This window comes from Micromonospora endolithica, assembly GCF_003626595.1.
Classification (GTDB): domain Bacteria; phylum Actinomycetota; class Actinomycetes; order Mycobacteriales; family Micromonosporaceae; genus Micromonospora; species Micromonospora endolithica.
Map to the genome: position 1 here is coordinate 55,425 of NZ_RBAK01000017.1, position 54,835 is coordinate 110,259.

The window sequence follows — 54,835 nt, forward strand, 5'->3', positions numbered from 1 at the left end:
GGGCACCGAGTCGCTGTGGTCGTACACCCACCTGCCGTTCCGCCGGAACTGGCGGGCCGAGGACATGGCCGCCCACGTGGAGCGGATGGAGCAGGTGCTGGAGGAGGCCGCGCCCGGCTTCCGCAGCCTCATCGTGGGCCGCCACGTGGCCGGTCCGGCCGACCTGGAGGACGGCAACCCGAGCCTGGTCGGCGGGGCGCTCGGCGGCGGTACCGCCGCGGCGTACCAGCAGCTGTTCCTGCGGCCGATCCCCGGACTGGGACGCGCGGACACCCCGGTGGACCGGTTGTTCCTGGCCAGCGCCTCCGCGCACCCCGGCGGCGGGGTGCACGGCGCGCCCGGTGCGAACGCCGCCCGGGCCGCCCTGGCCCGCGACCGCGCCGTCACCGGCGGCCTGTACGCCGCCACCATCGGCGCGGCCCACCGGGCGGTCTACCGCTGAGCCGGGCGGGTGCCGACACCCGCCCGCGGCCCCCGCCCGCGGCGGCGCCGCTGGCCCGCCGCAGCCGGGCGAGCGGGCGGCGGGTCGAGCGGGCGGCGGCCGGTCAGCGGGTGATGTTGCGGTGCTTGCTGCGCAGCTTGAAGGGCATCAGCGCACTTTCGATCTTGGTGGCGGTGGTCATCTTCGACGCACCGTCGCGCCGCTCCTCGAAACGGATCGGCACCTCCAGGATCGTGTGCCCCAGCCGGGTGGCGAGGTAGTGCATCTCCACCTGGAAGCTGTAGCCGTTGGACTGCACCCGCTCCAGACCGATGTCCCGCAGCGCGTCCGCCCGCCAGATCTTGAAACCGGCGGTCAGGTCACGGATCCGCACCCGCAGCAGGGTGTGCACGTACAGGTTCGCCCAGCTGCTGAGCGCCCGCCGGTACAACGGCCAGTTCTCGTCCAGTTCGCCGCCGGGAACGTAACGGGAGCCGATGACCACGCCGGCGTGGGTGGCGAGCAGGGCGCCGAGCATGCCGGGCAGGGCCTCCGGCGGGTGCGACAGGTCGGCGTCCATCTGGGCCACGTACTCCGCGCCGCCGTCGAGGGCGCGGCCGATCCCGTCCACGTACGCGCGCCCGAGCCCCTCCTTGCCGGGGCGGTGCAGAACCTCGACCCGGTCCGGGTGCTCGATGGCCAACTTGTCGGCCACCTCACCGGTGCCGTCCGGCGAGTTGTCGTCGGCGACCAGGACCTTCAGGCCCGGCAGCGACAGCGCGAGGAGCCTCTCGACCAGGACCGGCAGGTTGCCTGCCTCGTTGTAGGTCGGGACAACGACGGTCACGCGCACGTCCCGCCAGGGCGAGGGCAACTGCACGGGTTCAATCATCTCGGACATCCTCGGTCTGCGGACAGGGCTCCCTGAGAGGGTAGCCACCTGCTTGCCTCACCCCCGACAGTGCTCCCCGTCGCCGGCCCGGCGCGCCGCGTTTCGCGCGCCCCACCGCGGCCGGCCCGGTGGCCACGGAACTCAGCGTCGGCGTCGGGCGAGAGCGGTCACGGCCAGCGTCAGGCCGGCCAGGACCGCGCCGGACACGGCCGGCTTGTGGGTGCTCACCCAGAGCGCGGCGGAGGTCCCCCGGGCCCGGTCGGTGAAGATCCCCTCGGCGCCCCGGTCCCGCTCGTCGTCGCCCGGCCGGTCCAGGTTGTCGCGCCAGGCGGCCCTGTCGATCTCGGTCCCGGTCTGCTGGCTGTCGAACCCGTCCCGGGCCAGCTTGCGGTCCAGCAGCCCCGGCACCAGGATGTCGCCCAACCGGGCCTGCCAGGTCGGCCCGCCCACGTTGAGTTCCCGGGGACCGTGGTCGGCGGCCCACAGGATGGCCCGCGCGGCGACCTCCGGCGCGAAGATCGGTGGCACCGGCTGCGGGTGGCGGGGCAGCCGGGTCCGCACCCAGGAGAACTGCGGCGTGTTGACCGCCGGCAGCTGGACCATCGACAGCTTCACCCCGGGATACTCGTGCAGCAACTCCGCCCGCAGCGAGTCGTTGAAGCCCTGCACCGCGTGCTTGCTCGCGCAGTACGCCGACTGCAACGGGATCCCCCGGTAGGCCAGCGCCGAGCCGACCTGCACGATCGCGCCCCGCCCATGGACCCGCATGTGCCGCAGCGCGGCCAGCGAACCGTGCACGGTGCCCAGGTAGTTGACCTCGGTGACCCGGCGGAACTCCGGTGCGGTGACCTCCCACGCCCGGGCGAACACCGACACCATCGCGTTGTTGACCCAGACGTCGATGCCACCGAACCGGTGCACCACGTCGTCGGCGGCCTGCTGCACCGCGCCCGCGTCGGCCACGTCGACCTGATAGGTCCGCACGTCCGACGCGCCCCGCGCGCGGCAGTCCCGCTCGGCGGCGGCCAGACCGGCCGCGCCACGCGCGAGCAGGGCCAGCCGGGCACCCCGTTCGGCGTACGCGTGGGCGACCGCCCGGCCCACCCCGGCGCTCGCCCCGGTGATCACCACTGTCTGGCTCATTCCGGGCCCTTCTGTCGGCGGGCGATGTCGGAGAGACGGGCCAGCGTCTCCTTGTTGCGCTGGTGCAGCACCAGGTCGTTGACCTTGTTGCGGACCCAGCGCAGCGGACCGGCGGCGAAGTCCTCGCCGAGGCGGACCCGGGTGCGACCCTCGCCCACCTGCTCCAGGGTGAACACGACGATCGCCTCACCGGCCGGCCAGAGGCCGGCCCGGACGATCAGCTTGTGTGGGGGTTCGCAGCCCAGCACGGTCGAGGAGTCCTGGAGGGACAACGGCCAGGGCCCGGCCCGGTGGTGCAACTGGCTGCCCACCCGGGGCCACGCGTCGTCCACGTTCCGGACGTGCGCGGTGCCCACCACCCAGTCGCTGTACGTCCACCCGTCGGCGAGCACGGCCCAGATCTGCTCGGGGGGAGCCTCGATCACTTTCTCCACAATTGCCACTGCGCCCCCATACCCCGGCGTCGGGTCGGGCTAACGACCCGGGTGGGTTAGCTTCTCCGGGGCGACGGGTAACGCCACCCGCGGGTCCGGCGTGTCCACGCCGCCGGCGCCGCGCTGGCGGCGACGTTTACTCCTCGGGGCGCAGGGAACCCGCCCGCCGTGCGACAGGACCACGTGGAGCCGCATCAGCGCAGGTCGGCCCGGGTTGACGCCGGTGCCGGCCGGCTGCGGGGTCCCCGACTGTTCGACGCGGTGCTGCTCGACCGGGACGGGACGTTGGTCCACGACGTGCCGTACAACGGCGATCCGGAGAAGGTGCGCGCCCTGCCGGGCGCGCGCGAGGCCCTGGACCGGTTGCGCGCGGCGGGGCTGCGGTTGGCGGTGGTGACGAACCAGTCCGGCCTGGCCCGGGGACTGTTCACCGAGGCGCAGCTGGCGGCGGTGCACGCGCGGGTGGAGGACCTGCTGGGCCCGTTCGACGCGTGGCTGGTGTGTCCGCACGACGACGGTGCCGGCTGCGGGTGCCGCAAGCCGGCCCCGGGGCTGGTACACGCCGCCGCCCGCGCCCTGGGGACGACGCCGGCGCGCTGCGTGCTGGTGGGTGACATCGGCCGGGACGTGACGGCGGCGCTCGCGGCGGGGGCGCAGGCGGTCCTGGTGCCGACGCCGGTGACCCGCCGGGAGGAGGTCGACGCGGCCCCGTGGGTGGCGGCGGACCTGCCCGGCGCGGTGGGGGAGATCCTGCGTCGTCAGGCGGCGGTGGACCCGGCCGCCCACCCGGGGTCCTCGGCGTCCTACCCGGGGTCCTCCGGGCCGGTCGGACGGGACGGGCGGGCGGCGACCGGTGGCCCGACGGCGGACCGGCGGTCCGGCACGGTGCTGGTGGTGCGCGCCGACTCGGCCGGGGACGTGCTGGTCACCGGGCCGGGGATCCGGGCGGTCGCCGCGCACGCGCGGCGGGTAGTGCTGCTCTGCGGGCCGCGGGGCCGGGCCGCCGCCGAACTCCTCCCGGGCGTCGACGAGATCGTCGAGCACCGGCTGCCGTGGATCGACCCCGACCCCGGGCCGGTCGACCCGGCCGACATCGCCGCGCTGACCGGCCGGCTGGCCGCCGTCGGGGCGGACGAGGCGGTCGTCTTCACCAGCTTCCACCAGTCCCCGCTGCCGCTGGCCCTGCTGCTGCGTACCGCCGGCGTCGCCCGGATCTCGGCGATCAGCGACGACTACCCGGGCAGTCTGCTGGACGTCCGGCACCGCGTCCCGGTGGGCGTACCCGAACCCGAACGCGCCCTGTCCCTCGCCGCCGCCGCCGGCTACCCGCTGCCCGACCACGACGAACCCGCCCTGCGCCTGCGGGCGGTGCCGCCACCGGTGCAGGCCCCCGGGTACGTGGTGCTGCACCCCGGTTCGGCCGCGTCGGCCCGTGCCTGCCCGCCGCAGGTCGCCGCGGGCATCGCCCGGGCGCTCGCCGGTGCCGGTTACCGGGTGCTGGTCACCGGGGGACCCGACGAGCGGGAGGTCACCGCCCGGGTGGCCGGCGACGTGGCGGTGGACCTCGGGGGCGGCACCGACCTCGCCGAACTGGCCGGCGTCGTCGCCGGGGCCGCCGCCGTGGTGGTCGGCAACACCGGCCCGGCGCACCTCGCGGCGGCGTACGGCGTGCCGGTGGTGAGCCTGTTCGCCCCGACCGTCCCGTTCGGGCAGTGGGGGCCCTGGCGGGTGCCGACGGTACGCCTCGGCGACCCGAGTGCCCCCTGCCGCGACACCCGCGCCGCGGCCTGCCCGGTGCCGGGGCATCCCTGCCTGAGCCGGGTGGAACCCCGGGAGGTCCTCGGTGCCCTGCGCCTGCTGGGCGTGACCCCGCAACCGGTGCCCCGACCGGCCCTCGCCGCCTCCGCCCCCGCGTCCGCCGCCGGCCCTGCCGTCCCCGCCCCCGTCGCCTCCGCCGCCGGGAGCGGACGATGAACATCCTCCTCTGGCACGTGCACGGGTCCTGGACGACCTCGTTCGTGCACGGCAAACACCGCTACCTGGTCCCGGTCACCCCCGACCGCGGCCCGTACGGACTCGGCCGGGCCCGCACCTACCCCTGGCCGGACACCGCCGTCGAGGTCGCCCCCGAGGACCTGCGCGCCGCCGACGTGGACCTGGTCATCCTGCAACGCCCCGAGGAGATCGACCTCGCCGCGCAGTGGCTGGGCCGCGTTCCCGGCCGGGACCTTCCCGCGATCTACGTGGAGCACAACACGCCGAAGGACGGCGACGTCCCGAACAGCCGCCACCCCCTCGCCGACCGCGACGACCTGCTCATCGCCCACGTCACCGCCTTCAATCAGCTCTTCTGGGACACCGGCGGCACCCGTACCACGGTGGTGGACCACGGGGTCGTCGCCCCGGCGACGCGGTACACCGGCGAACTGGACCGGCTCGCGGTGGTCATCAACGAGCCGGTGCGCCGCTGGCGGGTCACCGGCACCGACCTGCTGCCCCGCTTCGCCGAGATCGCCCCGCTGGACGTGTACGGCATGCGGGTGGCCGGGCTGGCCGAGCACCTGGGCCTGCCCGCCGACCGGATCACCAGCCACGACGACGTGCCGCAGGCCCGGATGCACACCGAACTGGGACGGCGGCGCGCCTACCTGCACCTGTGCCGGTGGACCTCGCTCGGGCTGAGCCTGGTCGAGGCGATGACGATGGGCATGCCGGTCGTCGCGCTGGCCACCACCGAGGCGGTGATGGCGGTGCCGCCCGGCGCCGGAGCCCTCGCCACCCGGATCGACACCCTGCTGGACGCGGCCCGCCGGTTCGTGGCGGACCCGGCGGAGGCGCGTCGCGCCGGCGAGGTGGCCCGCGCGGTCGCCCTCGACCGGTACGGGCTGGACCGATTCCTCGCCGACTGGGACCGGCTGCTGGAGGAGGAAACATGCGCATCGCGATGATCTCGGAGCACGCCAGCCCGCTCGCCATCCTCGGCGGGGAGGACGCCGGTGGCCAGAACACGCACGTCGCCGAACTCTCCGCCGCCCTGGTCGCCGCCGGGCACGACGTCCGCGTCTACACCCGGCGCGACGCCGTCGACCTGCCGGTGTCCGTCCGCACCCCGGACGGGTACGAGGTGGTGCACGTACCGGCCGGACCGGCCGAGCCGCTGGCCAAGGACGCGCTGCTGCCCCACATGAAGGAGTTCAGCCGCTGGCTGGTCGACCGGTGGCGCGGCGGCGACTGGACACCGGAGGTCGTCCACGCGCACTTCTGGATGAGCGGCCTGGCCGGGCTGGCCGCCAGCCGGCAGCTCGGGGTGCCGGTGGTGCAGACGTACCACGCCCTCGGTGTGGTCAAGCGGCGGCACCAGGGCGTGCAGGACACCAGCCCCGCCCGCCGGATCGGCTACGAGCGCGAGCTGGGCCGCTCGGTGGACCGGGTCGTCGCCCAGTGCCAGGACGAGGTGGGGGAGCTGGTCCGGATGGGGGTGCCCCGGACCCGGATGACGGTCGTCCCCTCCGGGGTCAACCTCGCCACCTTCGCGCCGCTCGGCCCGGCCGCCGAGCGGGATCCGGGGCGGGCGCGCATCCTCACCGTCGGTCGGCTGGTGGAACGCAAGGGCTTCCAGACCGTGGTCCGGGCGATGTCCTACGTGCCGGACGCGGAGTGCGTCGTCGTCGGCGGCCCGCCCGCCGGGTTGCTGGAGAGCGACCCGTACGCGCGGCGGTTGCGGGCGCTGGCCGGCAGCTGCGGGGTGGCCGACCGGGTGCGGCTGGTCGGTGCGGTGCCCCGCGAGGAGATGGGCCGCTGGTACCGGTCGGCGGACCTGCTGGTCGCCGCACCCTGGTACGAGCCGTTCGGCCTCACCCCGCTGGAGGCGATGGCGTGCGGGGTGCCGGTGGTCGGCACCGCCGTGGGCGGCATCAAGGACACCGTGGTGGAGGGCGTCACCGGTGACCTGGTGCCGGCGCGGGACCCCCGCGCGCTGGGCGACGCCGTCCGGGACCTGCTCGACGACCGGATCCGCCGCTTCTCCTACGCGGCGGCGGCGCGGGAGCGGGCCCGCCGGACGTACTCCTGGGCGGTGACCGCCCAGCGGCTGGCCGGGGTGTACGAGGAGGTGGCCGCGGTGCGCCGGCCGACCCGGGTGGTGGCCGGATGACCGGTTCGTCGCTGCTGGACAGCCACCTGACGAACCTGGCCGCCGCCCTGCTGCCGTACCGCCGGCACGAGGAACTGCTGGCCCGGTGGGGCGGCACGCTGGCCCGGCGGCTGGTCGCCGGTGGCCGGCTGCTGGTGGCCGGCAACGGCGGCAGTGCCGCCGAGGCCCAGCACCTCACCGCCGAACTGGTCGGCAAGCTGCACGACGACCGGCAGCCACTGTCCGCCATCGCCCTGCACGCCGAGACCAGCGCGCTGACCGCGATCGGCAACGACTACGGCTACGACGAGGTCTACGCCCGTCAGGTCCGCGCCCACGGTCGCCCGGGCGACATCCTCCTGCTGCTGTCCACCAGCGGCGCCAGCCGCAACCTGCTGCACGCCGCGCGGGCCGGCCACCGGCAGCACCTGACCACCTGGGCGCTCACCGGCCCCGCCCCCAACGCCCTGGCCGACATCTGCCACGACGTCCTCGCCGTGGACTCGGTGGACAGCCAGGTCGTCCAGGAACTCCACCTGGTGACCAGCCACCTCCTCTGCGAGTACGTCGAGGCGGCGCTGCCCGCGGCGCTCGGCGCCCCGGCCGACCGGGCACGGCACGGGGTGCCCACCGGACACACCCGGTCCACCCCGGTCCGGACCGGGGTGGAGGTGGTGCTGGAGGACGGCACGGGCCCGCAGGTGCAGGCGTGAACGAGGAGGGAAGCGTGACGGGACCGCTGGTGGTGGTCGGTGACACCCTGCTGGACCGGGACGTCGAGGGGGCGGTGAACCGGCTCTGTCCGGACTCGCCGGTGCCGGTGCTCGACGAGACCGCGTACGTCGACCGGCCCGGTGGCGCCGGCCTGGCGGCGGTGTTCGCCGCCGCCGCGGGCGGTACCGAGGTGGTGCTGGTGACCGCGCTGGCCGACGACGCCGGCGGCGCGCGACTCAGCGCCCTGCTCGCCGCCGCCGGCGTGCAGGTGTACGCGCTGGGCCTGGGTGGCACGACCCCGGAGAAGGTCCGGCTGCGCGCCCGGGGCCGGGTTCTGCTGCGCCACGACCGGGGCGGCACACCCGGTGAGCCCGGCGAGCCGTCGGACGCGGTGCTGCGGGTGATCGCGGAGGCGTCGGCGGTGCTGGTCAGCGACTACGGCCGGGGGGTGGCCCGGCAACCGGCGCTGCGGACCGCGCTGGCCGCCACCCGGGCGCCGGTGGTCTGGGACCCGCATCCGCGCGGGCCGGCGGCGGTGCCCGGTGTGCACCTGGCCACCCCGAACGAGTCGGAGGTCCGTGAGCTGGCCAAGGCGCCGCCGGGGGCGACCCGGCTGGCCACCGCGTCGCGGGGCGCGCAGGGGCTGCGCCGCCGGTGGCGGGCCGGCGCCGTGGCGGTGACCCTGGGCGGTGACGGCGCGCTGCTCTGCCACGCCGGGTCCACCCCGCTCGTGGTGCCCGCGCCGGCGACCGCCGACGGTGACACCTGCGGCGCCGGTGACCGGTTCGCGGCCACCGCCACGCTGGCCCTGGCCCGGGGCGCGCTGGTCTCCGAGGCGGTGCAGGCGGCGGTCGCCGAGGCCACCGCCTACGTCGCCGGTGGGGGAGTGTCCGCCGCGCTGCCGGCGCCGGCGCGACCCCTGCCGCCCACGGTCGCCGGGCCGGCCGCGGACCGGGTCGGGGTGGCCGCGGCGGCGGCCGTGGTCTCCGAGGTACGTGCCGCCGGCGGCACGGTGGTGGCCACCGGCGGCTGCTTCGACCTGCTGCACGCCGGCCACGTGGCGACCCTCCAGGCGGCCCGCCAGCTCGGTGACTGCCTGGTGGTCTGCCTCAACTCCGACGCCAGCGTCACCGACCTGAAGGGGCCGCAGCGGCCGGTCGTGCCGCAGGGTGACCGCAGTCGCCTGCTCGCGGCGTTGGGCTGCGTCGACGCGGTCCTGATCTTCGACGAGTCGACCCCGCACGCGGCGTTGTCCTGGCTGCGGCCGGACATCTGGGTCAAGGGTGGTGACTACGCCACCGGAGGGGGTGCGGAGGTGCTGCCGGAGGCGGAGATCCTGCGTCGCTGGGGTGGGCACACGGTGGTGGTGCCGTACCTGGACGGCCGGTCCACCACCGGCATGATCGCCGCCGCCCGCTCGTCCGGGGTGGTGGCGGCGTGACCGCCGGGTCGACGGTGCTGGTCACCGGCGGGTCCAGCGGTCTGGGCGCGGCGGTGGTGGCGGCGGTGGCGCGGTCCGGCGGCCGCCCGGTGGTGCTGGACCGGCGACCACCCGCCGACGGGGTGCCGTGGGTCGAGTGCGACCTGGCCGACAGCCGGGCCGCCGAGGCGGCCACGGTCCGCCTGGCCGAGCGTTCCGGCGGGCTGGACGCGGTGGTCACCGCCGCCGGGGTGGACACCCCCGGCGGGCTGGGCGACGTGCCGGGGGAGACGTGGGACCGGATCGTGGCGGTCAACCTGCTCGGCACCGCGGCGGTCGTCCGGGCGGCGCTGCCGTTCCTGGAGGCCACCCACGGCACGGTGGTGACGGTGGCGTCGACGCTGGGCGTCAAGGCGGTCGGCGACGCCACGGCCTACTGCGCGGCGAAGTTCGGCGTGGTCGGGTTCACCCGCGCGCTGGCCGCCGAACTCGCCGGCCGGGTCGGGGTCACCCTGCTCGTCCCGGGCGGCATGCGGACCGCCTTCTTCGACGAGCGCGACGAACGGTACAAACCCGGACCCGACGCCAGCCTCAACGATCCCGCCGACACCGCCGCCGCGGTCCTGTTCGCCCTGTCCCAACCGCCCGGCTGCGCCGTGCGCGAGATGGTGGTCTGCGCCGAACAGGAAACCTCCTACCCGTGATCCTCGTCCTGCGCGCCCTGGGCGTCGGCGACCTCGCCACCGCCGTGCCGGCGCTGCGCGCGTTGCGGGCCGCGTACCCGGGCGACCGGATCGCGCTCGCCGCGCCGGCCTGGCTGGCCCCGCTGGTGGACCTGGTCGGTGGCGTCGACCGGGTGGTGCCCACCGACGGCCTCGGCCGGCTCGACCCGTCGGTGGGCCGGCCCGCGGTGGCGGTCAACCTGCACGGGCGGGGACCCGCGTCGCACCGGATGCTCGCCGCCACCCGCCCCGGCCGGCTGCTCGCCTTCGCCAACGCGGAGGCCGGTCACCACGACGGCCCGGACTGGGACGACGGCGAGCACGAGGTCGACCGGTGGTGCCGGTTGCTGCGGGCGTACCGGATCGCGGCGGACCCGGGCGACCTGGCGCTGCGCCGCCCCCCGCCGGACCGGGTGGCGACCGGGGTGACGGTGGTGCACCCCGGCTCGAAGGTGCCGGCGAAGCGCTGGCCGGCCGAGCGGTTCGCCGCGGTCGCCGGGCGGTTGGCCGCCGCCGGTCACCGGGTCGTCGTCACCGGCGACGCCGCCGAGGTGCCGCTCGCCCGGCGGGTCGCCCGACTCGCCGGGCTGCCCGCCGACGTGGTCCTGGCCGGCCGCACCGACCTGGGTGAGCTGGCCGCGCTGGTTGCCCACGCGCGGCTGGTCGTCTGCGGCGACACCGGCGTCGGCCACCTCGCCACCGGCTACCGCACCCCCTCGGTCCTGCTCTTCGGACCGGTCAGCCCGGCCCGCTGGGGGCCGCCCGCGGACCGTCCGTGGCACCGGGTGCTGTGGGCCGGCGAGGGTTCTCGGCGCGGGCCGGAGGGGGTGGAAAGCCACCCGACGATGGTGGCGCTACCGGTCGGAGAGGTGCTCGTGGCGGTGGACGACGTGCAACGGACGGCGCGGGTCTCCGGTGCGGTTGCGGCGTAGCGACCCGGGGCGGCCGGGATACCGGCGTCGGCGGCGGGGCAGCGGTTGGTTGTTCCTCGACCCGTCCGGCGATCCGGTCCGCGACCCGCAGACCCTCGCCCGGCTGCGTGACCTGGTCATCCCGCCGGCCTGGCAGGACGTGTGGATCGCGCCGTACCCGAACGGGCACATCCAGGCCACCGGGATCGACGCGGCCGGCCGGAAGCAGTACCTGTACCACCCCACCTGGCGCGAGAAGCGCGACGGCGCCAAGTTCGACCACGTCCTGGAGGTGGCCCGCCGGCTGCCGGCACTGCGGGAACGGGTCGACACCGATCTCACCGGGCGGGGCCTGAGCCGTGACCGGGTGCTGGCGACCGTCACCCGCCTGCTCGACATGGGCATGTTCCGGGTGGGCAGCGACCAGTACGCGGCCGGGGAGGAACCCACCTTCGGCGTGTCCACGCTGCGTCCCGAGCACGCCCGGACCCGGGGTGGCTGCGTCGTGTTCGCGTTCCCCGCGAAGGGCGGCATCGAGCAGGTGCGCCGGATCGAGGACCCGCAGCTGTGCCAGGTGCTGACCAACCTCCGCCGCCGGCGGCGTGCCGCCGAGCGCCTCTTCGGCTACTGGGACGGCCGGGACTGGCGCGACGTGCGCAGCGACGAGGTCAACGACTACCTGCGTGAGGCCAGCGGCGGGGAGATGACCGCGAAGGACTTCCGCACCTGGCACGCCACCGTCCTGGCGGCCACCGAACTGGCCACGGCGGGCCGGCAGCGGTCGGTCACCGCCCGGCGGCGGGCGGTCGCCGGAGTGATGCGGGAGGTGGCGCAGCTGCTGGGCAACACCCCCACGGTGGCCCGGACCTCCTACGTCGACCCGCGGGTGGTGGACCTCTACCACGACGGGGTGCTGGCGCCGGTGGAGCCGGGCACGCCCCGGGAGGAGGCCGAACGGCGGGTGCTGGGGTTGCTGGAGGACGCCTGACCGGCTCCGCCGACGGTCCTGGGGGAAAGGGCGGAGCCGGAGCCCGGGGCGTCGCCGGGGGCACCGGGCGGGCCACCCGCCGTCACCCCGGACGGCGGGCGCCTCGCCACGGCCCCCGTTGGCGACCGGCCCGGTGGAAGAACCGAGAACCGGTCGCGTTGGGATCAGTCTGCCCCGCTCCGGTTGACAGTGGATGCCGAGCGGTTGACGATCCGTGCCGGTCCGAGGCTCAGGTCCCGCCACTCCTGGGGCGACATGCCGTACGCCGCCCGGAACACCCGGCTGAAGTGGGCCTTGTCCGGGAAGCCCCACCGGGAGGCGATCAGCTGGACGGGTTGCCCACGTCGTGCCGGGTCGGCCAGGTCGTCCCGGCACCGGGTCAGCCGCAGGTTGCGGATGTAGGCCGCGACGGTCGTGTCCTCCGCCGCGAAGAGGCGGTGCAGGGACCGCAGCGAGATGTGGTGCGCGTCCGCGATCATCTGGGGCGCCAGCGTCACGTCCCCGAGGTGCCGGTGGACGTACGCGCGGATCCGGGTGATCAGGGCCCGTCGCCGTACCTCGCGGGGCACCGCGTCGTCGGACACCAGGTGGCGGCCGAGCATGGTGGCGGCGAGGTCGAGGGCGACGGTGCCGAGTCGGGCGGCGTCCGCCGCGTGGTACTGCTCCGGGTGGGTGCTCACCTGGGTGAGGAACTGCGCCAGCAGGGCGCCCACCCCCTCGGTGCCGGACAGTCGGGCGCCGAACATCGGTGCCAGCCGGTCGGACCGCAGCGGCAGCGCCTGGTGCGGGATGACCAGGACCAGCGAGGTGGCCGGCTGCTGGCCGTCGTCGTCGCCGTAGTGGATGACCTCGTGCGGGCGGGACCCGTCGTAGAAGGTGAACTCACCCGGTCGACCGGCGGTGTACCGGCCCGCCTGGCTGGACGCGCTGTTGCCCGCCGTGGTCAGCGCGAGCACCAGGCACTCCGGGTCGGACTGCCGGACGAGCCGTTCGGTGCGCACTCCCTCCATCGACGGGTACCGGTAGCTGACCAGCTGTACCGGCCCGAGACCGACGAGGTCGGCCCGGGCGAGGAAGTCGTGCGCGTGCTCGCTGCGGATCCGCAACGGCGCGGAGACGCGTGCCACCAGTTCGAGCCACATGTCGAAGCGGTCGGCCGCGGGCACCTGCGCGGTGTCGACGGAGTGCGTCTGGAGCATCACTGCGGTCTCCTCGTGCGGGTGCGGCGGGTCCGGTGTGGACACGCCGGTCGGGCGGTCAGGTGGCTGCCGCTCGCGACCGGATCAGGGCCTCGACGCCGTCGAGGATCCGGCCCAGGCCGAAGTGCCACTCGTCGTCGAACTCCTCGGTCTCGTCGAACGTGGCGTCGGTCAGCAGTTCGTGGATCGCCGGGTACGGCCCGTGCCGGGTCAGCCGCGCGAGCTGCTGCCAGTAGTGTGCGCCCACCTCGTCGGCGCTCAGCCCGGCCCGGCCGGCCGCCACGGCGAGGTCGGCGTTCAGCGTGGCCCAGTTCCGCGCGTACCCGCTGACCAGCATGACGGTGGAGAGCCGTTCACCGCCGCGCAGGCCGCTGCCGCGCAGGGCGGCCAGTGCCCGCTCCATCCAGCGCACCTGGTTGGGGCCCAGCGGGGGCCCGCCGATCGGGACGTGCCGGATCCACGGATGCCGGTGGATGGTCGCGGCGTTGGCCCAGGCCCAGCGGGCCAGCGCGGGCCGCCAGTCCTCGTCGGCGCCCCGCGCCGCCGGTGGGTCCCCGTACGCCGCGTCGACCATCAGGTCCAGCAGGTCGGTCTTGGCCGGCACGTACCGGTAGAGCGACATGGTGGCCACGCCCAGCTCGCCGGCGACCCGGCTCATCGACACCGCGGCCAGTCCGTCGGCCGCGGCGACCCGGATGCCGGCGGCCACCACCCGGTCCAGGGTCAGGCTGCGCTTCGGGCCCTTGCCGGGCCGTTCCCGCAGACCCCAGGCGATCTCGACGCTCTCCGGCAGGTCGACGTCCGGCTCGCTCATCGGTGCCTCTCGGTCGGGGACGTTGACCGCCATCCTATCTTCTGCGTATGGTGCACGCATTGCAGCGTATGCCATACACAGAACACGGGGAGTGGGATGACATGGAGACGGTGACGACCGCGGCGGTGGAGACCGTCGCGCTCCGCAAGTCGTTCGGCGGGGTGGTCGTGCTCGACGGGCTCACCATGCGGGTGGCCCGGGGCAGCGTCCACGCCCTGCTCGGGCCGAACGGGGCGGGCAAGACCACGACGGTGCGGATCCTGGCCACCCTGGCCGCTCCGGACGGCGGCACGGCCCGGGTGCTCGGCCACGACGTGGTGCGGGACCGGCGCCGGGTGCGCCGCACGATCAGCCTGGCCGGGCAGCACGCGGCCCTGGACGACCACCAGACCGGCGCGGAGAACCTGGAGATGATGGCCCGGCTGACCGGGGTGCCCCGGGCGGCGGCGCGGCGCCGCGCCGCCGATCTGCTGGACCGCTTCGACCTGGCCGCGGCGGGCGGCCGGCGGGTGGTGACCTACTCCGGCGGCATGCGCCGCCGGCTCGACCTGGCCGCCAGCCTGGTCGGCCAGCCGTCGGTGATCTTCCTGGACGAGCCGACCACCGGGCTCGACCCGCGCAGCCGGCGCGGGCTGTGGGAGGTCGTCGGCGAACTGGCCGGCGCCGGCGTGACCGTCCTGCTGACCACGCAGTACCTGGAGGAGGCCGATCGGCTGGCCGACCGGATCTCGGTGCTGCACGGCGGCCGGCTCGCCGCCGAGGGCACCGCGACCGAGTTGAAGCAGCGCTTCGGCGCGCACCGGCTGGAGTTGACGCTGCGCGACACCGACCGTTTCGCCGAGGTGGCCCGCCGGCTCGGCGACCGGGTCGCCAACCGCGACCCGGCGCGGCTGGAGCTGGAGGTGAGCACCGACGGCACCGGGCCGCGGGTGCGGCACCTGCTCGACGAGGTCGACCCGGACCGGCGAGGGATCACCCGCTTCCACGTCCGCACGGCCACCCTCGACGACGTCTTCCTCACCCTCACCGGGCAGTCCGCGCCGGCCGACCGTCGGGAGGCCGCTGGTGTCTGAGCTGACCGCCCGGCCGGGCGACGCGCTGGTCATGGTGGGTCGCTGCGTACGGCTCTCCCGCCGCAACACCGACGCGCTGCTGACCTCGCTCCTGCTGCCGGTGATCCTGATGCTGCTCTTCGTCTATCTCTTCGGCGGCGCGATCGACACCGGCAGCGCCTACGTCACCTACGTCGTACCCGGCGTGCTGCTGCTCTGCGCCGGTTTCGGGGCGGCCACGACGGCGGTCAGCGTCACCACGGACCTGACCAACGGTGTGGTGGAACGGCTCCGCACGATGGACGTCGGCGCCACCGCCATCCTCGCCGGACACGTGGTGGCCAGCGTCGTGCGCAACTCCGTCTCCACCGTGCTGGTGCTGGCCGTCGCGGTGGCGATCGGGTTCCGCCCGGCGCTCGACCCGCCGCGCTGGCTCGCCGCCGCCGGGGTGCTGCTGCTGTTCCTGTTCGCCGTCTCCTGGCTGTCCGCCGCGTTCGGGCTGCTGGCCCGGACCCCGGAGGCGGCCAACGGCTTCACGTTCCTGGTGATGTTCCTGCCCTACCCGTCCAGCGCCTTCGTGCCGGTGGAGACGATGCCGTCCTGGATCCGCGGCTTCGCCGACCACCAGCCCGTGACGCCGGTGATCGAGACGCTGCGGGCGCTGCTGCTGGCCACCCCCGCGGGATCCGCGCCGGCCCGGGCGGTGGCCTGGTGCCTGGGCATCCTGGTGGTCGCGGTGGCACTGTCCGCGGTGCTGTTCCGGCGCCGCGTCGGCTGAGCCGCACCGGGGCGTACGACGAGGGCCGCCCTCCACGGGGGAAGGCGGCCCTCGTCGTCGTGTTCCGGGGATCAGTCGTTGAGCACCTGGGAGAGCCGGTCGCGGAACCGCCGCTCGGAGTCGCTGACCACGTCGCCGCCCAGGCCGAGCAGCCCGCCGCTGGACGCCGCGCCCACCACCTGCTCGGCGATGTCGACCAACCAGTGCTTGTACGCCCCGGCCTCGCCCTCGTCCACCTTGGCGGCCAGCAGGGCGGCGGCGGCCTTGGCCCGGCCGAGCACGTCCTCGGCCAGCGCGCGCGGGTCGCTCGGCGCGATGACCGGAAGCTCGGCACCGTCCTCCGGGTCGCCCACCCGAGCGACGATCTCCCCGGCCACGGCGGCCACCAGCGGGTTCGCCGACTCCCGGCCGGCGGAGATGGTCTCCAGCCCGGCCGCGTTCTCGGCCATGGTGCGTCTGGTGCCGTCGGACTCGGCGGCGCTCGCCGCGGTGAGCACCGACTGCGGGAGGCCGACCAGCAGCCCCCACTCCTCGTCGGTGAAACCGAAACCGGTGTACGCCGGCTGCTCGATCACGGCAACGTCCTCCTGCTCGTCGTGCACGTCCCGCCCCCCGGGGTGTCGTCGGAGGTCGGTTCAGGCTAGTCCAGGGTCAGCAGGCCCTGTTCGGACACCACGCTGACGGACAGCGTCTTGTACCCCACCTCATCGAAGAGAACCGTCATCCGGTCGTCCTCGTAGCTGAGCACCAGGCCGGAACCCCATTCGGCGTGCCGCACCTGGCTGTGCACCGGGAACGGCCCGACCGCGCCGTTGTCGGCGGTGCTGGTGCCGGCGTGGCAGTTGTCGCAGTGCCCGCACACCTCGGTCATCTGCTCACCGAAGTACGCCAGCAGGGTCTGGCCCCGGCACGAGGTGGTCTCCGCGAAGGCCCGCATCATGTCGGTGCGCGAACGGGTCACGTTCTGCTGCCGTTCGGCCTCGGCCAGCGCGGCGGCGGCGGCGTCGGCCGGCTGCGGGGAGTAACGGGGCGCGCCGATGCGCTGCTTCGCCCGGGGCTCCGCCGCGCCGACCTGCTCCAGCAGCGCGAGGTACTGCCCGAGCTTGCGCGGCCCGAGGCCGGTCGCCTCGCGCAGCTCCTTCTTGGTCTGTGGCTTCTTGCGCAGCAGCGCGGACAGGTCCCGCAGCTCGGTCTCGTCGGGCAACCCGCCGCTGAAGTACCGCTGCAGCCCGACGTCCTCGGCCCGCCACAGCAGCAGCACCCGGGCCGACGCGCCGTCCCGGCCGGCCCGCCCGATCTCCTGGAAGTAGCTGTCCGGGGAGTCCGGCAGGGCGGTGTGCACCACCCAGGCGATGTTCGGCTTGTCGATGCCCATGCCGAACGCCGACGTCGCCACCATGATCGGCACCCGGTCGGCCAGGAACGCCTCGTGCAGCTCGGCGCGGGCGTTGGTGGGCATTCCGCCGTGGTAGTACTCCGCCGGGAAGCCGGCGTCGGTGAGCCGGCCCGCGAGTTCCTCGGCCGCCCGCCGGGTGGGCACGTAGATGATGCCGGGCCGTTCGTCGTCGCGCAGCAGCGCGATCAGCCGCCGCCAGCGGTAGTCCTCGGTGGGGCAGTGGGCGACCTCGAGGAAGAGGTTCGGTCGGTCCAGCCCGGACACCACCACCTCGGCGTCGCGCAGCCGCAGCCGGGCGATGATGTCGTCGCGTACCGGCGGCGAGGCGGTGGCGGTCAGCGCCACCACCGGGGGCCGGCCGAGGCCGTCGATGAGGTGGCCCAACGCCAGGTAGTCGGGGCGGAAGTCGTGCCCCCAGGCGGAGATGCAGTGCGCCTCGTCGATCGCCACCAGCGCCGGCTTGAGTGAGCGCACCTCGGCCATCCGGTCCGGGTTGCTCAGCTGCTCCGGCGTGATGAACAGGAACTCCGCCCGTCCCTCGCGGATCTCGGTGATCGCCTGGGCCTGCTGGGCCGGCGACTCGTCGGAGCTGATCCGTACCGCACGCAGCTCGGGTCGCTGGCGCTCGTTCAGCGCCGCGATCTGGTCCTGCTGGAGGGCGAGCAGCGGGGAGATCACCACGGTCGGACCGGGGATCAGGCTGGCCGGGATCTGGTAGATCGCCGACTTGCCGGCGCCGGTGGGGAGGACCACCAGGGCGTCGCGGCGTTTCATCACGGCGCGCATCGCGGCCAGTTGGTTCGGCCGCAGCGCGGTCCAGCCGAAGAGGCTCTTCGCCGCGCGGCGCAGGGTCGTCGAGTGCGTGGACAGCTTCATCGAGGGCCGGAGGTACCCCCGGTGATCGGCGGCGAAACCGCCGCCGGGCATTGACAGGACGACCTGTTATGAACGTACGCTCATGAACAAGTGTTCATAAAGAGTCCGGAGGTGGTGCGGTGATCGTCAACGAGCATCAGGCACAGGCGTGGAACGGCTACGAGGGACGGCACTGGGCCGACCACCAGGACCGCTACGACGCGGTCAACGGCGGCTTCAACGCCGTCCTGCTGGACGCCGTGCGCCCCGGCGACCGCGTCCTCGACCTCGGCTGCGGCACCGGCCACCTGACCCGGTCGGCCGCCCGCCGCGCCGGCACCGCCCTCGGGATCGACCTCTCCACCCCGATGCTGGAACGGGCTCGGGCCAGCGCCACCGCCGAGCGGGTGTCCAACGTCCGCTTCGTCCAGGGCGACGCGCAGGTCCACCCGTTCGAGCCGGCCTCCGTCGACGTGGCGCTGAGCCGGTTCGGGGTGATGTTCTTCGCCGACCCGGTCGCCGCGTTCACCAACGTCGGCCGAGCGGTGCGACCCGGTGGGCGACTCGCGTTCGTCTGCCTCGACGACATCCGCGACGGCGACCTCGGCACGGTGCTCGCGGCTCTCGCCCCCTTCCTCCCGCCGCCGGCCAGCGACGGAACCGGCGTCGCCGAGCCGCTCTCGCTGGCCGACCCCGCCGTGGTGCACCGCGTGCTCGGCGCCGCCGGCTGGACCGACGTCGGTTGCGTGCCGGCCGAGGCGCCGGGGGTCTGGGGCCGGGACGCGGCCGACGCCGCCGCCTTCCTGGTCGGCTGGGGGCCGATCCGGCACCAGCTCGACCCCGCCGACACCGAACGGGCCGCGGCGGCGCTGGCCGTCGCGCTGCGCGGCTTCGCGCGACCCGACGGGGTACGCCTGCGCGGCACCGCCTGGCTGGTCACCGCCCGCCGGCCGGGGTGAGCGGACCGACGTGTCCCTACGATGCAGGTGATGTCACCGAGGAGAGCGGCGGCGCTGCGCGGCGGCGACCGGAACCTGCGCGAGCACCTGATCGCCACGGCGGAACGACTGATCGCCGGGCAGGGCGCCGGCGGGTTGACGGTGCGTGCCATCGCCCGGGAGGCCGGCGTCGCCGACGGCGTGCTCTACAACCACTTCGCGGACAAGGAGGAGCTGCTCGCGTACGCCCTGCACGCCCGTGTCCGCGCCGCCGGCGAGGCGGTGGACGGGCCGCCGCCGGCCGCCGGTGGCGGCCCGGTCGCGGCGAACCTGCGGACGTACCTGACCCGGGCGCTGGCGCTGCACGCGGCGATCCTGCCGGCCTTCACCGGGTTGCTGCACCAGCCCGCGGTCCTCGCCCACTTCGCGCGGTTGCCCAGCCCGATCTCGGGTGGGACGGTCCGCGCCGAGCTGGCCGGCTACCTCCGTGCCGAGCAGCGCCTCGGTCGGGTCGCCCCGCACGCCCGACCGGACGCCGTGGCGGCCCTGGTCGTCGGTGTGTGCCACGACCTGGTGCTCGGTCACCTGCTGGCCCCCGGGGCGGTGGCTCCGGTGGAACTGTCCGATGCGTTCATCGACGACCTGGTCGCCACGCTGCTGCACGGCGTGGCACCCGGAGACGACTGACCGGTTCGTGCCGTCGGGCATGGCGCCGGTGGACGCCGTACCGCACGATGCCACCATGAACGAGGCTCCCGCCGCGGCGACCACCCCCGTCCGGCAACCCGCCCCCGCCCGGTCCCGGGACGGCAACCGACTGCTCACCGTCGGCGCGCTCGTGATCGCCGCGGTCTGGGCCGTAGCGGTGACGTCCTGGCATCCGGACGGCTTCCGGGCGGGCCTGCTGCTGCGCTCGGTGCCGTTCGCGCTGGCCCTGCCCGCCCTCGTCGCATCGGTGATCGCCGGTGGGGGAGTCTGGCGGCGACCAGCCCACCTGACCCCGGCCGGGGGGTCCCGGCTGCGGGCGCCGGCCGGTCCCGCTCTCGGCTGGTTCGTCGCCGCCGAGATCCTTGTCCTGGTCAGCCTTCTCGTGCCGGTGCTGGCGGGGGGCTGGTTCGCCGACCCCGAGGCCCCGGAAGGGGTCCGGTACGCGCTGCTGGCGCTGGACGTGGCGCTGGTGGGTGTGACGGTGCTGCTGGTCGGGACGCTCGCCCTCGGCGGCGTCCACGGACGTCCGCACGTCGACCTCACCCCGTCCGCCATCGAGGTGCGGGACCTGTTCGGCCGCTGGACGATCCCGTGGGAGGCTGTGCGGCCCGGCACTCCTGCGCGACAGACCTCCGGGCGCGTCCTGCGGCTCACCGTCGACCGCCCGGAGCTGGTCACCCGACGGGGTCTGACCCTCGGCACCCGCACCAGGCCCACGCTGACGCTGACCTGGTTGCGGGTGCACCCGTGGTTCCTCGCCGACGCCCTGCGGTGGTTCGTCGACCAGCCCGAGCAGCGGGCGGGGATCGGCACCCCGGAGGGTTGTGCGGAACTGCGCCGGGCACTCGGCCAGAACTGAACGTCGACCGCCGCGCAGCCGCGCACCGCTCACCGCTCACCGCACGCGGGGCAGCACCTCACGCTGGTAGAGGTCGAAGAGCCCCTGCCAGTGCGGGCCGGTGTTGCCGACGTAGACCTCGTCGAAGCCGGCCTTCGCGTACTCCTCCAGCTTCGCCACGTGCGCGTCGACGTCCCGGCCGCAGACGAACGCCTGCTTCATCATCTCCGGGCGGACCAGCTCGGCGGCCTGCTCGAAGTGACGCGGGGAGGGCAGCACCTGGGACAGCTCGCCGGGCACGCCGGCGTTCGGCCAGCGCTCGTACGCGATCCGCACGCCCTCGTCCTCGGTGTCGGCGTACGCCGCCTTGAAGCCGGCCTGGCACGGCTTGTCGCCGCCACCGCCGGCCCGGAAACGCCGCACCATCTCGGCGTCCGGCGAGACGTTGACGTAGCCGTCACCGATCCGGGCGGCGAGGTCGACGGCCTTGGGGCCGAAGCCGGAGACGTAGACCTGCGGGGGCGTGTCCGGCAGCGTGTAGATCCGGGCGTGCTCCACCGTGTAGTGCCTGCCGTGGTGGTTGACGAAGTCGCCGCGCCACAGCTCGCGCATCACCTCGACGGCCTCCTCCAGCATCTCCAGCCGCACGTCGGTCTGCGGCCAGGCGTCGCCGAAGATGTGCTCGTTGAGTGCCTCGCCGGAGCCGACGCCGAGCACGAACCGGCCGGAGTGCAGCACCGCGCTGGTGGCCGCGGCCTGGGCGAGCACCGCCGGGTGGATGCGGACCGTCGGGCAGGTGACGGCGGTGGTCACCGGCAGCCGGCAGACCTGGCTGAGCGCGCCGATCACCGACCAGACGAACGGGCTCTGTCCCTGCGCGTCGGTCCACGGGTGGTAGTGGTCGGAGATCCACAGCGCCTCGAACCCGGCCTGTTCGGCGCCGCGTGCCTGCGCGACCAGCTCGGCCGGCGTGAACTCCTCGCTGGACAGGAAATAGCCGATCCTCATGTCGTTCCCCTCGTCGTGCGCACCGGTGTCACGAGGGAAGCCGTACCCGGCTCGGCGGGGCCGAACCCATCGGCGGCGCGGGTCAGCGGCGGAACATCGCGCGGATCGCGGCGAGCAGCAGCAGGCCGCCCACCACCAGGCCGAGCAGGCGTACGCCGGGGATGTCGGCCGGGCTCGTCGCGTCGGCCAGCAGCACGGTGTCCATACCCGCACTCTCGCCGTCCCGCCCCGTCCCAGCAACTGTAAGGTTTATTGACTATTTGATCGCGCGGTGTGACCATGGCTTGACCGCCGCCGGTGGCGGTCCGCCGGGGCGCGGAGGAGACGGGGGTACGACGGCATGCGCGAGCTGGTCCTTCAGCACCGAGACGGGCTGCACGCCCAGTGCGGCCGGGAGGCCGCGTGAGTGCGCCGCAGGGGAACCTCGCGTCACTGGCCGCCGCCGTCCTGCAACCCGGGTTCGTCGGCACCACCCCGCCACCGTGGGTCTGCCGGTGGCTCGGCGAGGGGCTCGGCGGGGTGGTGCTCTTCGCCCGCAACGTGGTCGACCCGGCGCAGGTCGCCGCGTTGACCGCGACCCTGCGCGCGGAACGGCCGGACGTCATCGTCGCCATCGACGAGGAGGCCGGCGACGTCACCCGGATCGAGTCCGGCCGGGGCAGCTCCCGACCGGGGAACTTCGCCCTCGGCGCGGTCGACGATCCGGTGCTGACCGAGGAGGTGGCCCGCGACCTCGGCGCCGACCTGGCCGCCCTCGGGATCACCCTCGACTACGCCCCGGACGCCGACGTCAACTCGAATCCGGCCAATCCGGTGATCGGCGTACGCTCCTTCGGCGCCGAGCCCGCCCTGGTCGCCCGGCACACCGCCGCCTGGGTGCGGGGCCTCCAGACCGGCGGGGTGGCGGCCTGCGCGAAGCACTTCCCCGGCCACGGCGACACCCGGGTCGACTCCCACCACGACCTGCCGCGCATCACCGGCGACCGGGCCCGCCTGGACACCGTCGAGCTGGCGCCGTTCCGGGCCGCCGTGGACGCCGGGGTGCAGGCGGTGATGACCGGCCACCTGCTGGTCCCCGCCCTGGACCCGGAGCTGCCGGCCACCCTGAGCAGCCGCATCCTGACCGGGCTGCTCCGCGACGAGCTGGGCTTCTCCGGCGTGGTGGTCACCGACGCGGTGGAGATGCGCGCGGTCGCCGGCCGGTACGGCTTCACCGGCGCGGCGGTGCGGGCCCTGGCCGCCGGCGCCGACGCGATCTGCGTCGGCGGGGAACACGCCGACGAGGACTCCGCCCGCCGGCTGCGCGACGCGATCGTGACCGCCGTCGTCGCCGGCGACCTGCCCGAGGAACGGCTCACCGAGGCGGCCAAGCGGGTCGGCCAGCTCGCCGCCTGGACGGTGGCCGCCCGGACCGACCGCCCGCTGCGCGCCCTCGCCGCGGACCCGTGTTCGGTGGTCGGCCTGGCCGCCGCCCGCCGCGCCGTCCGGGTCACCACCGCGCCGGCGGGCCACGGGACGCTGCCGCTGGCCGGCCCCGCGCACGTGGTGGAGTTCGAGCCGCCGCGCAACATCGCCATCGGGGCGGAGACACCGTGGGGCCTGGCCGCCCCGCTGACCGACCTGCTGCCCGGCACCACCACCGTCCGGTACGCCGAGAGCGGGGTGCCCGCCGACCCGACCGGGGCGGCGACCGGCCGGCCCCTGGTGCTGGTGGTGCGGGACCTGCACCGGCACGACTGGATGCGCCGGGCGGTGGACCGGGCGCTGGCCACCCGCCCGGACGCGGTGGTCGTCGAGCTGGGCGTACCCGAACTGGTCACCGGCACCGTGCACGTGGCGACCCACGGCGCCACCCGCGCCGGTGCCCGCGCCGCGGCCGAGGTGCTCACCGGCGGCCGGTGAGATTCACCGCCTCGGCGGTTCGATGGTGACCAGGTCCGCGTACTCGGGGTGGCGCTCGATGAACGCCGCCATGAACGGGCAGCGCGGCACCACCCGGGTGCCGCGCTCCCGCAACTGGTCGAGGGTGCCGCGGATCAGCGCGGCACCGACGCCCATGTTCTGGAACCGCTCCTCGACCTGGGTGTGGGTGAAGACCAGCACCTCGCCCCGGGGCAGGTAGGCGCTGAATCCGGCCAGCGCGTCGTCGACCAGGATCTCGAAGCGGTGCTTGGCGGGGTTGTCCTCGACCAGGGTGCTCACCCGGCCATTGTGCCCCCGCCCGTGGCCAGCCGGTCCAGTTCGGTGAGCAGTCGCTCCACCTCGTCGAGGGTGTTGTAGTGGTAGATGCTGGCCCGCACCGCCCCGCCGCTGTCGCGCAGCCCCATCGCCTGGAAGTACTCGTAGGCGTAGTAGTCGCCGGACGACAGGCAGAACCCGGCCCCGCCGAGCGCCTCCTGGGTGGCCTGCGGCGACATCCCGGCGAGGCGGAACGACACCGTCGGGCAGCGCCGCGCCGGCGACCCCAGCACGGTCACCCCCGGCAGCCCGGCCAGCCCGGCGAGCAGCCGCTCCAGCAGTGACTCCTCGTGCGTCTGGGCGGCGGCCAGGCCGGCCCGCAGCCGGGTACGCCGGTCTCCGGTGGCCCGGGGGTCCAACCCGGCCAGGTGGTCCACGGCGGCGGCGACCCCGGCCAGCAGCGGGAAGCTCGGGGTGCCGTACTCGAACCGGTCGGGCACCGCGTCGGAGGAGGGCAGCAGCTTCTCCGGTCGGAGCCGCTCCCACAGCGCCGGGTCGGCGACCATCGCCGCCAGGTGCGGCCCGGACCACTTGTAGGCGCTGGTCACCAGCACGTCGGCACCCAACGCGGCCAGGTCGGTCGGACCGTGCGGCACCGAGTGCACCCCGTCGACGCAGACCAGCGCGCCGACCGCGTGCGCGGTCTTGGCGATCGCCGCCACGTCCGGCACGGTGCCGATCGCGTTGCTCCCGGCGGTCACCGCGACCAGCCGGGTCCGCTCGCCGACCAGGTCGGCGTACTGCCCGGCCGGCAGCTCGCCGGTGGCCGGATCGAACTCCGCCCAGCGCACGGTCGCGCCGGCGGCCTCGGCGGCGGCCACCCACGGCCGCACGTTGGCGTCGTGGTCGAGCCGGGAGACCACCACCTCGTCGCCCGGCCGCCAGCCGGCGCCGAGGGTCCGGGCCAGGGTGTACGTCAGCGCGGTCGCGCTCGGCCCGAGCACCACCCCGGTCGGGTCGGCCCCGAGCAGGTCGGCGACGGCCACCCGGGCGGCGGTCACCAATTCCAGCGAGCGCCGGCCGGGGGTGAACGCGGCGCTGCGGTTGCCGATCGCGGCACGCATCGCGCCGGTGACCGCGTCGATCACCGGTGCGGCGGTCTGCGTGCCACCGGCGCCGTCGAAGTGGACGAAGCCCTCGGTCAGGGCGGGGTAGGCGGCCCGGGTGCGGGCGATGTCGAACGGCATGACCGGACCCTAACCCCGGCCCCGGAACGCCCGCGCCCGCGCCCCGCGCCGCCGCCCTGCCCGACCCGCCGCCGGGCGGTGGTGACTTCGCTTGCGTCTCGTACCCTTGGCGGGGTGACGAACCGACGCGTGATCCCCCCGATGACCCCCACCCGCCGAGCCGCCGGCCTGCTGGCCGGCCTGGCGCTCGGCGTCGCCGTGCTCGCCGGATGCAGCTCCGAGGGCGCCGAGACCGACTGCGGGCTGGACGCCTGCACCGTCACCTTCGACCGTGGGGTCAACGCCGAGGCCAACATCCTCGGCGTGAAGGCCAAGCTGATCGGTGCGCAGGACGACCAGGTCACCGTGGAGGTCGCCGGTGAGCAGCTGACCCTGACCACCGGGCAGCAGGCCGCCGAGGTCGGCGGCCTGGCGGTCACCCTGGACAGCGTCACCGACCAGAACGTCACGCTGCGGGTGGCCCGCAACTAGGCAACCGCAGGTGGGTGGCGGTGCCCGACGTTTGGAAATCTTCGCAACCGGAGATTGAGGCGCCATGTCTCTCACCCGGAACGCCGAAAGCACCGCCAACCGCACGGCGAACAGCAGGTGGTTGGAACTCCTCGCCCGGGCCGGTTTCATCGGCTACGGCATCGTGCACCTGCTGTTCGCCTGGCTGGCCCTGCAGATCGCGTTCGGCAACGCCGCCGCCGACGGCGACCAGTCCGGCGCGCTGCGTACCCTCGCCGCCCAGCCGCTGGGCAGGTTCATCGTCATCGCGATCGCCGTCGGCATGCTGGCCATGGCGATCTGGCAGGCCCTGGAAGCGGCGGTGGGCCACCGCACCGAGGGCGACGACCGCACCCGGGAGCGGATTTTCTCGGCGGCGCGCACGCTGGTCTACCTCTGGCTGGCCTGGACCGCCTACAAGGTCGTCTCCAACGCCAACTCCGACAGCGCCAGCCAGCAGCAGGAGCTGTCCGCCCGGCTGATGGAGTCCACCGGTGGCCGGTGGCTGGTGGGCCTCGCCGGCCTGGTGCTGCTCGGCGTCGGCGTCGGCATGGTGATCTACGGCGTCAAGAAGAAGTTCATGAAGCGCCTGAAGACCGGCGAGATGTCGGCCAAGACCAGCCAGCTCGCCCGCCGGCTGGGCATGGCCGGGTACGCCGCGCGGGGCACCGCCTTCGGCATCACCGGCCTGCTCGTCGTGCTGGCCGCGGTCAACTACGACCCGGAGAAGGCGCGTGGCCTGGACGCCGCGCTGCGTACGCTGCGTGACCAGTCGTACGGCCCGATCCTGCTCGTCCTGGTCGCGCTGGGCATCGCCGCTTTCGGTGTGTACTGCTTCCTCCAGTCCCGGTACCGCAAGGTCTGAGGTTGGTCGATTCCGGGTTCGCCGGGCACCATGGGGCCTTTGCCCGAAGCGCCGTTGCCCGGACGGAGAGGGAGAAGAACACGTGCAGAGGTACCTCTGGACGATCGTCGCCGTGCTCGCCGCGGCGGCGATCGCCCTGCTGGTGGTGGAGGTCGTGCACCGGGTGATCCGGCGGCTCGGCCGGCGCTCGCTGCTGATGACCGAGCTCACCCAGCACGCCCACCGCTCGTTCCAGGTCGCGGCGACCGTCCTCGCCGTGCAGTTCGCGGTCCGCTTCAGCACCGGCTACGCGGTCGGCACCGAGTGGCGGCAGGTGTTGCTGCACATCCTGGTGCTCACCGTGATAGCGACCGCTGCCTGGCTGGTCGCCGCGCTGCTGGTGGTGGCCGAGGACACCGCGCTGGCCCGGTTCCGGGTGGACGTGCCGGACAACCGGCACGCCCGGCGGGTACGCACCCAGGTGGTGATGCTGCGCCGGCTGACCATCGCGGTGATCGTCGTGCTGACCGTCGGCGTGATGCTGATGACCTTCCCGGCGGTCCGGGGCATCGGCGCCGGCGTGCTGACCAGCGCCGGTGTGGTCGGTGTGGTCGCCGCGCTGGCCGCGCAGAGCCTGCTCGGCAACGTCTTCGCCGGTCTCCAGCTCGCCTTCAGTGACGCGGTGCGCCTCGACGACGTGGTGGTCGTCGAGGGGGAGTGGGGCCGGATCGAGGAGCTGACCCTCAGTTACGTGGTGGTGCAGATCTGGGACGACCGCCGGCTGATCCTGCCCACGTCGTACTTCACCAGCACCCCGTTCCAGAACTGGACCCGCACTGAGGCGGCGGTGCTCGGCACCGCCGAGTTCGACGTCGACTGGTCGGTCCCGGTGCAGGCGATGCGGGAGGAACTGCGCCGGCTGGTGGAGAGCAGCGAGCTGTGGGACGGCCGGGTCTGCGTCCTGCAGGTCACCGACGCGACCGGCGGCACGATCAAGGTCCGGGCCCTGGTCAGCGCCGCGAACGCCGGCAGCCTGTGGGACCTGCGCTGCCTGGTCCGCGAGCACCTGGTCGCCTGGGTACGCGACCACCGGCCCACCGCGATGCCGCGGATGCGCGCCGAGGTCGGCGACGCCGGCAGCGATCTGGCCTGGCAGTGGGTGCAGCCCCGGCGACCGGTCCGCCGCCTGGGCGACGGCGACGTCCCCGACGACGCCCGGATCTTCGGTGGCAGCGACGACGGTGACGCCCGTAGCGAGGCCTTCGTCGGGCCGGACGAGCCCGTCGAGGCCCGCCGCTGAGCGTCGGTGCCGCCGCTGGGCGTCGGTGCGGCCGCTGGGCGTCGGTGCCGCTGGCTGCGTCCGAATCCGTTCGTCCCCGGAGCCCTCGGTGCCTTCCCCGGCACCGAGTGTTCGTGGTGCGGGGGTCGTGACGGCGGGGTGTGACGCGCCGCCGGTCGGACCGGCCGTGCCACGCTCCGGTCGCTTTCGACCTGAGTCACTGATGCCATCGCGCCGGTGATCCATCCGCGTCATCAGCTCGAAAGGACAGCGATCGACCTACGGCCTGGGTCGGGCCGGCCAGCCGCGCCGGCGTGGGCACAACGGCTGTGCCGGTGGGTCGGGGTCCGGGCGTGACCTTGGGAATGTGGGGGCGTTTGGTGTGGTGGGGGCGGGATGGGGTGACCCGGGAAGTTTGACCGGGCGTTTGGTGGGGACCTGCTGCGCGAGGCTTCCGTTCCCGGCCTGCCGGCCGGAGAATCATGAACAGGATTGACCGGCGGCGACTCCGGGCATACAGCGCGGTGATGATGAAAGGAGGACAGCATGGCTGACGTGGCGAATGCCCGCACCACCCACAACGGGAGCGAACCGTCCACCGCCGAGCTGGTGCAACGGGCCACGGAGCAGGTCTCCCGTCTGGTCCGCGACGAACTGGCCTTGGCGCGGGCGGAGCTGACCCAGAAGGGCAAGCACGCCGGTATCGGCATCGGCCTCTTCGGCGGCGGCGGTGCGCTGGCGCTCTACGGCCTCGGTGCCCTGGTCGCCACCGCGATCCTGCTGCTCGACCTGGTCCTGCCCGCCTGGGCGGCCGCCCTGATCGTCGCGGTGGTGCTCTTCGCGGTGGCCGGGGTGCTGGCGCTGGTCGGCAAGAAGCAGGTCAGCCAGGCGGTCCCGCCGATGCCGGAGGCGGCGGTGCGCAGCGTCCGCGCGGACGTGGACACGGTCACCGCCGCGGTGAAGGACAGGGGACGGGCATGACGGGCAACGGGCGGGGCACCGGTGACACCGAGGCCCTGCGGGAGGAGATCCGGCGAACCCGGGTCGAGTTGGGCGAGACGATGGAGGCCCTCGCGGCCAAGGCGGACGTGAAGGCGCGCCTGCGCTCGTCGGCCGACCAGGCGAAGGACCGGATGCGGGAACAGGCCGCGCAGACCGTCGCCCGGGTACGCGGGCAGGCCGCCCAGGGTGCCCAGGTGGCGCGCGCGCAGGCACAGGAGCGGGGCGAGATCGTCCGGCGCAACCCGACGCCGTTCGCGGCGTTGGCCGCCGGTGCGGTCGTCGCCGTGGTGGTACTGATGATCGTGCGGGGGAGACGCAGGTGAGCAACCGGATCGGAAAGACCGCGTACCGGCCGGTCGGCGTGCTGATGGGCTTCGCGGCGGGTGCCGTCGCGGGCGCCATCTTCCGGCAGGTGTGGAAGATGACCGCCGGTGACGGCGAGGCGCCCGACCCCACCGACGAGGACCGTGGCTGGGGCGAGATCCTGGCCGCCGCGGCGTTGCAGGGTGCGATCTTCTCGGTGGTGCGGGCGGCCGTGGACCGGGGTGGAGCGGTGGGCGTACGACGGATGACCGGTCACTGGCCGGACTGACGTGAGCGCCACCGGGCCCCCGCATCGTATCGACGGTACGGGGGCCTTCTGGCGTGGTGACAAGGGCCCGCCCAGCGGATCTTCGGCAGCCGTCAGGTCACATGTCGGAGAATTTCGTCGGCTAGGCTGTGCAGAGTTTTTGCGGCCGTGGTTTGCTGTTCCACGCTGTTGCGAGATGGCGTGGGTTGAGAGAAGTCTCCTGTCGGGGGCCGCCTCAGGCGCCGCTGCTCGAAAACGGCCAATCGGCCGCACGGCGTGCTCGGCCGCCAGTTTTAGAAGGAGATACACATGGCGCAGGGAACCGTGAAGTGGTTCAACGCTGACAAGGGCTTCGGCTTCATCACCGTCGACGGCGGGGGTGCTGACGTGTTCGTCCACTTCTCGGCCATCCAGACCAGCGGTTACCGCACGCTGGAGGAGAACCAGCGGGTGGAGTTCGAGATCGCCCAGGGTCAGAAGGGTCCGCAGGCCGAGCAGGTCCGCCCCATCTGAGCGGTGCCGGTCGGCAGCCGCCGGCCAGTGGGTGATCCGGCCCCCCGGATCGATGTGAAGCCCCGTATCCCGTCCGGGATGCGGGGCTTTCCCTGTGCCGGCTGAGCAACCGCCCGACGGTGCGACCGTCCGGTCAGCGACGGTCGCGCTCCCGCATGCCCCGCCAGATCGCCACGAGTCCGACCAGGACGAGGACCGGGCCGACGACGGCCCAGAGGCGCTCGTCGGTCATCACGCTGCCCTCGACGTAACCGAGGCCCTGCACGGTCCAGACCACACCCAGCACCACGGCGAGCAGACCGAGGGTGAGGGTCAGCCAGCCCTTCATCGCGTCCTCTCTCCGCGCCGGCCCGGAGCCGGTCCCCCCGGTCACCACCGGTCGTGCACCTGCGGCCGGATCAGCTCGTCGTAGACCTCCGCGACGACCTTCCGTTCCGCCTCCGACAGCGGCGGCTGGCCGGCCACCGCGGTGTTGGACCGGGCCTGCGCGGCGTCCCGGGCACCGGGGATGACGACGGTGACTCCGGGCTGGTCGACGACCCAGCGCAGCGCGAACTGGGCCATGGTGCGGTCGGCCCCCACCAGTGGCGCGAGGCGCCGGACGGCCGCCAATCCCCGGTCGAAGTCCACCCCGGAGAAGGTCTCGCCGACGTCGAACGCCTCGCCCTGCCGGTTGTAGGAGCGGTGGTCGTCGGGGGCGAAGGTGGTGTGCTCGTCGTACCGGCCGGACAGCAGGCCGCTGGCCAGCGGCACGCGGGCGATGATGCCCACCCCGGCCGTCGCGGCGGCGGGCAGGACCCGCTCCAGGGGCTTGTGCCGCAACGCGTTCAGGATGATCTGGACGCTGGCCACACCGGGCCGGGCGATCGCGGTCAGTGCCTGGTCGCAGGTCTCCACGCTGACCCCGTACCCGGCGACGCGCTCCTCGGCGACCAGCGTGTCCAGGGCGTCGAAGACGGCGTCGTCGGCGAAGACCGGCGTGGGCGGGCAGTGCAGCTGCACCAGGTCGAGGGTGTCCACGCCCAGGTGGCGCCGGGAGCGGTCGGTCCACTCCCGGAAGTGCGCCAGGGTGTACGCCTCGGGCCGCTGCTCCACCCGCCGGCCCATCTTGGTGGCCACGGTGAGCCCGGCGTCGGGTCGGCCGCGAAGGAACCGGCCGATCAGGGCCTCGCTGCGCCCGTCGCCGTACACGTCGGCGGTGTCCAGGAAGGAGACTCCCGAGTCGACGGCGGCGGCGAGCACGGCCATCGCGTCGTCCTCGGTGACCGTTCCCCAGTCGGCGCCGAGCTGCCAGGCGCCCAGGCCGATCACGCCGACGTGCCGCCCGAGCCGGGGGAAGGTTCGCTGCTCCATGACACAGAGCCTAGTGATCCGCTTGCCGGACCGCGCGGCGGGCCGTACCGTCAACAAGACGGACGTACGGTTTGGGAGGGTGACATGTGGGATCCGGCGACCTACCTGCGCTACGGCGACGAGCGCGCCCGCCCCTTCCACGACCTGCTCGCCCGGGTCCCGGCGGACCGTCCGCGCGCGGTGGTCGACCTGGGGTGCGGTCCCGGCACCCTCACCACGATCCTCGCCCGGCGGTGGCCCGCCAGCCGGGTGCACGGCCTGGACTCCTCGGCGGAGATGGTCACCCGCGCCGCCGCCACCGCCGACGCCCCCCGGGTCACCTTCGTCGCGGGCGACGTCCGGGACTGGACGCCGGAGCCGGACACCGACCTGGTGGTCTGCAACGCCGTGCTCCAGTGGGTGCCCGGCCACCGTGACCTGCTCACCCGCTGGGCGACCGAGCTGCCCGCGAACGCGTTCCTCGCGGTGCAGGTACCGGGAAACTTCGACGCGCCGTCGCACCGGGCGTTGCGCGCGGTCGCCGCCGGGCCCGCCTGGCGGGACACGCTCGGCGGGCTGCTCCGCGAGGCCCCGGTCGACGACCCGGTCGGCTACGCCACGCTGCTGACCGCCGCCGGCTGCGCGGTCGACGCCTGGGAGACTACCTACGTGCACCTGCTGCCCGCCCGCGCCGACGCGGACCATCCGGTCCTGGCCTGGATGGAGGGGACCGCGCTGCGTCCGGTCCGCGCGGCCCTGGACGCCGCCGGCTGGTCCGACTTCCGGACCGAGCTGGGCGTACGGCTCACCGAGGCGTACCCGGTGCGGCAGGGCCGGGTGTACTTCCCCTTCCGCCGCGTCTTCTTCGTCGCCCGTACCGGCGCCCGTGCCGAGGAGTAACCAGTGACCGACCTGACCACGTTCATCGCCGGACTGCCCAAGGTGGAGCTGCACGTGCACCACGTCGGCTCCGCCTCGCCCCGGATCGTCGCCGAGCTGGCCGCCCGGCACGAGGGCCGCAGCCCGGTGCCATCGGACCCGGCGGCGCTCGCCGACTACTTCGTCTTCCGGGACTTCGCGCACTTCATCGAGCTGTACCTGAGCGTCGTGGACCTGATCCGTGACCCGGAGGACGTCTGGATCCTCACCCACGAGGTCGCCCGCGAGCTGGCCCGCCAGCAGGTGCGCTACGCCGAGCTGACCGTCACGCCCTACTCGCACGTCCGCCGGGGGATTCCGGCGCCGGCGTTCTGCGAGGCCATCGAGGACGCCCGCAAGCGGGCCGCCGCCGACTTCGGCATCGAGCTGCGCTGGTGCTTCGACATCCCCGGCGAGGCCGGCCTCCCGGCCGCCGAGGAGACGCTGCGCATCTGCCTGGAGGAGCGCCCGGACGGGCTGGTCAGCTTCGGCCTCGGTGGCCCGGAGATCGGGGTTCCCCGGCCGCAGTTCGCGCCGTACTTCGCCCGCGCCCGGGCGGCCGGACTGCGCTCGGTGCCGCACGCCGGGGAGACCACCGGCCCGCAGACCGTCTGGGACGCGCTACGCGACCTGGGCGCCGAGCGGATCGGCCACGGCATCTCCGCCGCACAGGACCCGGAACTGCTGACCCACCTGGCCGAGCACCGGATCGCCCTGGAGGTCTGCCCGACCTCCAACGTGCGGACCCGCGCGGTCGCCTCGATCGAGGAGCACCCGCTCAAGCGGCTGGTCGACGCCGGCGTACGCGTCACGATCAACTCCGACGACCCGCCGATGTTCGGCACCACCCTCGACGAGGAGTACGCGGTGGCCGCCCGGCTGCTCGGTGTCGGACCGGAGGGGCTGGCGGCGCTGGCCCGGGAGGCGGTGTCCGCGTCGTTCCTCGACGAGGGCGGCAAGCGGCGGATCAGCGAGGAGATCGACGCCTACCTGGCGGCCCGGCCGGGGTGAGGGGAGTGGCGCGCGGCGGGAGTAGGTGTGGGGGGACCGTGTCTCCCGCCGCGCGCACGGCTCCACCGGCCGGTGGGTGCGTGGGGCAGTTGGCCGGTGGAACTGATGGGTTCGGACTCGATCCTGACACCATCCGGGGCGTACGCCACCGGGGTTAACCGTGTTCTAAGGAAGACTTGATCCGCGGCACAGCGGCGGGCGCCGCCGGCCGCTCAGGCGTCGGTGGCACGCGGTCGCGGCCAGCGCCGCCCGCCGGTCTTCTGGTCGCGGGCGTCCCGGGCCATCCGGCCGACCAACCCGAACCGGTTGACCTGCCGGGGGGTGGCCTCCGGATCGGCCAGCAGCATCACCACGCTGGCCCCGCCGAGCCGGGCCCGGTCGATGCTCACCGACCCGTTGGCCTGCAACGCCACCCGCTTGGCGATGTCCAGGCCCAGCCCGGTCGACCCCTGGTCGCTGGTGCCGCGGCGCAGCGCCCGGTCCGGGTTGGCGATGCCCGGACCGGCGTCGTCGATCCGGATCGCCACGTAGCCGTCCCGCCGCGACACCGCCACCTCGAACGCGGTGCCCTGCGGCGTGTACCGGAAGACGTTGCCGATCACCGCGTCCAGCGCGGCGGCCAGCTCGGCCCGCGGCACCGGTGCGGGAATCCGCAGCTGCGCGCCGACCACCCGGTGCGGACGGTTCTGGTCGCCGGCCAGCGCCGACCAGAACACCATCCGGTCCCGGACCACCTCGCTGACGTCGCACATGGCTGGTCCGGCCTCGTGCGCGACCGCCTTGCGGGTGGTCTTGATCAGGACGTCGATCTCACCCTCCAGGGTGACGATGGCCTGGCGCATCCGCCGGATCCCGCGCCGCCGGTCCAGCTCGGCCTCGCTGAACGTGCCGATGCTGGTGTCGTCGGACTCCAGCGCCTCGGCGTCCAGCCGCAGCACGGTCAGCGGCGTACGCAGTCGGTGCGACAGGTCGGCGACCAGCTCCCGCTCGTCGGTCCGCGACACCACCAGCCGGTCCGCCATCCGGTTGAACGCGTACCCGGCCTCGGCCAGCTCGCGGGGGCCGGCCGGCTCGACGCGTACGTCCAGGTCGCCGTCACCGACCGCGAGCGCCGCCCGCACCAGACCACGGGTCGCGTCGACCGCGCGGAGAGCGACCCGGTCCACCACGAGCACGGTGGCGCACACCAGGGCGGCGGCCACCCCGAGCAGCAGCAGCCACCGGGTGGTGGACACCCCGCCGAGGGTGGACTCCGGCAGGAACACCTCCACCACGGCGGTGGTGTCGCCGAGCACCACCGGGTCCAGGCGGACGATCCCGCCGTCCACGTCGACAAGCAACGACCGGCCTCCGGCGCGGGCCCGCTCCACGTCCGCCTCGGTGGCCCGGGCGGTCGACTCGTCGGTGCCCAGGCCCCGGACGACCGGACGGGTGACCGGGTCGTCGCCGGTGGCCGCGATCGCCCGCGACACCACCTCGGCGTCGGTGCTGACCGCCAGCGCGCCGGTGACCAGCGCGCTGCGCCGGGCGGCGTCGGCGATGGCGTCCTCGCGGTCCCGGTCGCCCAGGCTGACCGTGAGCGGCACCAGGAAGGCCAACGCCACCAGCGCGCACATGCCGGCCGTGAGGACGGCCAGCGTCCGCCTCAGTCCGGCGCCACCAACCGGAAGCCGACCCCCCGCACGGTGCGCAGGTAGCGCGGCTTCGCCGCGGACTCGCCCATTTTGCGGCGGAGCCAGTACAGGTGAACGTCGATGGTCTGGTCCTCGCCGACCGACGGCTGCCGCCATACCTCCTCCAAAAGCTCCCGGCGGGACACTACCCGCCCGGGCCGCGCGGCGAGATACGCCAGCAGGTCGAATTCCTTACGGGTCAGCGCCAGCGGTTCGCCGTCCAGGTGGGCGCTGCGCTCGCCCACGTCGACCCGGAGCCCGCCGACGGTGTGCACGGCCGGTTGGACCGTACGGCTGGCGCGGCCGGCGCGGCGCAGCACGGTGGTGATCCGGGCGTCGAGGTGCGCGCCGGTGAACGGCTTGACCATGTAGTCGTCGGCGCCGGCGCGCAGCAACCGGACCACGGACTGCTCGTCGTCCCGGGCGGTGGCGATGATGATCGGCACGTCGGTGATGCCGCGCAGCATCCGCAGCGCGTCGGAGCCGTCCAGGTCGGGCAGACCGAGGTCGAGCACCACCAGGTCCGGCGTCTCGGCGGCCACCCGCCGCAGCGCGTCCAGCGCGGTGCCCACGGCGTGCACGGCGTGACCCCGGTCGGAGAGGGAGCGCAGCATCGCGCCGCGTACGACGTGGTCGTCTTCGACCAGGAGCACGGTGGCCACCCCAAGAACCTACTCGGCGTGGCAAGTCGATCGCGTTTGCGGCGCACCTGGGAACGGGGCAAGCTGGTACGACCATGGCGTTCACGCTCTTCCCCGACAGCCGCCTGGCGCTCGCCCGGGACGCGCTGGCCGGCCTGTCCGTCGGCGACGCGCTCGGCTCCCAGTTCTTCGTCCCCGGCCGGCACCCGGCCGACCTGGCCGCCGGGCGGCTGCCCCCGCCGCCGTGGGAGTGGACCGACGACACCGAGATGGCGTGCTCGGTGGTGGCCGCGCTGGCCGAGGCCGGTCGCGTCGACCGGGACGCCCTCGCGCTGGCCTTCGCGCGGCGGTGCGAACCGTATCGGGGCTACGGCCCGGGCGCGGTACGCGTCCTGCGCCTGATCCGCACCGGCACCCCGTGGCCGGTGGCCGCCGCGTCCGCCTTCGACGGGCAGGGCTCCTGCGGCAACGGCGCGGCGATGCGGGTCGGGCCGCTGGGCGCGTACTTCGCCGACTCGACCAGCCGGGCCGCCGAGCAGGCCGGCGCCTCGGCCGAGGTGACCCACGCCCACCCGGAGGGGATCGCCGGTGCGGTCGCGGTGGCGGTGGCCGCCGCGCTGGCCGCCCGCGCCCGGCTGGACGGGGACCGGCCGGAGCCGGCCCGGCTGCTCGCCGGGGTGGCCGCCGCGCTGGACCCGGCGACCGAGGTGCACCGGCGGGTCCGGCGCGCCGCCGACCTGCTCGGCCGGCCGCTGCCGGAGGTCGTCGACGCGGTCGGCAACGGCGCCCGGGTCACCGCCCAGGACACCGTCGGCTTCACCTGCTGGGTGGCCGCCACCCACCTGCACGACTACCCGACCGCGGTACGGACCTGCGTCGAGGCGGGCGGGGACGTGGACACCACCGCGGCGATCGTCGGGTCGGTCGTCGCCGCGTACACCGGGGTCGGCACACCGGGCGGCGTACCGCCCGGCTGGCTCGCCGCCCGCGAGCCCCTGCCGGCCTGGGTCGGTTGACCCCTCACCGGGCCGGCGCCGGCTCCTGCCGCGCCGCCGCCACGCCGGTCGCGTCGTCGGTGCCCGTGGTGGCGCTGCTCGTGCCGGTGCCCTCGGTCGCCCCGGTGCCCGCAGAGGTGCCGGCGGGGGTCCGGTGGGTCGTGCCGGCGGTGTCGTCGGTCCCGCCGGTGTCGTCGGTCCTGCCGGTGGCGGCGTCGCCGTCTCCGGCGGGGGTCGGACCGTCGAGGACCGCGCGCAGGTCGTCGCGTCCGTCGGGCGACTCGCGGCGGCGCCACCGGCTCAGCGCCCAACCGCCGGCCACGCCGCCACCCAGGCCGGCCAGCAGCCCGGCGACGAGCAGACCCTGCGGGCTGCCGCCGTCGCCGGAGCCGTCGTCGGTCGCGGCCTGCGGCGCCGCCGGGGCGGCACCGTGCCCGTGGCCGGCCACCGCACCGGGAGCGCCGGGCAGCAGCGTGAGCGCCGGCCCCGCCGGGCCCGACCGCCGGACCACGGTGCCGTCGGCGTACGTCTGGAGCACCTCGAACGCCAGCCGGTCGGCCCGCGGCAGCGGACCCATGGACAGCGTCAGCCGAGCCGGCCCGGCGGCCGAACCGGGCATCCGTACCCAGGTGACCGCGCTGGTGACCATGCCGACGGTGGTGGAGTGGATCCCGGCGACCGGGGTGTCCAGGACGCGCGAGTCGATCCGGGGCGCCCACCCGTCGACCGACATCGGGTAGACCTCGGCGATCGGGGCGTCGACCGGCAGCCGTACCTCGATCCGCTCGGTGCGGGTGCCCGCCCGGTCCTCCGGCACCACGAACTCCAGTTTCACCGCCTCGCCCTGCCGGGCCTCGGTGGGTGTGATCGTCACATCCGCCGCGTACGCCGCACCGGGCCAGGCCAGCACCGCCAGCGTGACCAGGGCGGTCACCACCCCGGCCCGGCGGACGCGGCTGTCGCGCGTTGTCGCCATCGTCGGTCCCCATCCGTGTCTCCGGGGCCGGCACCGGCTCCGGCCACACCTGATAGTTCGGACGGCGGGCCGAAAAGGTTCAACGGATGCCGCCCGATGTTAGGAAGGGACCCTTCCTCTACCGCAGGCGTTAACAAGGGGCCCTTCCTTGCACCGGAGGCGTCGGCGGTGGGCGGGGCGGGGCGGACCGATAGCATCGGCAGGGCATCCCACCGAACGTCTGCCGGAGGAGTTCACCGTGTCCGCACCCCGTACCCCCGCCGTGGCCGACCCCGTCGTCGTCGCCGCCGGGACCACGGCGGCCGACGCGGTGGCCGCGGCCGGGCTGCCCGTGTCCGGCCCGAAGGCGATCGTGGTGGTCCGTGACCCGCAGGGCCAGTTGCGCGACCTGGACTGGGCGCCGGCCCAGGACGTCACCGTCGAGCCGGTCGCCCTGGACAGCCCGGACGGCCTCAACGTGCTGCGGCACTCCACCGCGCACGTGCTCGCCCAGGCCGTGCAGGACGTTTTCCCGGAGGCGAAGCTCGGCATCGGCCCGCCGATCGAGAACGGCTTCTACTACGACTTCTCCGTCGACAAGCCGTTCCAGCCGGACGACCTGACCAAGGTCGAGAAGCGGATGCAGGAGATCGTCAAGTCCGGCCAGCGGTTCCGCCGCCGCCGGTTCGGCAGCCTCGACGAGGCGAAGGCCGAGCTGGCCGCGGAGCCGTTCAAGCTGGAGCTGATCGACGTCAAGGGCGAGGGCCTGGACACCGACGAGGTGATGGAGGTGGGCGGCGGCGAGCTGACCATCTACGACAACCTCGACGCCAAGGAGGACAAGGTCTGCTGGTCGGACCTGTGCCGGGGCCCGCACCTGCCGAACACCCGACTGATCGGCGCGTTCAAGCTGATGCGCTCGGCCGCCGCGTACTGGCGCGGTTCGGAGAAGAACCCGCAACTGCAGCGGGTGTATGGCACCGCGTGGCCGACCCGGGACGAGCTGAAGGCGTACCTGAAGCTGCTGGAGGAGGCCGCCCGGCGCGACCACCGCAAGCTCGGCGCGGACCTGGACCTGTTCAGCTTCCCCGACGAGATCGGCTCCGGCCTGGCGGTCTTCCACCCCAAGGGCGGCATCATCCGGCGGGAACTGGAGAACTACTCGCGCCGCCGGCACGAGGAGGCGGGGTACGAGTTCGTCAACACCCCGCACATCACCAAGGCGCAGCTGTTCGAGACCTCCGGGCACCTCCAGTGGTACGCCGACGGCATGTACCCGCCGATGGAGATGGAGGGCGCGAACTACTACCTGAAGCCGATGAACTGCCCGTTCCACAACCTGATCTTCCGGTCCCGCGGGCGGTCCTACCGGGAGCTGCCGCTGCGGCTGTTCGAGTTCGGGTCGGTCTACCGCTTCGAGAAGTCCGGCGTGGTGCACGGCCTGACCCGGGTCCGGGGCATGACCCAGGACGACGCGCACATCTACTGCACCACCGAGCAGATGGCCGGTGAGCTGAAGTCGCTGCTGTCGTTCGTGCTCGACCTGCTGCGCGACTACGGCCTGGACGACTTCTACCTGGAGCTGTCCACCCGCAACCCGGAGAAGTCGGTCGGCACCGACGAGAACTGGGAGCGGGCCACCGAGGCGCTGCGGTCGGCGGCCGAGGAGTCCGGCCTGGACCTGGTGCCCGACCCGGGCGGCGCGGCGTTCTACGGGCCGAAGATCTCGGTGCAGGCCAAGGACGCCATCGGCCGTACCTGGCAGATGTCCACCATCCAGGTCGACTTCAACCTGCCGGAGCGGTTCAACCTGGAGTTCCAGGCCGCCGACGGCACCCGGCAGCGACCGGTGATGATCCACCGGGCGCTGTTCGGCTCGATCGAGCGCTTCTTCGGCGTGCTCACCGAGCACTACGCCGGCGCGTTCCCGGCGTGGCTGGCCCCGGTGCAGGTGGTCGGCATCCCGATCCGCGAGGACCACACCGACTACCTGCACGGCTTCGTCGCGGCGCTGCGCGCCGAGGGAATCCGGGCCCAGGTCGACGCCGGTGACGACCGGATGCAGAAGAAGATCCGCACCGCCCAGCAGCAGAAGATCCCGTTCATGGTAATCGCCGGTGACGACGACGTGGCCGCCGGCACGGTCTCGTTCCGCTACCGGGACGGCTCGCAGCGCAACGGGGTGCCGATCGCCGACGCCGTCGCGCACGTGCTCGACGTGGTCGGCTCCCGCACCAACGTAGGCCCGTCCGCCTGAGGTGTAAGGAAGGGCCCCCTGTTAACGCCTCGTGCATAGCAGGGGGCCCTTCTTAACGCCGACGCCCCGCGCCGACGCCGCGCCGACGCCCCGCGCCGACGCCGACGCCGGCTCGACGCTGCGGGGGACTGCCTCAGATCCCGCAGGTGGGCGCGGACCAGGACTGGCCCGGCGAGTTGCCCAGGTGGGTGTGGTCGTCGTGGGCCGGGTAACCGGGGCCGAGGATGTTGCTGAAGCCGTGGTTACGGGCCTGCTGGGCGAGCCGGCAGAACGAGGGTGACCCGACCAGGTCCACCCCGTCGCCGTAGAGGTGCCGGCTACTGGACGCCCCGCCGACCGCGTTGTTGCACGAGTAGCTGCGGAACCCGCTGCTGATGTAGAGCGGCACGTCGCCGAGGGCGCGCCGCATCGCCTGCAGCTTCCACATGGACACCAGCGCGTTGAACCGCGCGGTGCTCGCCGACACCGCGCCGCCGGACCAGTCGCCGTTGCAGCGGTTCCACTCGGCGTAGCTGAAGTTGACCGGGGTGCAGTCGTCGTCCTGGAGCGCGTAGATCCGGTTGAAGGTCTGCGGGCCGGCGATGCCGTCGGCGCCGAGGCCGTACGCCTGCTGGAAGCGGATCACCGCGGACCGGGTCGCCGGGCCGAACGCGCCGTCGATGGTGATCCGCGCCCCGTAGCCGGGGTAGCCGGACACCCGGATCTGGAGCTGTCGGACGTCCTCGCCGCTCATCCCGGAGGAGAGCGTACGGCCCCAGGTGTAGCAACCGTCGGCGTACGCGGCTCCGCCGGTCGCGGTGACGCCCACCAGGGTCGCTACGGCGGCCAGTGCGCAGGCGGTGAGCGCCCGGCCGAGGCGTTGCAGGATGCGGCCACGTCGTGTCACGATCAGCTCCCATCGACGATCTTCGCTTTAATTGGATGAAAGTTTCATCGATCCACGTTGATTCGTCAATCCTCGACGTGAGCCCCCGTCGACACCCGGGCCCGCCGGACCGCCCGGCGCCGGCGGTGCGGGCCGGGGAGTGACCGGGCCCGGGACGTAGGATCGCTGCTGTGACTGGGGAGGAACCGCACACGGACAGCGCGAACGCGATGGCGGACGGCCTGGACCGGCTGTGGACGCCGCACCGGATGACCTACATCTCCGGCGAGGACCGGCCGGAGGGTGGTTACGAGAAGCCCGGCGGCTGCCCGTTCTGCCTCGCCCCCGGGCGGCCGGCCGAGGAGAGCCTGGTCGTGGCCCGGGGCGAGCGCGTCTTCGTGGTGCTCAACCTCTACCCCTACAACCCGGGGCACCTGCTGGTCTGCCCGTACCGGCACGTCGCCGACTACACCGACCTGGACCCGGCCGAGACGGTCGAACTGGGCGTGTTGACGCAGACCGCGATGCGGGTGGTGCGCCGGGTCAGCAACGCGCACGGCTTCAACCTCGGCATGAACCAGGGCGGCGTCGCCGGCGCCGGCATCGCCGCCCACCTGCACCAGCACGTCGTGCCGCGCTGGGGCGGGGACGCCAACTTCATGCCGGTGATCGGGCGCACCAAGGTTCTGCCGCAGCTGCTCACCGACACCCGCGACCTGTTCGCCCGGGCCTGGCCCGGCTGACCCCGGCCGGCGGCGGTGACCGTCCGGCGTACCCGCGGTGAGGTTCGCCTCCTGCCACCCAGCCGAGGTGACAGGATGCGTCGATGGCACTCAGCACGCGGACACTGGGCCGCAGCGGCATCGAGGTCAGCGCCCTCGGCATGGGGTGCTGGGCGATCGGTGGGCCCTGGTCGGAGGGCAACCAGCCGCTGGGCTGGGGCCAGGTCGACGACGACGAGTCGGTCCGGGCCGTGCGCCGGGCACTCGACCTGGGGATCACCCTCTTCGACACCGCCGACACGTACGGCGCCGGGCACTCCGAGCGGATCCTCGGCCGGGCGCTCGCCGGCCGCCGCGACGAGGCGGTGATCGCCACCAAGTGGGGGCACACCTTCGACGAGGCCACCCGCCGGGCCACCGGCCGGGACGCCTCGCCCGGATACCTGCGCCGGGCGGTGACCGACTCGCTGCGCCGGCTGGGCACCGACCGGATCGACCTGCACCAGCTTCACCTGGCCGACCTGCCGGCGCCGCGCGCGGAGGCGTTGATCGGCACCTGCGAGGACCTGGTCGCCGAAGGGCTGATCCGGGCGTACGGGTGGAGCACCGACCGCCCCGACCGGGCCGCCCTGTTCGGGGACGCGGCCCGGCACGCCACCGCCGTGCAGCACGCCCTGTCGGTGCTGCGCGACGCGCCGGACCTGCTGGCGGTCTGCGACAAATACGACCTGGCCAGCGTCAACCAGGGGCCACTCGGGATGGGGCTGCTCACCGGCAAGTACGGCGCCGGCTCCACCCTGCCCCGCGACGACGTACGCGGAATGGCCCCGGGCTGGCTGGAGTGGTTCCGGGGCGGGCGGCCGGCGCCGGAGTGGCTGCGCCGCGTCACCGCGGTACGCGCGGCGCTCACCGCCGACGGCCGCACCCTCGCCCAGGGCGCGCTGGGCTGGATCTGGGCGCGCAGCGGGCGGACGGTCCCGATCCCGGGTTGCCGTACCGTCGCCCAGGTCGAGGAGAACGCCGCGGCCCTGCACCGGGGTCCGCTGGGTCCGGACCAGTTCGCCGAGGTGGAACGCCGGTTGGCGGCCGTGCGCGCGGCGGCGTTGCGGGAGGCCGACCGCCCGCACTGGCCCAGCCCGATGCTCCCCGCCACCCGCCCCTGACCCCGCCCCCGGTAGCGGCGACGGGGGTCAGACGGCGGGGAGGAGCGGGGTGTTACGGGGTGTGCTCCTTGCGGTGCTGGTCGGCGAGGTGGGCGGGCATCGGGTCGTAGCGGACGAAGTGGCGGCGGAAGGTGCCGGTGCCGGAGGTCATCGCGCGCAGTTCGACCGCGTACCGGAGCAGTTCGGTGGCGGGCACCTCGGCGCGGACCAGGGTGCGGCCCTCGGCGGCGGTGTCCGGCTCGGTGCCCAGCACCCGGCCCCGTCGCCCGGACAGGTCGCCCATCACCGCGCCGACCGACGAGTCGGGCACCCGGACCAGCACCTCGTCGACGGGTTCCAGCAGCGCCGGCTGGCCGTTGCCGGCGGCGTCGCGCAGCGCCAGCGCCCCCGCGGTCTGGAACGCCGCGTCGGACGAGTCGACGCTGTGCGCCTTGCCGTCGACCAGGCTCACCCGCAGGTCGACCACGGGGTGGCCGCCGACCAGGCCCCGTTCCATCTGGGCGCGTACGCCCTTCTCCACCGACGGGACGTAGTTGTGCGGGACCGCCCCGCCGACGATCCGGTCGACGAACTCGAAGCCCGCGCCGCGTGGCAGCGGCTCGACCTCGATGTCGCAGACGGCGTACTGGCCGTGGCCGCCGGACTGCTTGACGTGCCGGCCGTGCCCCCGGGCGGCGGTGGTGAGCGTCTCGCGCAGCGGCACCCGGACCGGCTCGGTGTCCAGCTCGACGCCGCCGGCGCGCAGCCGCTCCAGCACCACGTCGGCGTGCGCCTCGCCCATGCACCAGAGCACCAGCTGGTGGGTCTCCGGGTTGCGTTCCAGCCGCATGGTGGGGTCGCCGGCGACGAGCCGGGCCAGGTTGCGGGCCAGCGCGTCCTCGTCGGAGCGGGTCCGCGCGACGATGGCCACCGGCAGCAGCGGCTCCGGCATGTCCCAGGGGGCGATGAGCAGCGGATCGTCCTTGGCCGAGACGGTGTCGCCGGTCTCCGCGCTGCCGGACTTGGTGATGGCGCAGATGTCGCCGGCCACGCAGGCGCCGACCTCGCGCAGGCTGGCGCCCAGCGGCACGTAGACGTGCCCGACCCGCTCGTCGGCGTCGTGGTCGGGGTGCCCGCGGTCGGCCAGGCCGTGCCCGCAGATGTGCACGGTCTGCTCGGGGCGCAGGGTCCCGGAGAAGACCCGGACCAGGGAGACCCGGCCGACGTGCCGGTCGACGGTGGTCTTGACCACCTCGGCGACAAGCGGCCCGTCCGGGTCGCAGGTCAGCGGCGGCCGGGGCGAGCCGTCCACCCCGGTGACCGCCGGCACGTCGTGCTCCAGCGGTGACGGGAAGCCGGCGGTCAGCACCTCCAGCAGCGCGTCCAAGCCGACGCCGGTCTCCGCGCACACCGGCACCACCGGGTAGAAGTGGCCGCGGGCGACCGCCTTCTCCAGGTCCTCGACGAGTACGTCGGTGCCGATGTCCTCGCCGTCGAGGTACCGGTCCATCAGCGTCTCGTCCTCGCTCTCGGCGATGATCCCCTCGATCAGCTCGTTGCGGGACTCGGCGATGGCCGGCTGGTGCTCGGGGTCCGGTTCGCGGACGTCGGCGGGCAGGCCGGCGGTGTAGTCGAACACCCGCCGGGTGATCAGTCCGAGCAGGCCGACGGTGGAGGTCCCGTCGTCGCCGAGCATCGGCAGGTACAGCGGCATCACGTTGTCGCCGAAGACCCGCTGGCACAGCGCCACGGCCTCGTCGAAGTCGGCACGCGGGTGGTCCAGCCGGGACACGGCGACCGCCCGGGGCATGTCCACCGCCGCGCACTCCTCCCACAGGGCGGCGGTGGCGGCGTCCATGCCGTCGACGGCGGAGACGACGAAGAGCGCCGCGTCGGCGGCCCGCAGGCCGGCGCGCAGCTCGCCGACGAAATCGGCGTAGCCGGGGGTGTCCAGCAGGTTGACCTTGATCCCGTCGTGCACGAACGGGGCGCAGGCGAGACTGACCGAGCGCTGCTGGCGGACGGCGGCGGGGTCGTGGTCGCAGACGGTGGTGCCGTCGACGACCGAGCCGGCCCGGCCGATCGTGCCGGTCGCCGCCAGCAGGGCCTCCACCAGCGTGGTCTTGCCGGAACCGGAGTGCCCGACGAGCACCACGTTGCGTACCTTGCCGGGGTCGGTCGCCACCGGCGCGCCGCCGGTGGCCCCCTTCTCCTGACTCTTCTGCGCCATCGGGCGCACCTCCCTCAGCCGGTGGTGGGTGGCGACCGCCGCGCGCGTGGGACAAGCGGCCCGGGGCGGGTGCGCGGCGATATCCTCCGGTGGGCCGCCACCGAGCGGGAACGGGACGGTCGGGCGGGTGAGCTGGCTCACCTCCCACGCTCGATCAGACACCGGATGCCGGACCCGCACAAGCCTTCCCCGGGCGGGTCGCCTGACCGGCCGTACCGCGGCCGGACCGGGACCGTTATCGTGGGACCGCCATGGCGAAGATCTTCCAAGTGACGGCCCGCGCGGGGATGACCCGTGTCGTCGAGCCGATCGCGCGCGGCCTGCTCCGAGCGGGCGTCACTCCCAACGCGGTCACCGTCGCGGGCACCCTCGGGGTGCTCGTCGGGGCCCTCGGCTTCGGTGCCCGGGGACACCTCGTGGCGGGCGCGATCATCGTGACGGTCTTCGCCCTGACCGACCTGCTCGACGGGACGATGGCCCGGATGAGCGGCGGGTCCACCCGGTTCGGGGCGTTCCTCGACTCGTCCATGGACCGGGTCGCCGACAGCGCGGTCTTCGCCGCGGTGGCCTACTGGCTGGCGACCCAGCAGCAGTACTCGGGCGTGGCCGCCGCGCTGCTCTGCCTCGCCGCCGGCGGCCTGGTGTCATACGTCAAGGCCCGGGCCGAGGGCCTCGGCATGACCTGCAACGTCGGCATCGCCGAGCGCACCGAGCGGCTGCTCATCGTCGGCGTCGGCGGCGTGCTCACCGGCGTCGGCGTCGAGGTGGCCCTGGAGGTCGCGCTCTGGCTGCTGGCCGCGGTGTCGATCTTCACGGTGGGTCAGCGGGTGGCCCACGTGTACCGCCAGGCGCGGCAGGCCCCCACTGCCAGCGGCGGGCAGGGGTGACCGGGACACCGCCGGAGGGCCGGCGCGGGTGAACCTCACCGAGCTGGGCTACGTCGCCGGCTGGCGCGTGATCCGCGCGCTGCCCCGGCCCGTCGTGGCGGCGGCGTTCCGGGCGGGCGCCGACCGCGCGCACCGTCGCGGCGGCGCGGGTACGGCCCGACTGCGCGCCAACCTGCGCCGGGTGGTCGGCCCGGACCTGCCCGAGGCGGAGCTGGACGACCTGGTCCGGGCGGGCCTGCGGTCGTACGCCCGGTACTGGATGGAGGCGTTCCGGCTGCCCTCGCTGAGCCGCCGGCAGATCCTGGCCGGGTTCCGCCTCGACGGCGCCCACCTGCTCGCCGACGACGTCGCCGCCGGCCGGGGCGCGGTGGTGGCGCTCCCGCACGCCGGCAACTGGGACGCGGCCGGCGCCTGGGTCGCGGCGACCGGCTGGCCGTTGACCACGGTGGCCGAGCGACTGAAACCGGAGAGCGTCTACGAGCGCTTCGTCGCCTTCCGGCAGGGACTCGGCATGGAGATCCTGCCCACCCACGGCGGCCCGCGGCCCACGTTCGACGTGCTGGTCGATCGGGTCAACGCCGGCACGGTGGTGCCGCTGCTCGCCGACCGGGACTTCTCCGCGCGCGGGGTGGAGGTGGACTTCTTCGGGGCCCGGACGAAGATGCCGCCCGGCCCGGCGCTGCTCGCGCTGCGTACCGGGGCGCCGCTCTACGTGGCCTCGATGTGGTATGAACCGGACGCCGCATGCGCCTCCATCGACGGGCCGATCCCGCTGCCCGGTCCCGAGGAGGGCCCCCTCGACAAGCGTGCCCGGGCCCTCACCCAGCGGATCGCCGACGGTCTTGCGGCGGGCATCGCCCGCCATCCGGAAGACTGGCACATGTTGCAACGGATGTGGCCGGACCAGCGGACCACGACAGACGGCGCGGCGCAGCCCCCGCCGACCACCGGACAGATCTGAGGAAGAGGGCACCAACGTGCGGATCGGCATCGTGTGCCCCTACTCCTTCGACGTCCCCGGTGGGGTGCAGAACCACGTCATGGACCTCGCCGAGGCGTTGATCGGGCTGGGGCACGAGGTGAGCGTGCTCGCGCCGGCCGACGAGGACGCGCCGCTGCCGCCGTACGTGGTGTCGGCCGGGCGGGCCGTGCCGCTGCCGTACAACGGCTCGGTGGCCCGGATCGCGTTCGGTCCGGTCTCCACCGCCCGGGTGCGGCGGTGGATCACCCGGGGCGACTTCGACGTGCTGCACGTGCACGAGCCGCTGACCCTGAGCCTGTCGATGGTCGCCGTCCTGTGCGCCCGCGGCCCGGTGGTGGCCACCTTCCACACCGCGATGACCCGTTCCCGGGTGCTCGCCGCCGCCCAGGGGGTCCTCCAGATCGTGCTGGAGCGGATCACCGCCCGCATCGCGGTCAGTGCCCTGGCCCGCAAGGTGCAGGTCGAACACATGGACGGCGGGGCGGTGGAGATCCCCAACGGGGTGGCCGTCGCCAAGTTCACCGGTACGCAGCCGCTGCCCGACTGGCCGGGGGAGTGCGCCCCCGGGCGGGGCGGCACGCTCGGCTTCCTCGGTCGCTTCACCGAGGCCCGCAAGGGTTTTCCGGTGCTGCGGGACGCCTTCGTCGCGCTGGCCCGCGAGCGTCCCGGGTTGCGGCTGCTGGTGGCCGGACCCGGCGACCCGGACGACCTGTACGACCCGCTCCCGGCCGACCTGCGCGACCGGGTCACCTTCCTCGGCCTCGTCTCCGAGGAGGACAAGGCGCGGATGCTGCGCAGTGTCCACCTCTACGTCGCGCCGAACACCGGCGGCGAGTCCTTCGGCATGATCCTCACCGAGGCGCTCGCGGCCGGCACCACCGTCGTCGCCAGCGACCTCGACGCGTTCCGCCGGGTCCTCGACGGTGGCCGGGCGGGTCGGCTGTTCCGCACCGGCGACCCGGCCGCCCTGCGGTCCGCCCTGGTGGAACTGCTCGACGACCCGGCCCACCGGGCGGCCCTGACCGCCTGCGGGGACCAGGTCGTGGCGAATTTCGACTGGCCGGTGGTTGCCCGTCGAGTCCTGGAGGTATACGCAGCGGCGATCGAAGCCACCGACGGCCGGGTCATCGACCAGGAGTGGGTGGGACTGGGCTGACCGCCGGGCCGCCTGGTGCCGGTGGGGCGAGCGGTGGTGACGGTGACGGCCGTCGGGGACCGGCCGGGGCCGGAGGAGACGGAAACGGAGCAGCACTACGATGCCGGGCATGTGGTGGGTGGTGAGCGCGACGCTGGCCGTCGCGCTGGTCGCGGCGTACCTCGTCTGGACGGCCGGCCGCGTCGAACGGCTCCAGTCCCGGGCGGAGCTGGCGGCCCGCGCGCTGGACGCCCACCTGCTGCGCCGCGCGGCCGCCGCCGCGGTCCTGGCCGAGCGGCGGTACGGCGTCGAGCTGTACGCGGCCGCCCGGATCGCCCTCGACGCCGGGCCCGAGGAGCGGGAGGCCGCCGAGAACGACCTCACCCGGCAACTGCGGACGGTGCGGTTGGATCCCAGCGACCCCGAGTGCGAGGCGGTGATCGCGGCGAGCCGCCGGCTGGCCCTGGCCCGCCAGGTGCACACCGACCTGGTCCGGGACGCCCGCTCGGCGCGCAGCCGGCCACTGGTGCGCCTGCTGCGGATGGGGCGTCGGCACGCCTGGCCGCGCTACTTCGACATCGACGACCCCACCCTCACCGTCCCGGTTGACGTCCCCGCCGGCTGACCCCCGCCCCGCCGGGTTTCCGGGTCCGCCGGGTGGCGGGCAAGATCGACTCGACGTCACTGACACCGGGGCATCAGGCTCGAGCGGACACCCCGGTGTCAGTGAACCCGAGTGGATCACCGGACCGTCGGCCCCGGGCGGGCCCAGGCGACGGTGACGGCGACCACAGGGCAGGCCACCGTGGGGCCGATTGGCTGTCGGACCGGTGCCGGGCGGCGGCTTAGCATTCCGACAGCCACCCCACGCGCATGTCGAGGAGCGATACCCGTGCCCGAAACCGCTGCCCAGAACACCGCCGCCGCCCCGGTCACCGGCACCGCCCGCGTCAAGCGCGGCATGGCCGAGATGCTCAAGGGCGGCGTGATCATGGACGTGGTCACCGCCGAGCAGGCCAGGATCGCGGAGGACGCCGGCGCGGTCGCCGTGATGGCGCTGGAGCGGGTGCCCGCCGACATCCGCGCCCAGGGCGGGGTGTCCCGGATGAGCGACCCGGACATGATCGACGGGATCATTCAGGCCGTCTCCATCCCGGTCATGGCCAAGGCCCGGATCGGTCACTTCGTGGAGGCGCAGATCCTCCAGTCGCTGGGTGTCGACTACGTCGACGAGTCCGAGGTGCTGACCCCGGCCGACTACGCCAACCACATCGACAAGTGGGCGTTCACCGTCCCCTTCGTCTGCGGCGCGACCAACCTGGGCGAGGCCCTGCGCCGGATCACCGAGGGCGCGGCCATGATCCGCTCCAAGGGTGAGGCCGGCACCGGTGACGTCTCCAACGCCACCACCCACATGCGGAAGATCCGCCAGGAGATCCGCCGCCTCCAGTCGCTGCCCACCGACGAGCTGTTCGTCGCCGCGAAGGAGTTGCAGGCGCCGTACGAGCTGGTCAAGGAGATCGCCGAGACCGGCAAGCTGCCGGTGGTGCTGTTCACCGCCGGTGGTATCGCCACCCCGGCCGACGCCGCGATGATGATGCAGCTCGGCGCGGAGGGCGTGTTCGTCGGCTCCGGCATCTTCAAGTCCGGCAACCCGGCACAGCGGGCCGCCGCGATCGTCAAGGCCACCACCTTCCACGACGACCCGGACGTGCTGGCCAAGGTCTCCCGTGGCCTCGGCGAGGCGATGGTCGGCATCAACGTCGACGAGATCCCGCAGCCACACCGCCTGGCCGAGCGCGGCTGGTGACGTGAAAGGAAGGGCCCCTTCCTAACGCCTGGTGCAGAGGAAGGGCCCCTTCTTAACGCCTCCCGAGAGGAACGCACGTGAGGGCACCCGCGGTCGGCGTGCTCGCCCTTCAGGGCGACGTACGCGAACACGTCGCCGCCCTGGTCGCGGCCGGCGCGGACGTCCGGCCGGTCCGCCGGGCGGCGGAGCTGGACGCGGTGGACGCGCTGGTGATCCCCGGCGGTGAGTCCACCACGATCAGCAAGCTGGTCGACATCTTCGAGCTGCGCGAGCCGATCGACAAGCGGATCGCCGGCGGCATGCCGGTCTACGGCTCCTGCGCCGGCATGATCATGCTGGCGGCGCGGGTGCTGGACGGCCGGCCGGACCAGCGCGGTTTCGCCGGCATCGACATGACGGTGCGGCGCAACGCCTTCGGCCGGCAGGTCGACTCCTTCGAGGCGCCGGTGCGGATCAGCGGCGTCGCGGGCGATCCGTTCCACGCGGTGTTCATCCGCGCCCCGTGGGTCGAACGGGTCGGGGCCGGCGTCGAGGTGCTCGGCACGGTCACCGAGGGGCCGGCGGACGGCCGGATCGTGGCGGTCCGGCAGGGTGCCCTGCTGGCCACCTCGTTCCACCCGGAGCTGACCGGCGACCGCCGGCTGCACGCCTACTTCGTGGACCTGGTCCGCGACACCCGCTGAGACGGAGGTCCGACGCCGCGAACCGGCGGGGTCGGCCCACGCCGACGGGCGGCGGGGACGGCCAGCGCGGGCCCGGGTCCGACGCCGCGGACCGGCGGGGTCGGCCCGCGCGGACGGGCGGCGGGGTCGGCCAGCGCGGGCCCGGGACGGACGGCGCGGACCGGCGGGGTCGGCCAGGGCGGACGGGCGGTCAGCCGGCGACCGCGCGCAGCCGTCCGGGCCGACGGCCCAGGAGATGGTCGAGCCGGCCGGCGCTGACCGGATCGGCCGGCACCTGCACGACGACCCACTGACCGGTGTCGTCGCCGAGGGACAGGGTCTCGTACGCCAGCCGCAGCGGCCCGGCCTGCGGGTGCCGCAGCTCGCGTACGCCGTGCGCCGGGGCGCTGACCGGTCGCCGCCGCCACCGGTCGGTGAACGGCGTACCCACCGTGCGGGCCAGCCGGTCGGCGAACGCGTCGGTGGCCGGGTCGCCCCGGCGTTGCCGGTGCAGCTCGGCGACCTGGTGGTCGGCGGTCGCCGCCCAGTCGGGGAACGCGTCCCGGGCGCGTTCGTCGGTGAACACGTACCAGGTGAGGTTCGGGCGGGCGCCGTCGAGCAGCCCGAGCGGGCGGGCGATCCGGTCGAACGGGTCGTTCCAGGCGAGCAGGTCACCGAGCCGGTTGGCGGCATGGGCCGGCGCGTCCCGGACCGCGTCGAGCAACGCGCGGACCGACGGGCGGACGGTACGGCTCGCCGTGCCGCGCCCCTGCGGGCAGAGCTGCCGGCTGTGGTGGGCGGCCGCGAGCTGCCGCAGGTGCTCCCGGTCGGCACCGTCGAGCCGTAGCGCGTCGGCGAGGGCGGCCAGGATCTCCGGTGACGGGCGGGTGTCGCGGCCCTGTTCGAGCCGGGTCAGGTACTCCACGCTGACCTGCGCGAGGGTCGCCAGTTCCGCGCGGCGCAGCCCGGGCGTACGGCGGCGGGGGCCGGCGGGCAGGCCGACCCGGTCGGGCGGGGTCGCCTCGCGCCGGCTGCGCAGGAACGCGCCGAGTTCTCCGTCCATCACCGGCCCAGTCTGGCACCGGCCGCCCCGCGTCGGGTGGCCCTGCCGGGGCCACCCTCGCGGCGGTCTCCCCGACCCCCGGGCCGGCTCGGAGGATCGGTGCATGCAGAACGCACAGACAGCAGGGCCGGTCCGGATCGGCCTGATCGTGGGCAGTACCCGCCCGGGCCGCCGCAGCGCGGCGGTCGCCGACTGGGTGGGCCGGACGGTGGCGGAGCACCCGGACGTACGCGCCGGGGACGCCGTCGTCGAAACGCTCGACCTGGCCGAGCAGGACCTGCCGCTGCTCGACGAGCCGGTGCCGGCGTTGTTCGGTGACTACCGCCGGCCGCACACCCGGCGGTGGGCGGCGCTGGTGGGCGCGTGCGACGCCTTCCTCTTCGTCACCCCGGACTACAACCGGTCGCTGCCGGCGGCGTTGAAGAACGCGGTGGACTACCTGTACGCCGAGTGGAACGACAAGGTCGCCGGGATGGTGACCTTCGGTGTGCAGGGCGGCACCCGGGCCGGTGACCACCTCCAGACGGTGCTCGGCGAGGTGCGGGTGACGGTCGTACCCACCCGGGTGTCGCTGGGTCTCTTCACCGACTTCGACTTCTCCGGCTGGCCGCAGGGCGACCCGACCGCGCCGGGCCGGCTCGCGCCGGCGGCCGACCGGGCGTCGGCGCTGGAGCGGATGGTGACCGAGATCGTGACGTGGTCCCGGGCGCTGCGGCCGGCGGAGCAGGCCGGCGTGGCGGTCGGCAGCCCGGAACTGGTGGGCTGACGTGGAGACGATGATGATCAGTTACCGGGTGCGTCCGGAGCACCTGGAGGAGCACCTGGTGCTGCTGAGGGCCGTCCACGAGGAGGTGGCCCGGACCCGCCCCGGCGGGCTGCGCTACCAGACGTTGCGGTTGGACGACGGGCTGAGTTTCGTCGACGTCGTGATGGGTCCGGAGCTGCCCGGTCCGCTGCCCGGGTTGGCGGCCTTCCGGCGTTTCCGGGCGGATCTGGACGACCGGTGCGAGCAGCGGTCGATGTCCGGCTTCAGCGTGGTGGGGTCGTACGGCTTCGGGGACTGAGCGGCGTTTCGTCCGGTCCGTCCCGTTGCGCCTCCGGCGGGACGGCCGGCCGGCGTGCGGTGCGTGACAGCCGCCCGCCGCCCGCCGGTAGGATTGCCGGGATTCGGCAGAGCCATCTGCCCGCGACGGCTTCCGCCAGAGCTGACCGGCACCACCGTGTGCGCCGGCGGGAGCGGGCGCGCGGTGCGGCCGATGCAGACGGCGGGTAGCAACGGAGGTAGCAGATGTCCGGCCACTCAAAGTGGGCGACGACCAAGCACAAGAAGGCGGTCATCGACGCCAAGCGCGGCAAGATGTTCGCCAAGCTGATCAAGAACGTCGAGGTCGCGGCCCGCACCGGTGGTGGCGACCCGGCCGGCAACCCGACGCTCTTCGACGCCATCCAGAAGGCGAAGAAGAGTTCGGTGCCGAACGACAACATCGATCGCGCGGTCAAGCGCGGCTCCGGCCTGGAGGCCGGCGGCGCCGACTGGCAGACGATCATGTATGAGGGCTACGGCCCGAACGGCGTGGCGATGCTGATCGAGTGCCTGACCGACAACCGGAACCGGGCGGCGACCGAGGTCCGCACCGCGCTGACCCGCAACGGTGGCTCGCTCGCCGACGCCGGCTCGGTGTCCTACATGTTCACCCGCAAGGGCGTGGTGATCGTTCCGAAGGCCGGCACCACCGAGGACGACGTGATGCTGGCCGTGCTCGACGCGGGCGCCGAGGAGGTCAACGACCTGGGTGAGGCGTTCGAGGTGGTGTCCGAGCCGACCGACCTGATCGCGGTCCGGACGGCGTTGCAGGACGCCGGCATCGAGTACGAGTCGGCGGAGTCCTCGCTGATCCCGAGCGTCAACGTCCCGCTGGACGAGGAGGGCGCCCGGAAGATCTTCAAGCTGATCGACGTGCTGGAGGACTGCGACGACGTGCAGAACGTCTTCGCGAACTTCGACGTCAGCGACGAGGTGATGGCCGCCGTCGACTGACGGTCAGTCGCCTCGCCACCTGGATCCGCACACCTCCCGGACAGCGTTGTCCGGGAGGTGTGTTCCGTCTGCGAAGCGCCGCGTCGAGTCCGGCGATGATCGGGATCAGGCGTCGTCGACCGGGATGACGTGCACCAGGTCGGGGGCGATGACCGCGGGGACCAGGTGCGGTTCGGTGGTGAGGTAGTAGGCGTCGTAGCGCAGCGCGGCCCACACCGAGTGGGCGCGGGCGAGATCTCCCTTGACCAGGCGGACCGCGGCTGCCACCTCGGCGGCCTGCGCGGCGCCGAGAGGAAGCACCGCCACGCCCGGCAGGGTGGCCAGCACCCCGAGTCGGGCGGCGGCCGGCTGATCCGCCTTGGCCTGTGCGTACGCCTCGAGAAGCGCCACCGCGGGCAGCCCCACGTAGGCGCCCTCGTCGGCGATGTCGACCAGCAGTTCCCCGACGTGCACGTGCCCTCGGGAGAAGGAGAGCGCCGCGGACGGGTCCAGGACGGCCCGGATCTCGACGCCGTCGCGCATCAGGCGGCGACGTCGCTGTCGGCCGGCCAGGTGCCGTCGGCCACCAGGTCACGTCGTCGCGCGTTCTCCGCCCGCTGTGCGGCGGTCAGGCGAGGAAGTTTCCCGTGTACCCGGGCGACGCCCTCCTCGGTCACCTCGATGCCCACCGCCCGCAGCATCGCCGCGGTGGCGGCTGCCCGATCCAAGCGGGCCCGCAGCGCGTCCGCGACGGCCGCCGACGCGTTCTCCTCACCCTCCAGGTAAGCCGCGATATCGTCCGGCAGGCTCACCGTCACTCGCTTCGTCATACCCGAATCATACTGGCCGGGCGACGCCCTGATCCCTCCGGCGCGCCGCGGCCGTTGGTTCGGCGCGGGCCGTGCGGGTCGGCGGAGAAGGTGGTCAGCCGGTGCCGTGGCCGGCCATCGGCGGCAGCGGGCAGTGCAGCAGACCGCAGATGGTACGCAGCAACTCGATCTCCGGCACGGTCATCATCCCGTCGTGGCTGATCACCGCGACGGTGGCCGCCACCAGGCGTTCCTTGTCGGCCGGGCGCAGTCGGTCCAGCACCGGCCAGGCGGTCTCCAGGGCCAGCACGCCGTTCTCCGGCGGGGCGTAGGGCAGGGTCGTGCCGGGCCGCAGCGCGGCGACACCGGACTGGAATGCCGTCTCGGCGGCGGCCCGGTCGGTGTGCCCGACCTGGGCGAGAACGGCCAGCAGGTGGGCCGCGGCCGAGCGGGAGTCGGTCAGGGTGCGCCGGTCGGGCCGCCAGCGGGAGTCCGGTCGCAGCGACTCCGCCAGCTCGGCCAGCAGCAGCCGGGACAGGCAGTACTCGGAGACGTCGATCGCGCCGTCGGCGTGGATCAGCGTGAACACGGCCGCGAGCAACGACTCCAGCTCCGCGTCCGGCCGGTCGCGCAGGGCGGGGAAGGCCAGTTCGGCCAGGGGTAGCCGGAGCATCGGGTGCAGCCCGGCCACCGCGTCCGCCTCCCGCCCGGCCGCCTGCGCCAGGTCCCGGCCGTGCCGCTCGGCCAGGGCGGCGTCCTGCTGCCGGCGGACCGACGGATCCGCGCTGAGCAGGATGCCGAGCAGGAGCGGCCCGGCCGAGTCCCGGCTGCGGGCCCGGTCGAGCAGCGGCTGCGGGATCCGGTCGAGGATCGCCGCCGCGTGGGTGAAGGCGGTCCCGGTCGGCGCGGCCACCCGGCCCAGCACCTCGGTCGGCCCGACGCGTACCAGGGTGCCCTCGGCCGGCATCGCCGGCGCGGCCCCGCCGCCCTGACCTCCTGCCGGCCCGGCGGGTGCCAGGCCGAGGGCGATGTCCTCCTGCCGGCCCGAGGGCGGTGCCGCCGACCAGCGCTGGGCCAGTTCCCGCAGTTCCGCCGGGTCGAACGACGGCTCCAGCGCCCGGATCCGGTCGACCAGCGGGGGGTGCGTGGCGAACCAGGAGACCCGGGACGCCTCGCCGAAGAGCATGTGCCCCACCTCGTCGCGCTTCGGCGATGTCAGCTCGGAGCCGTCGCTGAGGCCGCC

The 54,835-nt window shown here is 74.3% G+C and carries 58 protein-coding genes and 2 pseudogenes (2 of these 60 only partly in view); 38 read left to right on the plus strand and 22 right to left on the minus strand.

Features of this window, described 5'->3' with window-relative positions:
* On the plus strand, nt 1-442 hold the final stretch of the coding sequence (locus D7223_RS28990; protein ID WP_120732226.1) for a phytoene desaturase family protein. The gene continues 1,163 nt to the left of window position 1, outside the view; the window shows 442 of its 1,605 coding nt (coding positions 1,164-1,605); its start codon lies off the left edge, out of view; it ends in the stop codon at nt 440-442.
* A 103-nt stretch (nt 443-545) separates the two neighbouring features.
* On the opposite strand, the gene D7223_RS28995 is transcribed toward D7223_RS28990, so the two are convergent.
* From D7223_RS28995 to D7223_RS29005, 3 genes are all read right to left on the minus strand, one after another.
* Nucleotides 546-1,313, minus strand: coding sequence for a polyprenol monophosphomannose synthase (locus D7223_RS28995; protein WP_120732228.1), 768 nt, complete (start codon nt 1,311-1,313; stop codon nt 546-548).
* A 141-nt stretch (nt 1,314-1,454) separates the two neighbouring features.
* On the minus strand, nt 1,455-2,456 hold the full coding sequence (locus tag D7223_RS29000) for an SDR family oxidoreductase (RefSeq protein ID WP_120732230.1): 1,002 nt from the start codon (nt 2,454-2,456) through the stop codon (nt 1,455-1,457).
* A complete protein-coding gene (locus tag D7223_RS29005) occupies nt 2,453-2,881 on the minus strand; it encodes an SRPBCC family protein (protein WP_337589463.1) in 429 nt (142 codons plus the stop codon). The genes D7223_RS29000 and D7223_RS29005 overlap by 4 nt, the downstream gene beginning before the upstream one ends.
* 192 nt (nt 2,882-3,073) lie before the next feature.
* On the opposite strand from D7223_RS29005, the pseudogene D7223_RS34350 reads away from it, so the two are divergent.
* The 9 genes and pseudogenes from D7223_RS34350 to D7223_RS29045 all read left to right on the plus strand — a co-directional run.
* Nucleotides 3,074-3,676 (plus strand): annotated as a pseudogene (locus D7223_RS34350) (D-glycero-alpha-D-manno-heptose-1,7-bisphosphate 7-phosphatase); the annotation flags it as partial.
* Between the two features lie 84 nt (nt 3,677-3,760).
* Nucleotides 3,761-4,864: pseudogene (locus D7223_RS34355) on the plus strand (glycosyltransferase family 9 protein); the annotation flags it as partial.
* Nucleotides 4,861-5,838 carry a glycosyltransferase family protein gene (locus tag D7223_RS29015; protein WP_120732236.1) on the plus strand — a complete coding sequence of 326 codons (978 nt, stop codon included), beginning with the start codon at nt 4,861-4,863 and terminating at the stop codon, nt 5,836-5,838. The pseudogene D7223_RS34355 and the gene D7223_RS29015, both read left to right, overlap by 4 nt.
* On the plus strand, nt 5,823-7,043 hold the full coding sequence (locus D7223_RS29020) for a glycosyltransferase (protein ID WP_120732237.1): 1,221 nt from the start codon (nt 5,823-5,825) through the stop codon (nt 7,041-7,043). Before D7223_RS29015 ends, D7223_RS29020 begins: the two co-directional genes overlap by 16 nt.
* Nucleotides 7,040-7,735 (plus strand): D-sedoheptulose-7-phosphate isomerase, encoded by a 696-nt coding sequence (locus tag D7223_RS29025; protein ID WP_120732239.1) that lies wholly within the window; start codon nt 7,040-7,042, stop codon nt 7,733-7,735. Before D7223_RS29020 ends, D7223_RS29025 begins: the two co-directional genes overlap by 4 nt.
* Before the next feature lie 14 nt (nt 7,736-7,749).
* The gene (locus D7223_RS29030) at nt 7,750-9,177 is read left to right on the plus strand and encodes a PfkB family carbohydrate kinase (RefSeq protein WP_120732340.1); all 1,428 of its coding nucleotides are present in this window, start codon (nt 7,750-7,752) and stop codon (nt 9,175-9,177) included.
* A complete protein-coding gene (locus D7223_RS29035) occupies nt 9,174-9,860 on the plus strand; it encodes an SDR family oxidoreductase (protein ID WP_120732241.1) in 687 nt (228 codons plus the stop codon). Before D7223_RS29030 ends, D7223_RS29035 begins: the two co-directional genes overlap by 4 nt.
* Nucleotides 9,857-10,810, plus strand: a complete 954-nt coding sequence (locus tag D7223_RS29040; protein WP_120732243.1) for a glycosyltransferase family 9 protein — start codon at nt 9,857-9,859, stop codon at nt 10,808-10,810. The genes D7223_RS29035 and D7223_RS29040 overlap by 4 nt, the downstream gene beginning before the upstream one ends.
* Nucleotides 10,794-11,777: a DNA topoisomerase IB gene (locus D7223_RS29045; RefSeq protein ID WP_120732245.1), complete on the plus strand. Its 984-nt coding sequence runs from the start codon at nt 10,794-10,796 to the stop codon at nt 11,775-11,777. Before D7223_RS29040 ends, D7223_RS29045 begins: the two co-directional genes overlap by 17 nt.
* 164 nt (nt 11,778-11,941) lie before the next feature.
* Here the strand turns inward: D7223_RS29045 and D7223_RS29050 are convergent, their stop codons facing one another.
* Nucleotides 11,942-12,976, minus strand: coding sequence for an AraC-like ligand-binding domain-containing protein (locus D7223_RS29050; protein WP_120732342.1), 1,035 nt, complete (start codon nt 12,974-12,976; stop codon nt 11,942-11,944).
* Between the two features lie 58 nt (nt 12,977-13,034).
* Nucleotides 13,035-13,790, minus strand: a complete 756-nt coding sequence (locus tag D7223_RS29055) for a TetR/AcrR family transcriptional regulator (RefSeq protein WP_120732247.1) — start codon at nt 13,788-13,790, stop codon at nt 13,035-13,037.
* Nucleotides 13,791-13,891: 101 nt separating this feature from the next.
* Between D7223_RS29055 and D7223_RS29060 the strand changes: the two genes are divergently transcribed.
* Nucleotides 13,892-14,863, plus strand: coding sequence for an ATP-binding cassette domain-containing protein (locus tag D7223_RS29060; protein WP_120732249.1), 972 nt, complete (start codon nt 13,892-13,894; stop codon nt 14,861-14,863).
* The gene (locus tag D7223_RS29065) at nt 14,856-15,620 is read left to right on the plus strand and encodes an ABC transporter permease (protein WP_238162276.1); all 765 of its coding nucleotides are present in this window, start codon (nt 14,856-14,858) and stop codon (nt 15,618-15,620) included. The genes D7223_RS29060 and D7223_RS29065 overlap by 8 nt, the downstream gene beginning before the upstream one ends.
* Before the next feature lie 71 nt (nt 15,621-15,691).
* Here the strand turns inward: D7223_RS29065 and D7223_RS29070 are convergent, their stop codons facing one another.
* Together D7223_RS29070 and D7223_RS29075 are read right to left on the minus strand one after the other, a co-directional pair.
* Complete coding sequence (locus D7223_RS29070; protein WP_120732346.1) at nt 15,692-16,195, minus strand: hypothetical protein; 504 nt, start codon at nt 16,193-16,195, stop codon at nt 15,692-15,694.
* Between the two features lie 65 nt (nt 16,196-16,260).
* Nucleotides 16,261-17,892, minus strand: coding sequence for a RecQ family ATP-dependent DNA helicase (locus D7223_RS29075; protein WP_120732348.1), 1,632 nt, complete (start codon nt 17,890-17,892; stop codon nt 16,261-16,263).
* A 119-nt stretch (nt 17,893-18,011) separates the two neighbouring features.
* On the opposite strand from D7223_RS29075, the gene D7223_RS29080 reads away from it, so the two are divergent.
* The 3 genes from D7223_RS29080 to D7223_RS29090 are packed head-to-tail and all read left to right on the plus strand — an operon-like array spanning nt 18,012 to nt 20,376.
* Nucleotides 18,012-18,830, plus strand: a complete 819-nt coding sequence (locus tag D7223_RS29080; RefSeq protein ID WP_120732251.1) for a class I SAM-dependent methyltransferase — start codon at nt 18,012-18,014, stop codon at nt 18,828-18,830.
* Between the two features lie 30 nt (nt 18,831-18,860).
* Nucleotides 18,861-19,496 carry a TetR/AcrR family transcriptional regulator gene (locus tag D7223_RS29085; protein ID WP_120732350.1) on the plus strand — a complete coding sequence of 212 codons (636 nt, stop codon included), beginning with the start codon at nt 18,861-18,863 and terminating at the stop codon, nt 19,494-19,496.
* 55 nt (nt 19,497-19,551) lie between these two features.
* Complete coding sequence (locus tag D7223_RS29090; protein WP_147252548.1) at nt 19,552-20,376, plus strand: PH domain-containing protein; 825 nt, start codon at nt 19,552-19,554, stop codon at nt 20,374-20,376.
* Nucleotides 20,377-20,412: 36 nt separating this feature from the next.
* On the opposite strand, the gene D7223_RS29095 is transcribed toward D7223_RS29090, so the two are convergent.
* Together D7223_RS29095 and D7223_RS34050 are read right to left on the minus strand one after the other, a co-directional pair.
* Entirely contained in the window at nt 20,413-21,363 is a 951-nt protein-coding gene (locus tag D7223_RS29095) for a TIGR03557 family F420-dependent LLM class oxidoreductase (RefSeq protein WP_120732255.1), read from the minus strand.
* Nucleotides 21,364-21,445: 82 nt separating this feature from the next.
* Complete coding sequence (locus tag D7223_RS34050) at nt 21,446-21,568, minus strand: hypothetical protein (RefSeq protein WP_272948775.1); 123 nt, start codon at nt 21,566-21,568, stop codon at nt 21,446-21,448.
* A gap of 197 nt (nt 21,569-21,765) precedes the next feature.
* Between D7223_RS34050 and D7223_RS29100 the strand changes: the two genes are divergently transcribed.
* Nucleotides 21,766-23,265, plus strand: coding sequence for a glycoside hydrolase family 3 protein (locus tag D7223_RS29100; RefSeq protein WP_120732257.1), 1,500 nt, complete (start codon nt 21,766-21,768; stop codon nt 23,263-23,265).
* A gap of 3 nt (nt 23,266-23,268) precedes the next feature.
* Here the strand turns inward: D7223_RS29100 and D7223_RS29105 are convergent, their stop codons facing one another.
* Entirely contained in the window at nt 23,269-23,565 is a 297-nt protein-coding gene (locus tag D7223_RS29105; RefSeq protein WP_120732259.1) for a GNAT family N-acetyltransferase, read from the minus strand.
* A complete protein-coding gene (locus tag D7223_RS29110; RefSeq protein WP_120732261.1) occupies nt 23,562-24,788 on the minus strand; it encodes a cysteine desulfurase-like protein in 1,227 nt (408 codons plus the stop codon). The genes D7223_RS29105 and D7223_RS29110 overlap by 4 nt, the downstream gene beginning before the upstream one ends.
* Nucleotides 24,789-24,902: 114 nt before the next feature.
* Here D7223_RS29110 and D7223_RS29115 point away from each other — a divergent pair, with 114 nt between their 5' ends.
* The 7 genes from D7223_RS29115 to D7223_RS29145 all read left to right on the plus strand — a co-directional run bounded on the left by D7223_RS29115 (nt 24,903) and on the right by D7223_RS29145 (nt 29,486).
* On the plus strand, nt 24,903-25,259 hold the full coding sequence (locus D7223_RS29115) for a hypothetical protein (protein WP_120732263.1): 357 nt from the start codon (nt 24,903-24,905) through the stop codon (nt 25,257-25,259).
* 64 nt (nt 25,260-25,323) lie between these two features.
* Entirely contained in the window at nt 25,324-26,142 is an 819-nt protein-coding gene (locus D7223_RS29120) for a DUF1206 domain-containing protein (RefSeq protein ID WP_120732265.1), read from the plus strand.
* A gap of 82 nt (nt 26,143-26,224) precedes the next feature.
* Entirely contained in the window at nt 26,225-27,421 is a 1,197-nt protein-coding gene (locus D7223_RS29125; protein ID WP_120732267.1) for a mechanosensitive ion channel family protein, read from the plus strand.
* 525 nt (nt 27,422-27,946) lie between these two features.
* Nucleotides 27,947-28,381 carry a phage holin family protein gene (locus tag D7223_RS29130; RefSeq protein WP_120732269.1) on the plus strand — a complete coding sequence of 145 codons (435 nt, stop codon included), beginning with the start codon at nt 27,947-27,949 and terminating at the stop codon, nt 28,379-28,381.
* The gene (locus D7223_RS29135) at nt 28,378-28,725 is read left to right on the plus strand and encodes a DUF3618 domain-containing protein (protein ID WP_120732271.1); all 348 of its coding nucleotides are present in this window, start codon (nt 28,378-28,380) and stop codon (nt 28,723-28,725) included. The genes D7223_RS29130 and D7223_RS29135 overlap by 4 nt, the downstream gene beginning before the upstream one ends.
* Nucleotides 28,722-28,994, plus strand: coding sequence for a DUF4235 domain-containing protein (locus tag D7223_RS29140; protein WP_120732273.1), 273 nt, complete (start codon nt 28,722-28,724; stop codon nt 28,992-28,994). Before D7223_RS29135 ends, D7223_RS29140 begins: the two co-directional genes overlap by 4 nt.
* Nucleotides 28,995-29,282: 288 nt before the next feature.
* Nucleotides 29,283-29,486, plus strand: coding sequence for a cold-shock protein (locus D7223_RS29145; protein WP_007075740.1), 204 nt, complete (start codon nt 29,283-29,285; stop codon nt 29,484-29,486).
* Nucleotides 29,487-29,619: 133 nt separating this feature from the next.
* Here the strand turns inward: D7223_RS29145 and D7223_RS29150 are convergent, their stop codons facing one another.
* Nucleotides 29,620-29,814, minus strand: a complete 195-nt coding sequence (locus D7223_RS29150; RefSeq protein ID WP_120732275.1) for a hypothetical protein — start codon at nt 29,812-29,814, stop codon at nt 29,620-29,622.
* 41 nt (nt 29,815-29,855) lie between these two features.
* Entirely contained in the window at nt 29,856-30,839 is a 984-nt protein-coding gene (locus tag D7223_RS29155; protein ID WP_120732277.1) for an aldo/keto reductase, read from the minus strand.
* Nucleotides 30,840-30,923: 84 nt separating this feature from the next.
* Here D7223_RS29155 and D7223_RS29160 point away from each other — a divergent pair, with 84 nt between their 5' ends.
* Nucleotides 30,924-31,718, plus strand: a complete 795-nt coding sequence (locus D7223_RS29160; protein ID WP_120732279.1) for a trans-aconitate 2-methyltransferase — start codon at nt 30,924-30,926, stop codon at nt 31,716-31,718.
* Between the two features lie 3 nt (nt 31,719-31,721).
* A complete protein-coding gene (locus tag D7223_RS29165; RefSeq protein ID WP_120732281.1) occupies nt 31,722-32,747 on the plus strand; it encodes an adenosine deaminase in 1,026 nt (341 codons plus the stop codon).
* Nucleotides 32,748-32,959: 212 nt separating this feature from the next.
* Here the strand turns inward: D7223_RS29165 and D7223_RS29170 are convergent, their stop codons facing one another.
* Together D7223_RS29170 and D7223_RS29175 are read right to left on the minus strand one after the other, a co-directional pair.
* Nucleotides 32,960-34,363 carry a HAMP domain-containing sensor histidine kinase gene (locus D7223_RS29170; RefSeq protein WP_120732283.1) on the minus strand — a complete coding sequence of 468 codons (1,404 nt, stop codon included), beginning with the start codon at nt 34,361-34,363 and terminating at the stop codon, nt 32,960-32,962.
* Nucleotides 34,364-34,392: 29 nt separating this feature from the next.
* Nucleotides 34,393-35,082, minus strand: coding sequence for a response regulator transcription factor (locus D7223_RS29175; RefSeq protein ID WP_120732286.1), 690 nt, complete (start codon nt 35,080-35,082; stop codon nt 34,393-34,395).
* Nucleotides 35,083-35,156: 74 nt separating this feature from the next.
* On the opposite strand from D7223_RS29175, the gene D7223_RS29180 reads away from it, so the two are divergent.
* The gene (locus D7223_RS29180) at nt 35,157-36,077 is read left to right on the plus strand and encodes an ADP-ribosylglycohydrolase family protein (protein WP_120732288.1); all 921 of its coding nucleotides are present in this window, start codon (nt 35,157-35,159) and stop codon (nt 36,075-36,077) included.
* A gap of 4 nt (nt 36,078-36,081) precedes the next feature.
* On the opposite strand, the gene D7223_RS29185 is transcribed toward D7223_RS29180, so the two are convergent.
* Nucleotides 36,082-37,032 carry a DUF1775 domain-containing protein gene (locus tag D7223_RS29185; protein ID WP_120732289.1) on the minus strand — a complete coding sequence of 317 codons (951 nt, stop codon included), beginning with the start codon at nt 37,030-37,032 and terminating at the stop codon, nt 36,082-36,084.
* Nucleotides 37,033-37,270: 238 nt separating this feature from the next.
* On the opposite strand from D7223_RS29185, the gene thrS reads away from it, so the two are divergent.
* A complete protein-coding gene (thrS, locus tag D7223_RS29190) occupies nt 37,271-39,268 on the plus strand; it encodes a threonine--tRNA ligase (protein WP_120732291.1) in 1,998 nt (665 codons plus the stop codon).
* A 133-nt stretch (nt 39,269-39,401) separates the two neighbouring features.
* Here thrS and D7223_RS29195 read toward each other — a convergent pair whose 3' ends face one another.
* A complete protein-coding gene (locus tag D7223_RS29195) occupies nt 39,402-40,154 on the minus strand; it encodes a D-Ala-D-Ala carboxypeptidase family metallohydrolase (RefSeq protein ID WP_238162277.1) in 753 nt (250 codons plus the stop codon).
* Between the two features lie 209 nt (nt 40,155-40,363).
* On the opposite strand from D7223_RS29195, the gene D7223_RS29200 reads away from it, so the two are divergent.
* Together D7223_RS29200 and D7223_RS29205 are read left to right on the plus strand one after the other, a co-directional pair.
* Nucleotides 40,364-40,876 (plus strand): HIT family protein, encoded by a 513-nt coding sequence (locus D7223_RS29200; RefSeq protein ID WP_120732354.1) that lies wholly within the window; start codon nt 40,364-40,366, stop codon nt 40,874-40,876.
* Nucleotides 40,877-40,959: 83 nt separating this feature from the next.
* On the plus strand, nt 40,960-42,018 hold the full coding sequence (locus D7223_RS29205) for an aldo/keto reductase (protein WP_120732293.1): 1,059 nt from the start codon (nt 40,960-40,962) through the stop codon (nt 42,016-42,018).
* Nucleotides 42,019-42,070: 52 nt separating this feature from the next.
* Here D7223_RS29205 and D7223_RS29210 read toward each other — a convergent pair whose 3' ends face one another.
* Nucleotides 42,071-44,227: an elongation factor G-like protein EF-G2 gene (locus D7223_RS29210; protein ID WP_120732295.1), complete on the minus strand. Its 2,157-nt coding sequence runs from the start codon at nt 44,225-44,227 to the stop codon at nt 42,071-42,073.
* Nucleotides 44,228-44,478: 251 nt separating this feature from the next.
* Between D7223_RS29210 and pgsA the strand changes: the two genes are divergently transcribed.
* The 6 genes from pgsA to pdxT all read left to right on the plus strand — a co-directional run bounded on the left by pgsA (nt 44,479) and on the right by pdxT (nt 49,724).
* On the plus strand, nt 44,479-45,114 hold the full coding sequence (gene pgsA / locus D7223_RS29215) for a phosphatidylinositol phosphate synthase (RefSeq protein ID WP_120732297.1): 636 nt from the start codon (nt 44,479-44,481) through the stop codon (nt 45,112-45,114).
* Nucleotides 45,115-45,142: 28 nt separating this feature from the next.
* Entirely contained in the window at nt 45,143-46,075 is a 933-nt protein-coding gene (locus D7223_RS29220; RefSeq protein ID WP_120732299.1) for a phosphatidylinositol mannoside acyltransferase, read from the plus strand.
* A 16-nt stretch (nt 46,076-46,091) separates the two neighbouring features.
* A complete protein-coding gene (locus D7223_RS29225; protein WP_120732301.1) occupies nt 46,092-47,252 on the plus strand; it encodes a glycosyltransferase family 4 protein in 1,161 nt (386 codons plus the stop codon).
* Between the two features lie 100 nt (nt 47,253-47,352).
* Nucleotides 47,353-47,856: a hypothetical protein gene (locus D7223_RS29230; RefSeq protein ID WP_120732303.1), complete on the plus strand. Its 504-nt coding sequence runs from the start codon at nt 47,353-47,355 to the stop codon at nt 47,854-47,856.
* Nucleotides 47,857-48,123: 267 nt separating this feature from the next.
* Nucleotides 48,124-49,041, plus strand: a complete 918-nt coding sequence (gene pdxS / locus D7223_RS29235; RefSeq protein WP_120732305.1) for a pyridoxal 5'-phosphate synthase lyase subunit PdxS — start codon at nt 48,124-48,126, stop codon at nt 49,039-49,041.
* Nucleotides 49,042-49,118: 77 nt separating this feature from the next.
* A complete protein-coding gene (gene pdxT / locus D7223_RS29240; protein ID WP_120732307.1) occupies nt 49,119-49,724 on the plus strand; it encodes a pyridoxal 5'-phosphate synthase glutaminase subunit PdxT in 606 nt (201 codons plus the stop codon).
* Between the two features lie 190 nt (nt 49,725-49,914).
* Here pdxT and D7223_RS29245 read toward each other — a convergent pair whose 3' ends face one another.
* Complete coding sequence (locus D7223_RS29245) at nt 49,915-50,766, minus strand: helix-turn-helix transcriptional regulator (protein WP_238162280.1); 852 nt, start codon at nt 50,764-50,766, stop codon at nt 49,915-49,917.
* A 103-nt stretch (nt 50,767-50,869) separates the two neighbouring features.
* On the opposite strand from D7223_RS29245, the gene D7223_RS29250 reads away from it, so the two are divergent.
* From D7223_RS29250 to D7223_RS29260, 3 genes are all read left to right on the plus strand, one after another.
* Nucleotides 50,870-51,532 (plus strand): NADPH-dependent FMN reductase, encoded by a 663-nt coding sequence (locus D7223_RS29250; RefSeq protein ID WP_120732312.1) that lies wholly within the window; start codon nt 50,870-50,872, stop codon nt 51,530-51,532.
* A gap of 10 nt (nt 51,533-51,542) precedes the next feature.
* Entirely contained in the window at nt 51,543-51,830 is a 288-nt protein-coding gene (locus tag D7223_RS29255) for a hypothetical protein (protein WP_337589465.1), read from the plus strand.
* Nucleotides 51,831-52,054: 224 nt separating this feature from the next.
* Nucleotides 52,055-52,804: a YebC/PmpR family DNA-binding transcriptional regulator gene (locus D7223_RS29260; protein WP_120732316.1), complete on the plus strand. Its 750-nt coding sequence runs from the start codon at nt 52,055-52,057 to the stop codon at nt 52,802-52,804.
* 105 nt (nt 52,805-52,909) lie between these two features.
* On the opposite strand, the gene D7223_RS29265 is transcribed toward D7223_RS29260, so the two are convergent.
* From D7223_RS29265 to D7223_RS29275, 3 genes are all read right to left on the minus strand, one after another.
* Complete coding sequence (locus D7223_RS29265) at nt 52,910-53,326, minus strand: hypothetical protein (protein ID WP_120732318.1); 417 nt, start codon at nt 53,324-53,326, stop codon at nt 52,910-52,912.
* Nucleotides 53,326-53,613: a hypothetical protein gene (locus D7223_RS29270; RefSeq protein ID WP_147252547.1), complete on the minus strand. Its 288-nt coding sequence runs from the start codon at nt 53,611-53,613 to the stop codon at nt 53,326-53,328. The genes D7223_RS29265 and D7223_RS29270 overlap by 1 nt, the downstream gene beginning before the upstream one ends.
* A 94-nt stretch (nt 53,614-53,707) precedes the next feature.
* Nucleotides 53,708-54,835, minus strand: the 3' portion of a protein-coding gene (locus tag D7223_RS29275) for a M48 family metallopeptidase (protein ID WP_120732322.1). 828 nt of this gene lie beyond the right edge of the window; only the last 1,128 of its 1,956 coding nucleotides appear in the window; its start codon lies off the right edge, out of view; its stop codon occupies nt 53,708-53,710.

Excerpts from the sequence above, each read along its gene's own strand:
- D7223_RS28995 (WP_120732228.1), bottom strand. The coding sequence starts at position 1,313 with ATGATTGAACCCGTGCAGTTGCCCTCGCCCTGGCGGGACGTGCGCGTG.
- D7223_RS29000 (WP_120732230.1), bottom strand. The coding sequence starts at position 2,456 with ATGAGCCAGACAGTGGTGATCACCGGGGCGAGCGCCGGGGTGGGCCGG.
- D7223_RS29015 (WP_120732236.1), top strand. The coding sequence starts at position 4,861 with ATGAACATCCTCCTCTGGCACGTGCACGGGTCCTGGACGACCTCGTTC.
- D7223_RS29020 (WP_120732237.1), top strand. The coding sequence starts at position 5,823 with ATGCGCATCGCGATGATCTCGGAGCACGCCAGCCCGCTCGCCATCCTC.
- D7223_RS29025 (WP_120732239.1), top strand. The coding sequence starts at position 7,040 with ATGACCGGTTCGTCGCTGCTGGACAGCCACCTGACGAACCTGGCCGCC.
- D7223_RS29050 (WP_120732342.1), bottom strand. The coding sequence starts at position 12,976 with ATGCTCCAGACGCACTCCGTCGACACCGCGCAGGTGCCCGCGGCCGAC.
- D7223_RS29055 (WP_120732247.1), bottom strand. The coding sequence starts at position 13,790 with ATGAGCGAGCCGGACGTCGACCTGCCGGAGAGCGTCGAGATCGCCTGG.
- D7223_RS29060 (WP_120732249.1), top strand. The coding sequence starts at position 13,892 with ATGGAGACGGTGACGACCGCGGCGGTGGAGACCGTCGCGCTCCGCAAG.
- D7223_RS29075 (WP_120732348.1), bottom strand. The coding sequence starts at position 17,892 with ATGAAGCTGTCCACGCACTCGACGACCCTGCGCCGCGCGGCGAAGAGC.
- D7223_RS29085 (WP_120732350.1), top strand. The coding sequence starts at position 18,861 with ATGTCACCGAGGAGAGCGGCGGCGCTGCGCGGCGGCGACCGGAACCTG.
- D7223_RS29090 (WP_147252548.1), top strand. The coding sequence starts at position 19,552 with ATGAACGAGGCTCCCGCCGCGGCGACCACCCCCGTCCGGCAACCCGCC.
- D7223_RS29095 (WP_120732255.1), bottom strand. The coding sequence starts at position 21,363 with ATGAGGATCGGCTATTTCCTGTCCAGCGAGGAGTTCACGCCGGCCGAG.
- D7223_RS34050 (WP_272948775.1), bottom strand. The coding sequence starts at position 21,568 with ATGGACACCGTGCTGCTGGCCGACGCGACGAGCCCGGCCGACATCCCC.
- D7223_RS29110 (WP_120732261.1), bottom strand. The coding sequence starts at position 24,788 with ATGCCGTTCGACATCGCCCGCACCCGGGCCGCCTACCCCGCCCTGACC.
- D7223_RS29120 (WP_120732265.1), top strand. The coding sequence starts at position 25,324 with ATGTCTCTCACCCGGAACGCCGAAAGCACCGCCAACCGCACGGCGAAC.
- D7223_RS29130 (WP_120732269.1), top strand. The coding sequence starts at position 27,947 with ATGGCTGACGTGGCGAATGCCCGCACCACCCACAACGGGAGCGAACCG.
- D7223_RS29135 (WP_120732271.1), top strand. The coding sequence starts at position 28,378 with ATGACGGGCAACGGGCGGGGCACCGGTGACACCGAGGCCCTGCGGGAG.
- D7223_RS29145 (WP_007075740.1), top strand. The coding sequence starts at position 29,283 with ATGGCGCAGGGAACCGTGAAGTGGTTCAACGCTGACAAGGGCTTCGGC.
- D7223_RS29150 (WP_120732275.1), bottom strand. The coding sequence starts at position 29,814 with ATGAAGGGCTGGCTGACCCTCACCCTCGGTCTGCTCGCCGTGGTGCTG.
- D7223_RS29155 (WP_120732277.1), bottom strand. The coding sequence starts at position 30,839 with ATGGAGCAGCGAACCTTCCCCCGGCTCGGGCGGCACGTCGGCGTGATC.
- D7223_RS29160 (WP_120732279.1), top strand. The coding sequence starts at position 30,924 with ATGTGGGATCCGGCGACCTACCTGCGCTACGGCGACGAGCGCGCCCGC.
- D7223_RS29170 (WP_120732283.1), bottom strand. The coding sequence starts at position 34,363 with ATGTGCGCGCTGGTGGCGTTGGCCTTCCTGGTGCCGCTCACGGTCAGC.
- D7223_RS29180 (WP_120732288.1), top strand. The coding sequence starts at position 35,157 with ATGGCGTTCACGCTCTTCCCCGACAGCCGCCTGGCGCTCGCCCGGGAC.
- D7223_RS29185 (WP_120732289.1), bottom strand. The coding sequence starts at position 37,032 with ATGGCGACAACGCGCGACAGCCGCGTCCGCCGGGCCGGGGTGGTGACC.
- D7223_RS29200 (WP_120732354.1), top strand. The coding sequence starts at position 40,364 with ATGGCGGACGGCCTGGACCGGCTGTGGACGCCGCACCGGATGACCTAC.
- D7223_RS29205 (WP_120732293.1), top strand. The coding sequence starts at position 40,960 with ATGGCACTCAGCACGCGGACACTGGGCCGCAGCGGCATCGAGGTCAGC.
- D7223_RS29210 (WP_120732295.1), bottom strand. The coding sequence starts at position 44,227 with ATGGCGCAGAAGAGTCAGGAGAAGGGGGCCACCGGCGGCGCGCCGGTG.
- pgsA (WP_120732297.1), top strand. The coding sequence starts at position 44,479 with ATGGCGAAGATCTTCCAAGTGACGGCCCGCGCGGGGATGACCCGTGTC.
- D7223_RS29230 (WP_120732303.1), top strand. The coding sequence starts at position 47,353 with ATGCCGGGCATGTGGTGGGTGGTGAGCGCGACGCTGGCCGTCGCGCTG.
- D7223_RS29245 (WP_238162280.1), bottom strand. The coding sequence starts at position 50,766 with ATGGACGGAGAACTCGGCGCGTTCCTGCGCAGCCGGCGCGAGGCGACC.
- D7223_RS29250 (WP_120732312.1), top strand. The coding sequence starts at position 50,870 with ATGCAGAACGCACAGACAGCAGGGCCGGTCCGGATCGGCCTGATCGTG.
- D7223_RS29255 (WP_337589465.1), top strand. The coding sequence starts at position 51,543 with ATGATGATCAGTTACCGGGTGCGTCCGGAGCACCTGGAGGAGCACCTG.
- D7223_RS29260 (WP_120732316.1), top strand. The coding sequence starts at position 52,055 with ATGTCCGGCCACTCAAAGTGGGCGACGACCAAGCACAAGAAGGCGGTC.
- D7223_RS29265 (WP_120732318.1), bottom strand. The coding sequence starts at position 53,326 with ATGCGCGACGGCGTCGAGATCCGGGCCGTCCTGGACCCGTCCGCGGCG.
- D7223_RS29270 (WP_147252547.1), bottom strand. The coding sequence starts at position 53,613 with ATGACGAAGCGAGTGACGGTGAGCCTGCCGGACGATATCGCGGCTTAC.